Here is a 57671-nt window from a genome sequence, read left to right on the forward strand (position 1 = left end):
TGTGCCATGACCAGTGCTTGCTGGTATAAATCGGCATAACTGATCTGTTGCTCTGCTTCGATCAGGGCAGTCTTTTGAGGGAGGCGTTGCGCAGTTTGGACAAAAATATCGGTTAAAACTTCTTCCTGCAAAAACTCTGGGTGGTGCTTACCACGAATAATATTTTTTGCACTCATCACACATTGATTCATTGTTATACTCTCTTTAATGCTCTGATTTAGCTAAAAGCGAATAGACTATTCGTATGAGCTGTAACTTAAAGAGAACAACTTAAAACAATATTAAAGCACTAGATGGATATAAAGATTAAAACGTTAAGTGAACATCTATGCTCCATTTCCACCATATTTCATCTAGATTATGAACAAATCACCCCATTGATGTTGGTTTGAGTTTTCGAATCCGAGGCCATAATTGACAGTGCAATGGCATCAACAACTCTGCTCAATGATCCACTAGCTGCACTCACAATATTCTGCATTGAATCATTATGATCCTGTATCGGTTGACTAAAGCTCATCCGACACGCCAACTGCTGATTTTGATTTGAATTTTGATCCAAAGTGATATTGGGATCATTACGTTTAATAATCCAAGCCACAGCGACCTCTACATTTTTCTTGGTAGCATCAGCAGTGACAACATCAAAATGGGAAAAATCAGTCGCAACCCGATAAGACACTTTACCGCCTGCCATACCGCTATTATAACGATCGACCGCGCCAAGCTTTTGCTGCAAACCGGCTGACAAATTGTCTCTTAACTCCGCACCCAACGTTGAGGTCCAGCGCTCGTTCTCTAAAATTCGTGATTTACCCGCAGCATCCTGCACTACGATCGGCGCACGATTGATACGATCAGGCAAACCAACAGGCAGAACCTCGATCACACGCACCTTCGAATTTGCCAAAGGTGAGACTTTGCTTGCCAAGGTATAATAATTTGGCGTAGGCGTACTTGAACATGCAGCCAACAATAAAGCCATGGACAAGAGACTGATTTTCGATGAAACCATCAATAGTGGTTTGACTGTGCTGTTGATCATTTCTTGTCTGCCTCTGTTTTTTTACCACGAATCAATGATTCAGGATGCTGTTCAATATAATCCGCCATTAATTGCAAGGATGCGGCTGCTCTGGTCATTTGTTGTAAAGCTTTACGCACATCCTGTTGCATCGGCGCGTCACTAGATAAAATCGACTCACTAGATTGCATGGTTTTACGCACATCATTCAGTGTCGCTTGCAAGCCCGGTGCAACTTTGCCATCCAACTGTTTCACCAACTTGTCGGTTGACTCAATGGTGGTATTCATATTCTTAAGTGTCTTACGAACATCCTGCCCAATCTCTTCGAGTGGGAACTTACTGACTTTATCGGCAATTTGTGAAACTTGCGCCTGTAAACCGCTCAACTCTGTTGCAGTAGTTGGCACTTCGGCACGTCCATCTGCATGCATAATTAAAGATGCAGCTTTAGCTTTTGGAAACTTATCAAAAGCAATATAGTTCTGGCCTGTTAATAAATTACCCGTCCGCATCTGCGCGCGCCAGCCTTTTTCAATGAAGTATTTAAAAATTTCACCATCTGGATCCAGCTCTTTACCGTGGGCCAAACGCGATGGATAAATCACTGCATCCACGCGCATTCTTAAATGCGTATAAGACTGATCAAACTCAACATTGATTGATTTGACATTACCAATCTCAATCCCCATAAAGTCAATCGGTGCGCCAGCCGTTAAGCCGCGTAGCGAATGATCAAAGTACATAATAATTGGACGTGGTTTACCATCTGGTTCTTTCATTGCCTCTTTGCGGGAATCAGACAAAGTAAAATAGCTGTTGTCAGGTGCGATAGCTCCTGCCGAATTTTCTGGATAACCAAATGCAATCCCACCAGCCACAATACTGGCAAGCGATTGGGTATCTAAATTAAATCCAGATGCATTTAAAGTCACATCGACACCGCTGGCCTGCCAGAAACGGGCATCCGTTGTCACAAATTTATCGTAGGGCGATTGAATAAAAGTTTGCAATTCCACACTTTTACCATCTGCCGCTAATTTATAAGCCGTAATCTGCCCGACATTAATTCGACGATAATAAATCGGTGCACCAATATCCAATGAACCTAAATCTTGTGCTTTGAGGAAAAAAACTTTACCAGGGATATCCGAAGACACCACAGGTGGTACTTCCAGCCCTGTAAAATTCTCTTGTTTTTGCTCTGCTTTTCCACCATCGACTTCAATATAGGCCCCAGACAATAAAGTATCGATACCCGAAATCCCACCAGTTCCTACTCTGGGTCTCACCACCCAGAAGCGTGAATCTTTGGCTGCAAAATTACTGGCATCTTTGCGTAGTTCAATTTTGGCAATAACATGTGAACGATCATCTGAAAGATCAATCTGGCGAACCAAACCAATATCGACCTGTTTATAACGCACAGTGGTTTTACCCGCAACTAGGCCCTCTGCGGTACGGAAAGACACTTCAATGGTTGGACCTGTATCGAGGACAGCTTTGGCCGCCAGTGAAATCCCAATTAAAAGCGCAACAAAGGGAACCAGCCAAATCAATGCAGGTCGCCAACGCCCTTTCTTTTTTTCTGGCTCGGCAAATACTGCATCGTTCTGAGTTAACTCGATTGAGTTCTCTTCAGTATTTTGGCTATTGTGTGTATTTTCTGACATAGTGATCATTCTTTTATTGGTCAAAAATAGGACAATTCATCTTAACTTTTCAATGGATGAACAACGCTTGCTTTTAACTGCTTGGGTATCTGGCTGTCCATCTGCTGCGCCTTGAAATAATTGTCCCAAATAATTCTGGGGTCGAAACTGAGAGAAGCAAGCATGGTTAATACTACAACGGCACCAAAGGCGACTGCACCGGGTCCTGCCAAAATAGTGGCCAGTGACTGAATTTGAATCAATGCAGTCAGCAATGCAACCACAAAAACATCGATCATAGACCACCGTCCAATAAACTCAACAATACGGTACATCAGTGCACATTGTTCAGGGGTAAAATGCCATTTGGAGGAGGATTGCATATATACCGAAACCAATAAAAAAATCAGAATCAGTAATTTTAAAATCGGAATAAAGATACTGGCCATAAAAATCACCGCAGCGACCAAATAATCACTATTTTGCCAAAAATAAATCACGCCACTGATAATAGTATCTTGCTGACGGCCCAATAAAGAATCGGTAACGGTCATCGGAAGAACATTGGCAGGGATATATAAAATCGCAGCAGCAACCACCAAGGCAAAGGTACGGTTTAAACTTTCTGGCTTGCGTGAATGCAACACACTTTTACATCGGGTGCAGTGTGCATGCCCATGTTGATTAGCATGAGCATCAACTTGGTTAAGTAATCCACAACAATGGCATTGAACTAGCCCGATATCTTTTGCCCGAATATAGTTTTTAACCTGCAAATCAACATCTGAAAGCTGTTCTACAATTGAAAAGGTTTCGGAGTTCTGATCTTGGTCCTTCTTCATCCCAAACTCCTATCCACTTCATTCCAGAGATCTTTAATCTTAAGTGAGGCAATATAGACCAAAAGTACGCTGAGCAAGGTAAAGGCCCAGAGTGCAATGCCTGGAATAACTGTCACCATTCCTACCAGTTTAACCAATGTTACCAGTACACCGATTAAAAACACTTCCACCATTCCCCATGTCCGAAACAGGAATAATATACGCAGTGCAGGAATTAAATATGCAGGTCTACGTTTCCAGAAACTAATACAAGCAAGAACATAGCTGAGTAATAACAATTCAATCAAAGGCACAATAAAGGTGGTAATTAGAATCAGCACACCGACCAAGGCACGATCAATATGAAACATGGTCCATGCTGCACCCATTAAGGTGGTTTGTGAGGTATTGCCTTGCAACTCAACAATCACAATGGGAAAGCTGTTCGCAATCACAAAAACAATCAATGCAGTTAATACCAAGGCCAGCAAAGACGAAAATGAACGGCTTCTTCGATACAACTCTGCCCCACAACAGGTGCAGTAAGCTCGCTCATTGGGTAAAAGATCAATCTTACGGTAAATTGCATCGCATTCTTCACAAGCTGCTAATTCACTTAAGATGACTTTTTGGCCTATTGCTAAAGGCTGATTATTTTTATTCGCCATGCAGTCATGCCCATTTCAAAGACTCGCTATGATTAAAAAAACCGACTTAAGTTCTGTTATACCGCTTATTTTTGTAATCACAACGCATCATGGTCATTCTTACACAATATATAAACAAATTATCTAAATCAATTCAGTCATCTAATCACACAAGTTTACTGATGAATACGGTATTGTGCATCCCTACGTACAATAAAAAAAACGAATAAAATTGCACAACTACCGCAATCTTACTCGTCTAGTCTTTTTTAAATAATATTATGATTTAACTAATTTTTTCTTTATAAAACATATAGTAGCTTGCATAGCACGCGATAATGAACAAAATACAACAGATAAAGCCAACCTGCATCGATGGGTCTGTGACCATACTAATACAGGTAATCACACAAAATAGGCCACCTAAAATCGGTGTTAATGGAAATAATGGCGCAGCAAACTTAAGATCTTTCACCGTTTTGCCTGATTTAATCCATTGTCTGCGAAAATTAAACTGGCATACACAAATCGAAATCCACACCACTACCATCGTAAAGGCAGCAACCCCCAATAAATTCTTGAAAATTGTTTCAGGTGCAAAATGTTCCGATAACAGACCTGGAATTGCCCCAAACATGGTCACAATAATCGCAACAATTGGTGTTCCGGAGCGGGTTAATTTGGAGAAAACTTTCGGTAACTGATTCTTTGCCGAGAGTGACCACATCATACGTGATGCAGCAAATAAACCCGAGTTCGCTGCGGATAAAAGTGCGGTAATAATAACAAAGCGGATGATATCTTCTGCATATGCGATGCCAATATAATTAAATACCGTAACGAATGGACTATTACTCACGCTATTTGAATTAAGGCCCGCCATTTCAAAAGGAAGGAGTGCGCAGATCACCACAATGGTACCGACAAAGAAAATCAATAAGCGCCAAATTGCAGCATTGATTGCCTTGGGTACCGTTTTTGCTGGCTCTTCTGCCTCACCTGCTGCAACCCCAATCAATTCAGTTCCCGAAAAGGCAAAATTTACAATCAACATTGTTGCAAAAATTGGAAAAATACCATGGGGAAACCAGCCGTGTTCAGTGAGCTTACTAAATAATGGTGCAGACTCATGCCCATGATAAGAAATAAAGCCAAAGATCGCAGCTAAGCCTAAACCAATAAAACAGATAATGGTCAGCACTTTAACCAAGGATAACCAGAATTCAGACTCAGCAAATAATCGAGTAGAACTGACATTCAAACTAAAGACCAACCCAGCAAACAGCAAAGTCCATGTCCACATCGAAACGGAAGGAAACCACTCCTGCATCAGCAATGCCGCAGCGGTAAATTCAGTCCCTAAAGTTGCCGTCCAAGTCAACCATTATAACCAAGTAATCATATAGCCTGTGCCTGGTCCAATATATGTTCTGGCATACTCACCAAATGAACCAGAAACAGGCATATGTACGGCCAACTCACCCAAACATAACATGACCATATAGGCGATTACGCCACCCAGAAAATAGGAAATAATTGCACCAACGGGACCCGCCTGAGAAATGACATCACCAGAACCTAGAAACAATCCGGTTCCGATTGCTCCACCCAATGAAATCATGACCAAATGACGTTTGGTCATGGCACGTTTTAAGGGTTTTCCAGCCTCGATCTCGGCACTAGAAATGCCCGATGCGCTGGTTACCTCTTGCTGCGGTACATATGACCCACTCAGGATTTCTCCTGATGAAAATGTCTTTTCATTATTGTTACTCATACACGGTCACTCCAAGTGTATATATGACAACCTATCCTTGCTATTTCACTTTCATAAAAAAAATGAATATCTAAACGATCTTATTTGACGCGTTTTGTTTTACTGAACATCCATATTCAAACTCCATTTATGTCGATTTCCTGTTGACATCTACGCAGTGACCCTGCCGAGATTTATACCATTTCTGTTAAAATTAAGCCTGCCCGAAGCCCTACCTTTACCTTCGGATTAGGAAATAAGATCCAGACTTGCTGATCGTGTACCACATAATCACCTGCCTGTTGAGTTGCAATTACCTGATCTTTCTGAAAAGACGAGAAGTTTGGTGCATCGGCACCGAGTTGCAACTGAAAATCGTCACTTTGCTTTAAAATTGAATCCACGACTTTAAATTGGTGAATCGCGTCTTTTTGCCGAACAGGTAATGCTTGATCTGACAATACTGCACGCAACATCTGATCAGTACTGGAAAATTCAGATAGATCATTGGCACCAAAGGGTTTCGCTTTACCTAATTCCAAAGTACTACTCGCAGCCTGAAAACGTTCAGCAGTAAAATGAGTAAAAGTTTTACCCGCCGCATTGTGATAGACCAATGCATCCAAATCAGCGGCATTCAGACTTTGAATCAAGAAATCATCATAAGGATATGTTTGGTAAGGAAATAAGGCAAATACTGGCAATAACGATGTACGAATCGCGGTATGCAAATCATAATGATAGCGCTGACTCGCTGGACTGCTCTGCTGAAAAAACTCTGCTGTGACTTGCTCTAAATGTGCTGCTCGTTCAGTTTCCTGATCCTGAATTAAATGCTGATATGCGCCACAGAACATGCGGTTCATATCATTCTCTAAATAACGTACCCCATGACGGATCGCCTCAGGATTACCCAAAACGAAAAGTACCTGTACTGCAAGTGCTAAACGCTCAGCAAATAAGTCATGAATGATCTGATCCAATAGCTCGATGGGTGCAGTTTCATTGCCATGAATGCCTGCCGAAAGTACGATGGTTTTTCCATAGCCAGTCTTGGGTGTACATTGCAATAGCCCTTCACCTAGCCACTGCCATGTAAATCCTGCTGTTTCACCTTGCATCTGCACAGGCATTTTCTGCGCGAGTGTCAACGCCAATAGATCAACCATGTACTTTCATCCTTAAAAGCTGTTATTGAAGGTTTTATCTCTGGAAGTGATAAACCGAACCTAATGCCAAAATTTTTGTGAGCTCATCCAGTGCCGTACGGCTCTCAATCAATAAACTTGGATCAGCCAGATCATCCTGCGTTAATTCATCACGATAATGCTGATCCACCCACTGATTTAAGGTTTTGAACAAAGCATCATTCATAAACAAGTTCGGATTTACGGCATTCAGTTCAGCTTCATTCACAGCAACCCGCAATCTCAAACATGCTGGTCCACCGCCATTACGCATACTTTCACGCAAATCAAACACCTTGATGTCATCAATTGGCGTTCCCATTTGAATCATGTCAGTCAAATAGCTCCATACAGCTTGGTTTTGACGTGATTCTTCTGGTACCACAATGCTCATGCCACCATCAGCACGCGTTAAAATCTGGCTATTAAATAGATACGTTGAAACCGCATCTTCTACCGTCACACGATTGTCTGGTACTTCAATCGAAATAAACTCTTGCTCGATCCCCGCCATTTTTCTACGGATGTCATCCAAGGCCAGCGCTTGATTTAAAAAAGCCTGTTGATGATGGAATAACACCTGCTGATTACTCACGGCGATCACATCATTATGAAATACACCTTGATCAATCACATCTGGATTCTGCTGTATGAACACTGTGCGTTTCGCATCTAAACGATGTAAACGTGCAATTGCTTCACTTGCCTCACGGGTTTGACGCGCAGGAAATTTCTGCGGTGCAACCGTTCCACCCAGTTGCTGTTGTCCATAGACAAAAACCTGTACACCTGCCTGATCGTATGCGCCACCAAGACGGTTATGATTGGCTGCACCTTCATCCCCAAATAAAGCTGCTTCTGGCAAGGCTTCATGGTGCGCGAAATATACATCATTATTGAACATGGCTTGAAGAATACGGGTGGTCGTATGATGCTCAATTGATCGATGAAACTTATTATTTAAGTTTGCCGCAGTAAAATGCATACGCCCATCAGCACTATCTGCCGATGGAGACACCGTACATGAGTTGGCGGTCCACATCGATGATGCTGAACTCAGTGATGACAATAAGGCTGGCGCAGTACGCATGGCTTGGGTAATGACATCAATATCACTGCCGATAAAGCCCAAACGGCGCAGCGTTGGCACATGTGGGCGTTCTTGTGGTGCAAATACCCCTTGCTTGAGACCTAAATCCGCAAGCGCCTTCATTTTTTTCAAGCCTTGTTTTGCGGCTAATTTCGGATTTGATGCATTATTACGGTTTTTAGTCGATGCAACATTACCGAATGATAAGCCTGCATAATGGTGCGTCGGCCCAACCAAACCATCAAAATTGATTTCATAACCTGACATGTTCTTCTCCCTGTGTCCCGATACCCGCTGACTTACAGCACAATGCCCGGTGATAATTTTGAAGGTAAGCTAACGCCCTCACTTTCCAGTGATGCCATTGGCCACGCGCTATAATCTGCGGCATAGAAGGCACTGGCACGGTGGTTACCCGAAGCACCGACCCCACCAAAAGGTGCTGCACTTGAAGCACCTGTCAATGGCTTATTCCAGTTCACAATCCCCGCACGTGCCTCAATCAGTACACGCTCAAACAAATCACGGTCAGATGAAACCAAACCTACGGCCAAACCAAAGCGGGTGTTATTGGCAATGTTTAAAGCTTCATCAAAATTGTGATAACGATAAATTGTAGTAAGTGGTCCAAAGTATTCATCATCTGGAATATCATTAGCTTGGGTTACATCTAAAATGCCAGCAGTGAGTAATGAGCTGTCTGCTTGTGGACGTGTCATTTCTAAAAGTGGTTTGGCTCCCAGAGCAATCAATTTGCTTTGTGCCGCTAGCATTTGTTCAGCCGCACGTGCAGAAATGACCCCACCCATGAACGGTTGTGGTTCAGCATTCCACGCCCCCACCACCAGATTTTTAGCCACATCCACAAAACGTTGAATGAAGACATCTCCATTGGCACCTTGCTTGACAATAATACGGCGCGCACAAGTACAACGTTGCCCCGCAGAAACAAAAGCAGACTGGATTGCTAAGTTCACTACGGCATCAATATCACTGGCTTCATCAATAATCAGGGCATTATTACCGCCCATTTCCAAAGCAAGAATTTTTTCAGGCGCACCAGCCATTTGCTTATGCAAGTGATAACCCGTATTGGCACTACCGGTAAACAGTAAACCATCAATCTGTTCAGCGGCAGCCAATGCCTCTCCAGTACTACGTCCACCTTGTACAATATTCAGCACACCTTTTGGCAGACCTGCCTGTTGCCATAATTTTGCAGTTTCTTCAGCCGTCCAAGGTGTGAGTTCACTTGGCTTAAATACCACCGTATTACCTGCAATCAATGCAGGAACAATATGACCATTGGGCAAATGACCCGGAAAGTTATAAGGACCAAATACCGCAAGTACACCGTGTGGACGATGACGTAAAGAAGCCACCCCATCTGGCATTTCAGTTTCACTAAAACCCGTACGTTGATGATAGGCGCGAATCGAAATCGCCACTTTACCAACCATCGATTGTACTTCAGTCAAAGTTTCCCAAAGCGGTTTACTGGTTTCCTGACTAATCACTTCAGCCAATTGGGTTTTATTCTGTTCAACTAAAGCAGCAAAACGTTCAATAATCGCAATACGATCTTCCAGTGCTAAGCGTGCCCATGCCGGGAAAGCCTGTCTTGCTGCATCACACGCCTGATTCACATCAGCTTGGCTTGCTTCATGTCCCACCCAAATTTGCTGATTGTTAACGGGGTTGGTTTTTTGAAATGCGGCTCCTTGTCCTTGGACCCAAGCACCATCAATCAATAATGTACCTTGTGACATTAGTTGTTCTCCATTTTTTCTAATGCTAAAACGCGCACTTCATCCTGTTCATTGACATTCAGAGCTTGAGCTTGTGCAACTGTTAATTGCAACGTATCGCTCTCGCTGACTTTGTTCATCATCAGCAACACGCAGTAATCTTTATATTGGTCGTTGGCAACCAAGTAATGTGTTTCTGTGGTTTCAACTTGCTCAACAATGCTGACTTTGAGCAAACGGCTTTCATTCACTGCCCGTAAATCGGCAGTATTGGCTTCCAAGGTTGGACCTGCATCAAAAATATCGACATAGCCTTGATATTTAAGACCTTCTGACATCAACACCTTTGCTGCTGGCAGGGTATGTGGATGTACTTCTGCAATCACCCGACGAGCCTCTAAGCTCAGCAAGTCTACGTAGACGGGAAATCTTGGCATCAGTTCCGCAATAAAGACTTTCTGTCCAGTTCCACTTAAATAATCCGCAGCCGCAAAATCCATATTAAAAAATAGGTTGCCTAACGAATCCCAAAATGGTGAATGCCCATTTTGATCAGAAAAGCCCCGCATTTCAGCAATCAGTCTTTCTTCAAAAAAACTACGGAATGCTGCAATAAACAGAAAACGAATTTTAGATAAAAACTTACCGTTCTGATTTTTGCGATATTCAGGGTCAAGGAACAAAGTACACAGTTCACTACAGCCCGTATGGTCATTACTTAAAAACAAGGTGTCAAAAGCCTTATATACATTTAAAGCTTTAGATGCATGCACCTGCTTTGCCACACGAAAGTTGTAAAAGGGCTCATTCAATCCAACAGCGACTTCAATTGCACTGACACCCACAATTTTGTGAATGCTGGTGTCTTCCAATACAAACAGATAACTTGCCTCACACTTTTCGGCTAAGCCATCCAAAGTGCGAGTGGTACGTGTAATACGTTCAGCCAAGATGTCTTTATTTGGGGGTAAGGAAGTCAGACCAATGCCAGACTCCCCCGCTCGTTGCGCTAAACGATAAATATCATCTAAGTCCCGATGCGCTGCATGTCGAACAATCATCATGGGCAGATGCTCACGGCAGACTTAGAGACGTGCTAATGCACGGGTAAAACGGTTTAGACCTTCATCAATATCCTGTTGTGGAATGATCAGTGAAGGAGTAAAACGAACCACATCGGCGCCCGCAACCAAAGCCAGTAATCCTTCTTCACCCGCCAGTGTAACGATATTTTTGGCTTTGCCTGCATGCTCATCTTTCAGCACACAGCCAATCAATAGACCTTGCCCACGAATTTCTTTGAACAATCCATATTCCGCATTGATTTTATTTAGGGCATCAATGAAATATTGATGACGTTGTTTAACGCCGTCTAAGACTTCAGGCGTATTGATCAATTCAAATACCGCACCTGCCACCGCACAAGCCAATGGGTTACCACCATAGGTGGTCCCGTGATCGCCTACTGCATACATGTTGGCATAGTGGTCTGTGGTGATCATTGCACCAATTGGAAAACCACCACCCAATGCTTTTGCCGTGGTTAAAATATCAGGCGTAACACCCGTGTTCATGTAGGCATATAAGGAACCTGTACGACCAACACCAGTTTGTACCTCATCAAAAATCAGTACCGCACCTTTTTCATCACAGAGTGCACGTAAACCTTTTAAGAACTCAATATTTGCAGGAAGAACACCGCCTTCACCTTGAATCGGTTCTACAATCACCGCACAGGTGTTGTCAGTAATTACGGCTTTCGCAGCTTCAAGATCATTAAAAGCAGTATGTTCAATGCCACCTGGTAAAGGTGCAAAATCTTGAGAATATTTTGGCTGACCGCCCGCTGTTACGGTAAATAAGGTACGACCATGAAAGGCATTTTTAAAGGCTACGATCCGGTTCTTATTTGCATTGCCACTGAGTAAACCCACTTTACGCGCCAGTTTTAATGCGGCTTCATTGGCTTCGGCACCAGAGTTACAGAAAAAGACCTTATCGGCAAAAGTGCTGTCGACCAATTGTTTCGCGAGGCGTAATACTGGTTCATTGGTATAACCATTGCCGATATGCCACAATTTTTGCGCTTGCTCAGTCAAGGCTTTTACTGCAACAGGATGTGCATGGCCTAAAGCATTTACCGCGATCCCACCTGCAAAATCAATATATTCTTTATCGTTTTGATCCCACAGACGTGAACCTTCGCCACGCACTAAAATGAAATTTGCCGGGGCAAAAACGGGAACCATCCACTCATTAAAGTTGCTACGTGTAATTGCGACTTCGCTCATTTTATTTACTCACTTCCTGTTTAATCTTCAGGCTTATTGAATGCTCAACAAGCCCTTTACTTTCATTTTTTGAATTGCTTAACCCGGGAAAATACCGCGTTCTTTGCGCGCTTTCAGAATACGCTCACAGGCCAAGATATATGCTGCCGTCCGCAAGCTACATTCTTTCTGTGCTGCAGTATTCCAGACATCAGCAATGGCTTGGATCATCAGTTTGTCTAGACGTTCATTGATCTCGTCTTCGCTCCAGAAGTAACTCGCCATATCTTGAACCCATTCAAAATAACTGACGGTTACACCACCTGCGTTACAGATCACATCAGGTACAACGGTAATGTCACGACTGACAAACACGTCATCGGCTTCTGGATAAGTTGGGCCGTTGGCGCCTTCAAGTACGATTTTGGCTTTTAGTTTTTGTGCGCGTTCAACGGTAATCTGACTTTCTAATGCTGCTGGAATCAGGATGTCCATCTCGACCGTCCAGAATTCCTCATCTGAAATCACGGTTGAATCTGCAAAGCCCTTCACTCCACCAGTTTCCACCACATGTTTTTGTAGTGCTTTTACATCCAGGCCTTCTGCATTAAAAATCGTGCCTGTGTGGTCTTGTACCGCAACAATTTTTGCACCTGCATGGCTAAACAAATAGGCTGCTTCATTGCCCACGTTACCAAAGCCTTGTACAGCGACTTTGCTGCCTTCAACAGGTAATTTAATACGTTCTGCAACTTGCATACCCGTTACAAATACACCGCGGCCTGTGGCACGAACGCGGCCAAGTGAACCACCTAAATGTACAGGTTTGCCTGTTACCACACCCGTGACGGTATGACCTTTAATACTTGAATAGGTATCCATCATCCAGCCCATGATGTTGGCATTGGTACCAACATCTGGCGCAGGAATATCAATTTGTGGACCAATAATTGGGCTGATTTCACTGGTAAAACGGCGGGTTAACCGTTCTAATTCACGTGGTGAAAGCTCTTTGGGATTCACGCGAATCCCCCCTTTAGCCCCACCGAATGGTAAATTAAGTACCGCGGTTTTAATGGTCATCCATGCAGACAATGCCATGACTTCGTTCAATTCAACATCTTGATGATAACGAATACCGCCTTTACCTGGACCACGTGATAAATTGTGTTGTACGCGATAACCTTCAAAATGACGGATTGAGCCATCATCCATTACGATTGGTACATCGACAATTAGGGTACGTTTTGGCGTTTTCAGTGTATTGACAAAGTTGCTGAGGTCGGCATCCAAATAAGGTGCCACTCGATCGACCTGAGTGAGAAAAGTTTGCCAAGCACTGCCATTTTGAGCCGCATATGATAAAGACATCATCTATTCCTTAATTAATCCATTGTCCCTGTTGTTCACAGATTCCCTTTGTTTCAGGGCATCCTACCCCATCCTCCCTGGTGTGCATTTTTGTGCTTTTCTGCAAAAGTAAAAATGCTTGGGGTGCTGTATAGTCATTATTATTAAGAATCAAATTGATTCACAAAATTTGTTATAATGATTAAAATGAATTATTTTTTATCAATTTGCTAATAGTAAATATCAAAATGAACAATATCGATCATATTATATTAGGATTACTCAAAGACAATGCACGGATGTCAATTACCGACTTAGCAGCAAAAACACGTGTGTCACGCGCCACAGTACAAAAGCGAATTGAATACATGGAGTCCACGGGTGTCATCACAGGTTATACAGTACGGTTCCGTCCAAATGCAGAGAAGAATATTATCCGGGCCTGGATGAATATTATGGTGGAAGGTACACGGGCTCAGGCTGTTATTCGGGAGTTGCGCCTAGAGTCCGCTGTGGAACGTCTACATACCACCAATGGCAAGTGGGATCTGCTGGTGGAACTCCAATCCGACAGCTTAGAGAATTTCGATAAAGCATTGGAACGAATCCGAAATATTTCAGGCATTTATAATAGCGAAACCAGCATTTTACTCTCCACCTACAAAACCTAAAAAAAGGGACTCTATTCAGAGTCCCTTTTTTGTATCAGCTCATGGCTTAATAACTGACACGGCGATAACTACGATATTCAGGTGTCCAGAAATTATCTTCAATCGCTTGTTTCAAGACATCATTGCTCAACGGTACTGCCAAGCCATCAGCCATGGCCGCTTTTGCTACTTTAAAAGCAATAAATTTTGACACTTGTTGAATATCATTGATATTCGGCAATAAGTCTGCTGCTGCATTTTTCAAACGTGGTGAACAATCGGCCAAGGCGGTACTTGCAGCCATCAACATCGAATCGCTGATATGAGTTGCGCCACATGCAATCACGCCTAAACCAATCCCTGGGAAAATATAGGAGTTATTGCATTGTGCAATGCTATATATCTTACCTTGGTAATAGACGGGTGCAAATGGACTGCCTGTTGCCACAATTGCAGCACCTTGGGTCCACTCGATAATATCTTTTGGCTGTGCTTCAACCTGTGAGGTCGGGTTCGACAAAGGCAACACAATCGGATGTTTATAGTATTTGGCTAAGGTTTTGATCACTTCTTCACTAAACAGGCCAGCCTGACCAGAAACACCAATCAAGATACTCGGTTTGGCATTTTTCACCACATCCAATAAAGCGACATTGTCACCGCTATATTCCCAAGTCGCAATTGCATCGACAGGTGTTGCCAGTTTTTGCTGGAAGTTGAGTAAATTCGGTTGCTGATCGGTCATCAATCCAAAACGATCCACCATAAAGATACGTGAACGTGCTTCGTGATCACTCAGACCTTCATCCATCATTTGTCTGACGATCTGTTCTGCAATCCCGCAACCTGCTGAACCTGCTCCGACAAAAGTAACGGTTTGGTCTTTCAATTGTTTGCCTTGCGCGCGCGATGCGGCAATCAAGGTCGCAACCGTCACTGCGGCAGTGCCCTGAATGTCATCATTGAAACAACAAATTTTATCGCGGTATTGAGTCAATAAAGGCATAGCATTGGTTTGTGCAAAATCTTCGAACTGAATCAACACATCTGGCCAGCGTTGACGCACTGCCGTAATAATTTGCTCAACAAATTCATAATATTGCTCGCCACGAATACGTGGCTGTTTCCAGCCCATATAGATTGGGTCATCCAGCAATTCTTGGTTATTGGTTCCGACATCAATAGTAATCGGCAAAGTATAGGCAGGACTAATCCCTCCACATGCGGTATAGAGCGACAATTTACCAATTGGAATGCCCATGCCACCAATACCCTGATCGCCTAGACCTAAAATACGCTCACCATCGGTAATCACAATCACCTTAACGTTTTTCTTGTTGACGTTATGGATAATTTGATCGATGTATTGACGTTCTGGATAGGAAATAAAAATACCACGATGGCGACGGTAGATATCCGAAAAGCGCTGACAAGCCTCACCAACGGTAGGCGTATAAATGATCGGCAGCATTTCATCTAAATGCTGACTCAATAAATTATAGAACAGCGTTTCATTGGTATCTTGAATATTTCGCAAATAAATATGCTTATTCAAGTCGCTATCGAATGAAAGGTACTGTTGATACGAACGCTGGGTCTGCTCTTCAATATTCTCAATATTGTATGGAACGAGGCCATGTAAGTTAAAATTCTCGCGTTCTTCTTCAGAAAATGCAGAGCCTTTATTTAGCAGAGGGAGTTCTAAAAGAGCATTTCCAGCATAGTGAATATATAAAGGTTTTTTGGTTTTACTCGGGTTCACAGACATACCTGACTCTTTAGACTCTCTCTCAAATGTACGAAAAATGGATTGGCTGAAGCACTTTAAAAAAGGCTTTGGCATGCGCAATAATTTACACCAATCCGAGCCCGAAGCCGAATAATCTGACAGTATGTAAAGTGATTCAACATTTAGTAAATAAATAGTAGTGCCTATTTTGGATCATTTTTTAACCTTCCATGCAACATTTTGAATTATTTTTGCAACATTGAGACTTAAATTGTAGTGAAATCGTTTGATACACGGTTTAACACAAATGAAAGCCTGACCCTCAGCCAGCATAGGCCATTTATCCAACTTACTGTTTTTGCTCTATCCTGCTTTGTTATTTGCCCGATTGTGTAATGAACAAAATGATAGATCGATCAATAAAACAAGATTCACAGCCATTAAACCCTCTAAAACACTACAAAATAGGACAATCTTTCTCAATTTCTTGCAAATAAGCCTCAATTTTATATGATTTTGAGTGAAAGCATTGCTCTCCCAATAACCTCCTTGTTTAACAGTGAGCAATGCCTTCACCCATAAAAATCAAACAAATGAAAGATGAAATGATGTATCCAAATCACAACGGAAAATATTATCAATATATAAGCATTGATTAGAGGATTCTTCAGTTTTGATCCTTATTGTCATTTGCTTGATAATTATAAAAATTATCACTATTTTGATACATACCCCATCATCATTTGAATTTGAAGTATGTTCAATCAAGTAAACACCTAGTTATTTTCTTGTTCAAATTCCTGAATCGCTTCTTTTGCAATCCGGAAACTGTCTACCGCAGCTGGCACACCACAGTAAATTGCAACCTGTAACAGTACTTCACGGATCTTTTCTTTCGGCACGCCATTTCGTAGCGCACCTTTGACATGAAGTTTAAGTTCATGCGGACGGTTGAGCGCAGAGATCATGGCAAGATTGATCATGCTACGTTCTGGTTTGCTGAGCTCCTCACGTCCCCAAACAGCACCCCAACAATACTCGGTTACCAATTCCTGTAAAGGTAGATTAAAGTCATCTGCATTGTTGATTGAATTATTGACGTAACTTTCTCCAAGCACCTGTTTACGGATCGCTAAACCTTTTTCAAACTTTTCATTGCTCATGGATTCAATCCTCCAAATAAGGTGTATTTGATTTCAAGATAATCTTCGATGCCGTATTTTGAGCCTTCTCGGCCTAAACCTGAATGTTTAATCCCCCCAAAAGGAGCAACTTCATTGGAAATCAGGCCTTTATTAATTCCTACCATACCATATTCAAGTTGCTCGCTCATGCGCCATGCTCGTCCTAAATCCTTGGTATAACAATAAGCAGCTAGACCAAACTCCGTCGCATTCGCCATATCTAACGCCTGCTGTTCCGTTTCAAATTTAAAAACTGCGGCTAAAGGCCCAAAGGTTTCCTGAGTTGCAACATCCATTTTAGTTGTTGCATCGGCAATAATCGTCGGTTCATAAAAAAGCTCTCCCGCCTGATGACGCTTGCCTCCCGTAATTAAACGTCCTGCTTTGGCTAAAGCATCTGCAACATGTGCTTCAACTTTCTTCACGGCATTGGTATTAATTAAAGGGCCAATTTCATTTCCAGCTTCGAGTCCATTACCAATTGCAAAAGCATTCACTTTGGCACTTAATGCGGTAATGAAGCGTTCATAAATGCCATCCTGAACCAGAAAACGATTTACACAAACACAGGTTTGCCCAGCATTGCGATATTTAGCAATCAATGCCCCTTCAATCGCGGCATCCAGATCGGCATCATCAAACACAATAAACGGCGCATTGCCACCCAACTCGAGAGAGACTTTCTTCAAGGTCTGAGCTGAACGCTGGTAAAGTAATTTCCCCACAGGCGTGGAGCCAGTGAACGTGAACTTGCGTACATCATCACTTTCAAAAATCGCATCACCAATGGTCACGGCATCACCCGTGATGACACTAAAAATTTCTGCTGGAATACCGGCCTGAATAGCAAGATCAACCAAAGCCAAAGCCGTAAAAGGTGTTTCTGGAGCAGGTTTTACAATACAAGGACATCCTGCTGCCAAAGCAGGTGCAACTTTACGGGTAATCATAGCTGCTGGAAAATTCCACGGGGTAATCGCGGCAATGACACCTATCGGCTGCTTGCTCACAATAATACGTGCATCAGGATATGGGCTTGGAATAGTATCCCCATAGACTCGCTTTGCTTCCTCTGCAAACCATTCTACAAAGCTGGCCGCGTATAGGATTTCTCCTCTTGCCTCTGCTAAAGGTTTGCCCTGTTCACTGGTTAAAATAAATGCCAGCTCATCAGCATGTGCGACCATGAGATCAAACCATTTCTTTAAAATAATGGAACGATCTTTGGCTGTCTTATTTTTCCATGTTGCCCAATGCTTCACAGCAGCCTGAATTGCACGATCCGCTTCAGCTTTCCCCATATTCGGCACAGTACCAATCATTTCTTGTGTCGCAGGATTATAAATCTCTGAAGTTTGCTGGTTGTCAGCATCACACCACTGTCCAGCAATAAGCGCTTGTTGGTGGAATAATTGCATTTGTTGAAGTTGCATACACGTTATCCTGTATCGGCGTTGGAATAGGTCAACAGATGATGAAAAATCTGGAAACTATTCCATTTTGTATTATGGCATACCAAATAAATCTTGAAAAAAATTTTCGGTCGCCCGAATTTGATGACTCATCCTAAAAATAATAGAACAATGTCAGGTTTAATAATTTGTTCCACTTCCCATCATCCCCCCGCGCCAGTGAGCCTTGAGTACCACCAATAAAGGGATCATTTTTACTCATGATATATTCAGCAACCAAAGAAAGCTGTTTATGGTCGATTGCGACACCCAGAATATTACGGGTTGAATCTTGTGCACCAGCCTGATCTTTGTTGTAACGGCTATGCATGAAATAAGGCGTAATATTGCCAATCTGTTTGACATCTTTAAAGGCATAGCCAATATCAGCCGTATAATACGTTGCTTTGTTGGCAACATAATATTCGCTGTCGTATGAACCCATTAATGAAGCTGCAGAGTCAAATGAGTCTTTATTCGTGACATCATTTTTCCCACCCGTTAATGTGAGTCCCAGATTGCCATAATTAAATTTGCTAAATAATGCCCAGGCGTTACGTCTTCCTGTTTTAGAAATGGTTTTATTTTCAATTTCCGAAGTCCAGTAAGAGCCGCCAACTTGGGTGCTTAAGCCAGTTAACCCTAAAGAGATATCTTGCGTTATACGCCCCACCCACATATTTTTTTCCTGTAGATCGCTTTTACTACTGTCATTTGAGCTCACATAATTGGCCGTATAGCGTCCAGAGTCTCGCGTACTTCCTTCGTAATGACCTGCATCTGTAGCAAAATAACCTACATCAAATTGAGTCGCGCTCGGTAATTCAAAGTGATAATTTAAACCAAGGTTATGCACATCTTCTAAACCTGCTGTGGTATTGATACTGCCATATAAGCTATTTCCCCAGAACCGTGCAGGCCCAAAAGGAATGGATTGCATACCCACCACCACTTGATCAGTCTGATTCAGATGATAGCCAACATAAGCATCAATCAAACTCGAAAAATCACATAAGGTATCGTACTGATAGCAACGATATTCAGCATGTCCAAATAACTGCCCACGTTCATAGTCCAGTTTTAACTGTGCTGCATCAAAACGTATTTTATGTTCAGATGCTGCTTCACCAAAATCCTTATCTTGATAATTGGCACGGACATAGCCCGATATTGTCAACTTGCCCGCATCGGCTGTCGCATCTCCAAAACTAATCCCAGCATAACTTGATGAGATCATGCCCAGCAAAACCGTGGTTAGGGCGAACTGCAAATCAATTTTTTTCATCTTCCAGATTCCTTTCTTATCCAGTTCCGCTTATGCATTTGCATTAAATGCAGGACGATTACACTTAATCTTTCCGAGATTAAAGGCGTAATACACCACGAAGCTCACCACCAAACCAATCACCCATGAAATATCGACATCAGGAACAATATTGGCAAATGGCCCGGTAAAGAAAGCATTGGTGAGGAAAGGAATCTGAATCACAATACCTAAGAAATAGGCGATTAAGGCTTTGGCATTGAACTTACCGTAGATGCCACCGTCCTGAGCGAAAATAGAAGGAATATCATAAGATTTCTTATTGACGACATAGAAATCCAGCAAGTTAATCGATACCCAAGGAACCAAAATAAATAACAAGGCAAAAATGACATTGAGGAAGAAACTAATAAAGTTGCTCGAAGCCCAAAGTGCGGTAAAGGTCGCCAGAATTAAAACAATAATGGACAAACTGATACGAACGTTTTTACTCGGCATCCACTGCCCCGCAAAAGTCTGAATCGAAGTAATACAAGACAGCACTGCACCATATAAATTCATGGCATTGTGTCCGATAATATTACACAGGAATAAAATCATCAGCACATAGCCAAACAGTCCTGTTCCAGATTTAACGGCTTCCATGGCATCAGTGGTTGAGCCAATACTGACTGCCACTGTTCCAAAGCTCATCGCAAAGATGGTGCCAAGCGCTGCACCTAAGTAGGTATAGATAAAGGGTTTATAAATCCCGATACTTTTAGGCAAATATCTTGAATAATCTGAGGTATAAGGTGAGAAACTGATTTGCCAGACCGCACATAAGCCAAACATGGCGAACCAGCCTTTCAGATTAAACGATCCTTTTGCCAAGACCTCTGCATTAATATGCGGAATCATGATCATGAGGCCGATTAACAATGAACCACCCATAAACCAAGTACCAATCTTGTTGAACTTATGAATCAGGTGATAGCCAACAATACCGATTGTGGTTGCAGCAATCGCACCAATTACCGTCGCAGTTGAAACATGGATCGCTGGCACAACGGTATGCAGTGTCTTGCCAGAAAGAATAATATTGGAAATAAAAAAACCGAGATAAATTAATGTGGTAAATAATACAACCAGTAACGCACCGTAGCGTCCAAACTGTGCACGGCTCTGGATCATTTGTGGAATACCCACCTGTGGTCCCTGCGCTGAAGTCAGTGCCAGAATAGCTGCACCAAAAAAATGACCACAACAAATGGCGACCAACGCACTGATCAGACTTAACTTAAAGGTTAACATGGACATTGCACCTGTAATCACAGCCAAAGGTGCTATATTGGTACAAAACCACAAGGTGAATAGATCCCGAACTTTTCCATGACGTTCCGAAGGATCCACATAATCAATTGAATGACTTTCTATCGCGAAAGCATTTTTCTCATTTTGGCTCATATCCTTAATCTCTCTTTGAGGAACTCATTTCCTCAATATCAATTCGTGAGAGTAAACGTAGGTTTCACAACCTGCCTTGCCAGTGCCATATCCAGACGGCCTGACATTTATTTCTATTGTTTGTAGCCCTTGGTTAGGCGATATGCATGAAAGCTAGGAAAAAAAGATAAAACAGGTACAGTCGATGCATAATAGATGCTCAACAAAATCTAACTTTTCTCACCCAGCCTGAGATTTATGGAATTTCAGCGTTCTGCATTTTCATGTTTTTCATCCTTGAAATAGAAATCCTGAACTCGACCTTTTGCAGCGTTAACGCATTACAAAAGGATCATCAATCGGTTGATCCGAGGTACGTAACCAAACCGTTTTTGTGGTGGTGTAATCCAGCACAGCATCTGAACCACCTTCACGACCATGACCCGATAAACCATGACCACCAAACGGCGCCAATGGAGAAACAGCACGATAAGTATTCAACCAGACAATGCCTGAACGAATAGCTTTGGTCATACGATGCGCGCGGTTTAAGTTGTTGGTAAACACTCCTGCTGCCAGTCCATAAGGGGTATTGTTGGCGTTTTGAATCGCTTCTGACTCAGTACTAAAACTCACTACAGATAAAACAGGACCAAATAACTCAGTCATGACGCAATCTGCTTGTGGGACATCACTACAATCCAGAATCGTTGGAGGATAGTAATATCCCTCTCTTGCCAATGATTTTCCGCCGGTTAATAATTTCGCACCTTGCTGAATTGAGCTGGCCACCACCTGCTCAATCTTTTCACGTTGACGTAATGTGCATAACGGCCCGTATTCGGTTGCCATGTCTTCAGGTAAACCAATTTTAATGGTCTGCACTCGCTCAACTAAACGCTGTAAAAACTCATCTTTTATACTGTCTTCAACTAATAATCGTGATCCAGCAACACAACTCTGTCCTGTTGCCGCAAAAATTGCCGCAACTTGAGCATTGACCGCACTTTGCAGATCCGCATCAGCGAATACAATAAACGGGGATTTGCCACCAAGCTCGAGTGATACTTTCGCCAGATTCTCAGCTGAATTACGCACAATATGCCGTGCTGTTTCAGGGCCTCCCGTAAATGCCACATGTGCAATATCTGGATGACTGCTTAACACCGCCCCACATTCAGGACCAAAACCTGTAATGACGTTGACCACACCCGCGGGAAAACCTGCTTCATGTACTAAGCGTGCAAAAGCCAATAACGGTGCTGGACCCTCTTCTGATGCTTTTAGTACAACAGTACATCCAGCGGCCAAAGCGGGCCCCAACTTGACTGCCGAGAGAAATAACTGACTATTCCACGGTACAATCGCTGCAATCACACCGACAGGTTCGCGGATTGTCCAAGCCTGCATATCCTGCTTATCAATTGGTAAATAACTGCCTTCAAGCTTGTCGGCAATTCCTGCGTAATAGCGATAATACTCAGCGACATAGGCAATCTGACTTGAAGTTTCGCGAATGATTTTTCCTGTATCGCTGGTTTCATATTGAGCCAGTTGTGGTGCCGCTTGTTCAATCAGCTCTGCCAGTTTATAAAGCAGTTTACCTCGTTGAGAAGCTGTTAAACCTGCCCAGGCACTATCCTGTAAAGCATGGGTGGCGGCTGCCACAGCACGGTTCACTTCATCACGGCGTGCTTCCGGCATTTTCGCCCAGACTTGTCCTGTTGCTGGATTAATACTATCAAACTGGGCAGCACCGTCTTCAAATTGACCATTAATATATAACTGGAATTGAGAAGTCATGCTCTTCTCTCCTATGCAAATGCAGGCATCACGTCATTGATCATACGCAGTAACGAAGCTTTTTTACGTTCAAAGCTCATTCCAGTATCAATCCAGAATGAATACTCGTTATATCCCATCGCCTCATAGGCTTTTAAACGGTCAATCACTTCTTGCGCTTCACCAATCACGTTATTTTGACGCATTGCTTCTGGGGTGTAGAAAGGATGTTGGGCCATTTCTTCTTTACTGATGGGTGCGATGAGACCTTGATTAATTTCACGCTCATTTTTAAACCATGCACCAAAATAATTATAGAAGGCATTAATTTCTTCTGCTGCAACTTGTGCATCTGCCTCACTCTCTGCCACATAAGTATGGCGGAGTAACATAATTTCAGGACGTGGTACATCTGCAAACTTTTCACAAGCTGCATTAAAATGTCCCATCAATTTTTCGACTTCATCATCGCCAAAGTGCAATGGAGTCACTTGCACATTACACCCATTTTCAACTGCAAACTCATGGCTATTCGGATCACGCGCCGCCACCCAAATTGGTGGATGGGGTTGTTGCAATGGTTGAGGTGCAGAGGTAGTTTTTGGGAACTGCCAAAACTCACCATTATGCTCATAATCGCCTTTCCATAGGTTCTTCACTGCAGGAATCATTTCACGCATACGCTGACCTGCACCCCATGCATCCATACCTGGCATCATTCGTTCATATTCAAATGAATAAGCCCCACGTGCGATACCGATATCTAAACGACCATTACTAATAATGTCCGTCATAGCTGCTTCACCTGCAAGTTTAATCGGATGCCAGAATGGGGCTACGACCGTTCCTGTACCCAAACGAACATTCTTGGTTTTATTCGCAATATCAGCCAGATTAATAAAGGGATTCGGTGCAATGGTAAAATTCATCGCATGATGTTCACCTGTCCAGATCGCATGCATGCCTCCCTGATCCGCAATCTGGCAAAGTTCAATCATTTCATCATAAAGCTGCTTCTGCGTTTGTTGATCAGAAACACGTTCCATGTGTACAAATAATGAAAAACGCATAGTTAAACTTCCTCTTTAACAATTTGACGAACCGTACCGCTGGTTTGATTGCCGTAATAAACTCCATAGGTTTTGAGATAATTTTCTTTACGGTAGCGCATCAACATACTTTGCAAAGCACTATCTACAAAACTAAGCTGATCTAAATCATTCAAATCAACAAATTGACCCTTGGTTGCATTGGCGATGGGGGTATTACATAAAAATGAGATGTATTGTTGCTGATTCTCTATATTTTCATAAACTGAATAGATAAAGCTGGCAGAAGCATCTGGTTGATAAGTAGCAAAAATTTTTTCAAGTGCTTTATCTGCACCATCCTTATCAACCAAGAGATGAGGAATCGTCCATTTTTGATCGGCCATTTGTTCCAATAAAATTTTATTTTCATGTCCAATAATGGAACTAATTACAACTTTTGGCCCTGAAATAACTTCTGCCGAAAGTTTCGCTGGTGTGAAATAACCACCACGGTAATAACCCAAACCCGCAAAACCTGCTGAAGCAAAGTTTTCCACTTTACCAATCAAAATGGCATGATCACCAGCATCAACAATTTGAGATGTGGTGCAATCAAACCAAGCACTGACATGATCAATCAAAGGATTTTGAAAAGCACTTTTGCTCCATGCCAAATTGGCAAAACGGTCATCACTCGGACGTGCAAATGTATTTGAAATATCCTTTTGTTCTTCTGCCAAAATATTGATCGCGAAGTGCGAAGCATTTGCAAAGTTATGATAATTGCTTGATGTCTTGGCAATGCTAACGAGCAGCAAAGCTGGGTCCAAAGACACCGAAGCAAAAGAATTTGCTGTAAAGCCCAATGGGGTTCCATCTGCTTTACAAGTGGTCACCACTGTTACGCCTGTCATAAATGACCCAAAAGCATCACGTAGTTCACGTATTTTATTTATCGTATCCATTTCACTCATTGCCTTATTCCTTTATCAAGCAACTCAGATGCTGGTTTCCAACCATGCTTGCATTGCATTATTTACTTTATCTGGGGCGGTCAAATTCACCATATGTCGTTCATTTTCAATTACGATGGCCTTGCCATTTAGTGCTTGGCTTGCCATTTGTACTGCCATTTCAGCAGTCGAATTTGGGTCATCTGTTCCAGTTAAAACCAGCGCTGGACATTTAATTTTGGCCCAAGCATCTGCATAGGTTTCATCGCCATGTGCAAATGCAGAATAAGCCGTGGTATAACCTGATAAATCCACATTTTCCAACCATGATTTAACTCTCGCAGCAGCGATTTGCTCTGCTTCACTTTGGCCAAACCAACGCTGTAACGGGGTTTCAATATCAATATGACCCGTTTTTAACTCTTCTGCACGATGGACAACAGCATCTCGGGCAGTCGTTGTACGTCGATATACACCATTTAATACAGCCATTCGCTTAATCAAATCAGGGCGTGTTGCACTCACTCCTGCTGTAATCAATGAACCCATCGAATGTCCTGCTAAATTCACTGCACCGAGCTTCAATGCTGTAATAAATTCAATTGCCCAATCGACAAATGCTTTTAAAGGTGCACCATCTGCAAGTTTTGTACTTTGTCCATGTCCAGGCATATCCACCGAGATCACTCGATAATGTTTCGAAAAAAAATCAATTTGTGGATACCATGCTGCTGCTTGCATTCCAACTCCATGAATCAGAACCAGAGGTTCTCCTTCACCTTGTTCAAAATAATGAGCAATACGATTATTTGATAGCGGCAGGGTTTTTGAGATCATGACCTAACTCTTCCAAATCTTGATAACGGTCACCAATACGGTGATGAGGACGACCACCTGTTGCTGCACCAATCACCACCACCAACTCATCGGCAGCAGGCGCATCTGGGATTGCAAACTGTAAAGTCAAATAATGAGAACGGCGCCCCTCATCATTTTTGTCCATCATTGGAATTAGAATCGGTGCATTTGCGGGGCCACGAGTATTGTTAAATGCTAAATAAGATTTTGCGCCGACTGCACCGCGGTAAGTATTACCAAAATGTAAGGTATGGATCAGCGCAGAAGCATGTTCAAGCTCACCCTCCAAGCCAACGACAGCACTTTTACCAAACGCTTGTACAGCTTCGCCAGAACCAACTTCATCAAGAATCAGTTTGGTTAAATGTTCACTTAGAATCGGAGCAATACGACGAATTTCAGGGTTTAGGTTTTCTACATAGCCCTGTCCTGCCCATGGATTTTTAATCACTGCAGCGGCTGCAACCATTTTTAAAGGTGTCGATGCCTCTTTACCACCATCTATATAAGTCGTTTCCACATGAAGCACAGTTTTACGGATTAAATTCATTGTTCTTCCTTGCTTGAGAATACATCTTGCTATTCGTATTATGGTATACCATAATACATAATGAAAAAAAAGCAAGAGTTTGTTATGCTCATTTTTAGCAAGGAACATGTAACAAAATTCTGCATTACTGAAATATGGAAAGATTAATTCCTATGAATCTTAAAATTGAAAACCCGCCTGTGACTTTACGCGAGCTTTGTCTAGATAAACTACGTAATGCCATTATTACAGGCTATTTCCCTTCAGGAAAAAGGCTAGTTGAACGGACATTGTGTGAAGAACTGGGCGTAAGCCGTTCTGTGGTCCGCGAGGTGATTCGCTATCTGGAAGCAGAGGGTCTGGTTGAAATCTTGCCCAATAAAGGACCGATTGTTTCATTGCTGGATTGGGAAATTGCGTCACAGATCTATGAAATTCGTCTTTTACTCGAACAAAGTGCTGTTGCGGATTGCACCCAAAACCTGACCGATCAAACCACTCAGCAATTGAAACAGCTATTGGCAGAACTTGAACAAGCTTTCGTTGCGGATGATATTAATTTGATTATTGCAACCTCAGCAAAGCTCTATGAAACAATTTTTACCACAGCGAAACATTACATCGCGTGGGAAGTGGTGCAACGTTTAAATGGTCGTATTAGTCGTCTGCGAGCCATGACCATGAAATCAACCAAACGTGAAGTCTCAGGTTATCAACGTATAAAAAATATGTGTGAAGCCATTTACTTGCATCAAGATGCTGAGAAGGCCAAACAGGCTGTTGCTGAACATATTGCCGAAGCTGCCTCAGTAGCAAAAAACATTTTGGAAAGTTCATGATTCAAATGGAACTATAAATGCCGTTAAAGCCTTAAAGAGAACAAAAGGATATAAGAATGTCAGCTTACTGGATTGCACACGTTACGATTCATGATCTGGAGCAATATAAACAATATATGGCTTTAGCACCGCAGGCTTTTGAAAAATATGGCGCAACGTTTCTTGCCAGAGGCGGCAACTCGACTTGCTTAGAAGGCACAGAATATCAACGTCATGTTATTATTGAGTTTTATGATTTAAAAACAGCTGAAGCTTGTTATCATTCAGAAGAATATTCAAAAGCACGTCTTGCCCGTCAAGGTTGCGCTGATGTAATGATCAGTATTGTAGAAAGTCTAGATTAATCGAAATATGCATAAAAGAAAGTTGAGCTCAACCTTCTTTTATGCACCTTAAAGCCATGAAGTTGCCTTGTTAAAATTGAATACAACCTCAATGATTGAGAGAGCAGTTCAAGCATTTTAAGCTTTCTTTTTTTTACTTTTCTTGCTAAAAAAACTCAAGGCATATGAATAATGGGTCGGGCTAATACGCTGAATCAAATCCAGAGCTTTGGCATCATTACCAATCAAGATCCGCGCTTTATCCGCTTTCACCGCATCTAGAATGATTTTAGCTGCCTGCTCTGGTGGGGTTTTTAAGACTTTATTAAATGCCTGACTGGCCTTGGCTGGATTCATACCCAAGCTGCGAATACTGTCACTCATGCGGGCACTGTTGGCAATATTGGTGCGGATACCGCCTGGATGCACACAGGTTGCACTGAGGCCCTCATTTTGAAGTTTCAGCTCTTGTCTTAAAGATTCGGTAAAACCACGAACAGCAAATTTGGTCGCATTGTAAGCACTTTGCGTTGGCTGTGCGGTTAAACCAAAAAGACTGGAAATGTTAATAATATGCCCTTCACCACTTTGCTTGAGATAAGGCAAGAACTCTTTAGTGCCATAAACGACACCCCAAAAATTAATCTTGAAAATCCATTCCAGTTCTTCATAGCTCATGCCTTCCACCGTGCTGGCTAAGGCTACACCTGCGTTATTGAAAATCAGGTTGATTTTGCCATGCGTCTTGAAGCTGTCTTCAGCCCAATGACGAACGGCCTGCTGATCTGATACATCCAACTGAGTCAAGCTAACTTTGACTGGATATTGCTGTACTAAAGCCTGTGTTTCTGCCAAGCCTTTTTCATTGACATCACTCAGCGCTAAATCAGCACCCTGCTGTGCCAATAAAATTGCCAGCTGTTGCCCAATTCCTGACCCTGCACCCGTAATCGCAGCGACTTTTTGATTAAAACTTTTCATGTGATGACTCTATTTTAAGTTGATAAAAATTGGCAGCGTTTTGTCTAAACATGGCATGTAAAGCCTGCTCACCATAAGGACTTAACATTTGGATATAAGCTTGAATTAAGTCAACCAAAGCAACGTTGGGTTTATCCATCGGAAAATTAGAAGCAAACATAATGCGATTGATTCCAAAAACCTGAATCGCATGTTGCAGCATTGGATTTAGTAAATTGACAATTTCAGAGATTGTTGCTGTTCGCTGTTGCTGATAAAAGCGATGTCCAAGTACAGGCATCATCAAGCCTGATATTTTGGCATAGACATTTTTCTGCTCGGCGAGGCGTGCCAAATCCTGTTGCCATTGCTGAAAAATCGCCATCCGTTGTGCTGGGGTTTTTCCTGTACGTTTACCCACCGTGCCAAATAGTCCCGCAGGTGTGGCCAAATGGTCGACTACAATCCTTGTTTGAGGGAATTGCCGAGCCAAGGCGGTTATCTCGGATAATTGTGTTGAGTAGCCCCATGCATCAAAGAACAAATCCAGTCGTGCCAGTTGCTCAAAGCCTTTGAGAAATTTTTTGTGCTGATATAAATGTGGCCGATCACACCATCGATAAATACCAGTGTCCTCATGCCACGCTGCCATTTTTCGAATACCACGAAATAGCGGACTTGCCTCTTGATGTGCGTTAAGAATGTCTTTGAATTTCCGGTCTCGGGGATCAGCTGTTGCAACAATGGCACCGAGTTTTAAGCCTTGCGCTTTAAAGTCTAATTGCTGAATCCACTGGGTTTCTTCCACCACGCCAAAGCCTTTGTGATGATGCCAATTGGCTTCAACATGCACCACACTTTCCACTGAGAATGACACGCTGTCGGCTTGATAATTTTCAGGCAAATAAGGACTTAAAGCATATTGCGTGATTCCTAAACTTTCCAACAAGGGTTTAGGTTTGACCCAGCGAATGACTCGATCCATCGCGGCAGGATATTTCCCTAAAACTTTGATCAGGAACGCTGCTGAATGAGGGGTGTGATAAGGATCCCACTGATGAATATGAGGATCAATTATTGCAAAATCTAATCTTTTCATTTTTAGACTCTATGTCATTCTAAATATTGTGTTTTGAGTGTTATACATCCATGCCTCATGTTACTTATGTTCTAACTCATCCTGATCATTTAAGCCTACTGAACAAGTTATTATGCATAAAATGATTTATTTAAATATTGAACTATGAATGACATTCATTGCCATGTTCTGACAAAGCATAAATAATGAAATAATTATGATAAATTTTATAAGCTTACAAATATGTTCTTTTCAATAACGCCCCTCTTTTTTTCTTGAGTAAAAATAAAATCATTTTTTAAAAATAATGAACGTATTATCAATTGTTTAATTTTTTTCACTGCATTACTGCGGCTTAAGTTCTTGTAAATGATTCTTATTTAAATATACTTAAGCACTTTCTATGGCCTTGCATATGTCGCCGTCTGCTTAAATGGCCATGCCTCTCCTGCCTCAACTTCATGTTCTGTATCGCTCAGGTATGCTTATGTCTGCATTCTCCCCACGTAAAAATCTCATTACTGTTGAAATTTTAAAACATAGCAGTCCTTTGCTGTTATCTCTCCTTCCAGTTGCGTCATGGGCAGAAACGGCGGTGGTTCAACCCACGCAACTACAGACCATTAGCGTGCAGGCTGAATCCAGCACTGGTTATATTGGATCACAATCGGCATCGACCTTGAGAGGCAATCAAAAAAATCTGGAAAGTCCACAAACAGTCAATGTAGTGTCTAAGCAGTATGTGAAGGATTATATGCCTGCAAACTTAGACAATGCACTGACTCAAGTGAGTGGTATTACCCAAGGCAATACATTAGGGGGCACTCAAGATACCGTGATGAAACGCGGCTTTGGTGAAAATCGTGACGGTTCAATTACCGTCAATGGTATGCCGATTGTACAAGGTCGCACCATGAATGCCGCCGTTGAACAAGTTGAAGTGTTAAAAGGCCCAGCTTCTTTACTTTATGGCATCATGGACCCAGGGGGGGTGGTCAATGTTATTACTAAAAAACCTGAACGCACACAAAAAACCGAGCTTTCAGTTTATGGGTCAAGTTTTGCTGCTGGTAAAAATGGTTTAGGTGCCAGTCTGGATAGCACGGGTGCAATTAATGACAGTAACTTTGCCTACCGTTTTATTGCAGATCATTCCGATGCGGACTACTGGCGTAATTTTGGCAATCTAAAGCAGACCTTGATCGCCCCATCCTTTGCTTGGGATAATGGCCAAACCAAAGTCAATCTCAGCTATCAGTATCGTGACTTTGATGTGCCTTTTGATCGTTCCACTATTTTTGATCCTAACACCAAGAAAGCCTTGCCGATTTCAAAATATCAACGCCTAGATGAGGCCTTTAACCAAATGAAAGGCGAAGCTCATTTGGCACAATTGCTGATTGACCATCAAATTAATGATACTTGGTCAGCACATTTAGGCTATAGCTATAACTATGAAACCTATGATGCCAACCAGTTACGTGTAACCAAGTTAAATACAGCCAATCATACAGTGACACGTCGTACCGATGCGACCTTAAATGCAGAAAGTGTCGACAGTAATGCCCAAGCCTATCTCAATGGCTCAGTCAATTTACTTGGCTTAAAGCATGATCTTCAAATTGGTTCAGATATCGAATACCGTAAATATTTCCGTCCAGATATGGTCCGTGGTGATACTTCAACTTTAGATTATTTAAATCCAGAGTTTGGTGCTGTTGAAGCCTCTCGGAATATCGTGGCATCCGATAGCGACCAAACCGATAAACTGCATACCTACGGCGTTTATGTTCAAGATGCAATTCACTTAAATGATCAATGGATTGCAGTACTGGGTGGCCGTTACCTCAATTATCAACAAACTGCTGGACGTGGCAGACCGTTTAAGGAAAACACCAACAGTAAAGATGATGCTTGGCTGCCCCATGCAGGTTTAGTTTACCAATGGAATGATCAGCTTTCCTTCTATGGCAGTTATACCGAATCACTTAAGCCATCGTCTTCTATCGCGCCTTTAGGTGGCAATGCAGTCATTGATGCAAACGTGAGTCCTGAACAAGCAAAATCCTATGAAATCGGTGCAAAATACCAACTCAATAATCGTATCAAAGCCAATTTTGCACTCTATGATATAAAAAAACGTAATGTGCTCGCCAAAATAACCAACGCCGCAAAAGAAGTCGAACTGCATACCACAGGCGCCGTACGTTCTAAAGGTGCTGAACTAGATCTTACCGGCCGTCTGACCGATCAGCTTGATGCAACCCTGACCTATGCCTATACCGATGCCAAAGTCACTGAAGATGAAATTGGTCTACAAGGCAATCGTTTGAGTAATGTCGCACGAGATACCGCGTCGCTTGCGCTGGCCTATAATTATGGTGAACTTTATCATGGCAACTTACGTTTAGGTCTCAGTGGCAATTATGTGGGTAAACGCGCAGGTGATTCAGAAAATACCTTTGATTTGCCTGAGTATACACTGGCCAATGCCTTTATCAGCTATGACACCACTATTGCCAAACAAGCAGTCAACTTCCAATTTAATTTAAATAATCTCTTTAACAAAACCTATTACACCGCCAGTGTCAATAATCTGGCTGTATCTCAAGGTGATTCTCGCCAAGCCGTATTGCGTGCAACCTTTAAATTCTAAAACATGATATCGGCGCAGCAAGTTCATGACTGCGCTTTTGGGATTAATATGAAAAAGCTTATTTCTATCATGGCGGTGATCATTGCATTCTGCGTATGGACATCTTCTGTTTATGCCCAAGCCCGAATTGCACTGGTCTCTCAGATCCATGGTGCATCCTCAGCCATAGATGTTGCGATTCAAAAACACTTACAGCATCAAGGCTATCAAGTTGAAATATTCGATCAATCGATTTCCCCTGACCATTTAAAAAACACCGATCTCGTGATTATTTCTTCAACGGTGGCTTCCAAAAATCTGCAATCAGGTTGGCGACAACTGCCGATTCCACTAATGACATGGGAAAATGATTATCTGGATGATCTAGCCATGACTGGCAAACGAATCCATACCGATTTTGGCGAGGTTGAAAAAGAGCGTTACTTATGGCTGGTCAATGCGCCACACCCCTTGTCTGCACAACTCTCGGCAGGGACGCATAATGTATATAAGGCACAAGCGCCAATGAGTTGGGGGAAACCGGGATTAGGTGCCACCATTATCGCGACTATTTATGGGCAACCTGAAAAAGTGGCAAGCTGGGGCTATGAAAAAGGTGCAACCATGGACTATGAATCACTTGCCCCAGCAAAACGGCTGATGTTTTTTCTCAACAATGATACCTTTACCAATCTATCAGCAGAGGGTTTAAAACTGTTTGATGCCGCGATCCAATGGTCACTGAGGAAGTAAAAGCCCTGCTTAGATTTCAGTTTGCCAGAACTGGTGCATTTAAACAGGCATCAGTTCAATCCGCTCCAAGCCATAGATTTCACCAAAGATACCAATCCATCGGTCACTATCAAAAAAAGATATCGGTTAATACCCATTTATTATGTTTCGTCCTCCACCCAACAACATTTACCCGTTGCTGTACTAGATTTAGCAGCTGATAGCGATGCTTATCTCTGGTAAAAATAGATAAGTTTCACGAAAGTTGCTGTCAGGATTTAACCCAAGATGCAGGCGTCGCAATAAGGGGGACTCAAAAGCCTCTTTAGCCACTAGCTTTGGCGATAACCTGAGCAACCCTGAAAATCAAGCCGTCATGTCTGATCGATTGAATGCAAAAAAGTCATTTCGCTCAATGCCAGTCACGCTCCATTAACTTCACAACCGAAAGAGATCTCCGCCTTGATTACAGAAGCTGTGGCATTTCTAAGCAAATCAATGATCTGTGACAGAGGAAAATAGCAATTCCCGCTGTCATCTCTTCATTCAATTCAGTTTCAATAAGGCAGCACAGTCACGGTTTACAGTAAATATTCCCAGATCATGTAGCCTAATCCGAATCCAATGAATGCATACAGTGTGATAATGAAGAACACAAAACTGGCATTATTCTTTTTTTTCAAAAAACTCATATCGGCACCTTTGGCTTTGCTCAACTCATATTGTTATAGTGCAATAAGATACAGAACAAGGAAAGACACAGAATTTTCTAAAAAAAATATAACAGATCAGCATAAAAATTTAGAATTGTTATGAAAAACAGCCCAGAATATGATTAAAGTATGAGTGATCTCACCTCTAATATATTAAGGACTGTTCTCAGTTGATCTCAACAGCCTAACAAATCAGCTATTAAGGTGCGGATTTTCAAGTGGTAAATCATGTTCTAAATGTGCATCAAAAATATCGGTCAGCATACTGTCATAACGTTTGGCATTGTATTGTAAAAGCCATTCTGCCTCTGCCTCGCTAATAAATCCGATTTCAACCGCATTGGCGATTCTTTCCTCAAAAGTCAGTCCACTAAACTGATCTTTTGACTCGGCTTTCTTGAATTTATTCCACAACGGTTGTCGCTGTAATAACATCTGAAAGGTCGATTCCATACGTCCCATCACATCATTGGCATCGGTACTATAGTAAACGTGTTGTTTCAATTGCTCACGGAATGCATGTTCTTGCATAATCAACTGAGCAACCTCCTGCTTTAACTGATCCGATGGCGCTGCAATCGGGCGACCAAATGGAAAACAGATCAATCTCACCATGCAGGCAGCAAGTTTCATCGGGAAATTAGCATAGAAACCAAAGAAGGCTTCTTGCACTTGATATAACGCTTTATTTAACGCCAATTCGGCATGCTTCTGTTCAGCCTCAGTTCGTTGTCCATGCTCATAGTATTTCAAGATTGCCGTTGCGATAAATAAATGTGCATGGATATCCGCCAAACGCCCAGACAGCATTTCTTTACGTTTTAAATCACCCGCTAGTATGCCCAGCGCCATGTCTGCCGTTAAGGCAAAATTAGCGCTGAAACGGTTGATCTTGCTGTAATAAGGTTTAGAAAAATCATCGGCCTGTTGAGAGCCTGCATTGGAACCACCGCTGATACCATACGCCAATGCTTTGGCAGCGCGATTAAAGGTATAAGCCAGGTGTTTAAACAATAGCGGCGAAAATTGCTTGAACGCAGCGGCTTTCTCTTCGGATTGCAATAACTGTAATTCTTCAAACAAATAAGGATGGCAACGCATCGAGCCTTGACCAAAAATCATCAAAGAACGGGTCAGAATATTTGCCCCTTCCACTGTAATTGCAACCGGAATAGATTGATAAGTCAGTGCGAGGAAATTACGGGGGCCTAACTGAATTGCGCGGCCACCAACCACATCCATACCATGATTGACCACTTTTCGCATGGTTTCAGTCGCATAGTATTTGGCCATTGCCGTCATCACGGCTGGCGTTCCGCCTTGATTTAAACCACAAGTAACAAGATAGCGGAAGGACTCCAACATATAGGCATCACTGGCGATATCACTGGTTGCCTCTTGCACCCCTTCAAAATGCCCGACTGAGATTTTGAATTGTTGACGCACACTGGCAAATGCACCGATCAGTAAATAACTCATTTCCGCTCCTGCCGTTGCCAGAGCAGGCAATGAAATCCCCCGACCCACACCGAGGCATTCCATTAGCATCCGCCAGCCTTTACCCGCATTTTGCTGTCCACCAATAATCCAGTCCAGTGGAATAAAAATGTCACTGCCCTCAACCGTACCATTCATAAACGGCGCACCCGGATTATGGCGAGGCCCAATCTTGATTCCATCATGATCCGCCGGAATCAGGGCGCAGGTAATACCATATTCCACTTTCGCCTTATCACCTAACAAACCTTCTGGATCATACAGTTTAAACGCCAAGCCAATGACCGTAGCAATCGGTGCAAGGGTAATCCAGCGCTTGGAGAAGTTCATTTTTAAACCCAGCACCTCTTGGCCTTGGTACTGTCCATAACAGACCACGCCAGTATCAGGAATTGCACCTGCATCCGAACCCGCTTCAGGGCTGGTCAAGCCAAAACAAGGCACTTCTGTCCCATTTGCCAGCCCTGGTAAATAGCGTTGTTTTTGTTCCTCGGTGCCATAGTGCAGCAGTAATTCACCCGGACCAAGTGAATTCGGTACCATACAGCTGACTGCTGCAGTGAGCGAGCGAGAAGCAATTTTGCTCATAATCCGACTTTGAGCAAAAGGCGTAAACTGTTTACCGCCGAATGATTTTGGAATAATCAGGCCTAAGAAACCTTTGTCTTTGATAAATTGCCAGACCTCAGGCGGCAGGTCTTTTTCTTGATGATGAATCTGCCATTCATCCAACATTGAACAGAGTTGTTGGACTTCATTGTCCAAAAAGGCTTGTTCTTCTGTCGATAAAGTCGGATACGGATATTGATCAAACTTTTCCCAATCCGGCGCCCCCATAAACAGTTCTTTTTCCCACCAACTGGTCCCCGCTTCTAAAGCTTCTCTTTCCGTAGTACTCATACTCGGCATGGCTTTTGAAAGAATATTAAAGGCAGGCCGACTCACCAAAGCATCACGTAACGGTGCAATCAGTACAATCACACTAGCAAGAATAATCGGCAGCCCCAATAACAGACTCCACGGTGTGATCAACACACTACAGAAAATGGCGGTGACAATGGAAATAAGACAGCCAACCATTCGATTGGCTTCAAAATAAAAAACAGCCCATACCACAACGAGCTGAATCAATAGGCCAAGCAATATCAATAATACAATCATATTTGCTCCGTTATCTCAGATTGGGATGAAGATGAAATGAGAAAGATCTAAATTAATTTATAAGGAAAGTCATTCTTCAATAAACAAAATGGCTATTTTTTATTCTACATATCAAAGCGCTATTTGCTTGATTAACTACTAAAATTTACACAAAGTCATTCAGATGACACCGAAACTGAGTTTCTTGCTTACGCAAGCTTACTGAACCAACAAATTGTGATTATTCACACGATAAATCTAAAAATAAAATAACAAATACTTTTTTCTATCTTTAAAAATTTTGATTAAAAAAAACCATCTTATTCGCAGAATTAAATAAGATGGACTAATCGCTTTTGTATTGAATCGACAATTAAAACTGATGTGTATACGTCGTCATGATTCGATTTTCGACAAAATCTGTGCCGGGGTTATTGCCTGCGCCGTATTGAATATCAGCTCGGATATGTCGCCATTCAAAGCCCAAACCTTTCAGTTTACCTTCTGGTACGGTGTAATTGACGATCACATTCGTCTCAGTTTCTTTATTATCCTTAAAGCCTTCCCGATAGATTTCACTGCCATTTAAATAGCGTAAAGTCAGTTTTAATCCGGGTATGCCCTGCTCTTTAAAGTCATAACTATATAAAACATGCCAGGTCAATTCTTTGGCTTTGTAAAAGGCCAGCGCAGACCAGCTCTGTAAATAACTTTGCGGGACATAACCATTTAACAGTGGAATATTGTCCTCTCCCATATGTTTTTGCAGACCGGTCAAAATAGTATGTGGCCCATTCTGAACACTGGCTTGCAGCCCAATCGATTGCGTATCGATATCGCCGAAATAGGCGTCACCATCTTCTTTATAGTTAAAATAGCGAGCATCCACTTTTAACTTGCTGTTTTTAATCTGCTCTGTATAGGCCGCATTGATATAGTGTTGTTGATAAATATCTTCCAGTTGTCCAAACCAGTAAGCCCCGGATAAATTCGGCGTGAAATTATAGTCCAGACCTAGAAAATTGAGTCCATCACTTCTTTTTGCCGGATCAGTCGAGTTGCCTAATGTGAATTTTCGATACTCGTCATCATCACGGGCATTCACATGGGTAAAACGGCCCGCAGATACTTTTAAATTCGTAATCTCTTTGCTTTCCAGCATTGCACCAGCATAAGTCGTAACCAGTTGCCGTGAGTCATCAATAAACAGTACCGGTGTTTTAGGAAAAAGTTCCCCCACTTTCAGTTCGGTATTGTGATATTTCAATTTTAAGGTCGCACCTAATTTTAAGTAATCACGTTCCTGACGGCGTTCATGCTGATCATATTTAAACACGGTATCCAGCCGTTCATCATTATGGTCATTCAAACGCAATGCATATTGAAACCCTAAATCCAGACCGAGCTGAACCGGTGTATCGGTATAGCCAGATTCAAAGCGTCCTGTCATCGCCTGAGACCAACTGCCCAGATCTTTATTGGTTCCTTCAAAATCGCGTTCTAAGTAGAAATTACGTAGATAAATGCTTTTTTCACTGTCTTCAAAAAAATCGGCATAAGCCGCATTGATGTTTAGACAACCAAAGAGTGTATATAAGGCTACGCGCTGTGCTTTATACAGCGTATCTGGTTTTAACATGGGAAATCCTTTCCTGAGTATTTGAAATTCTTATTCATTCACGCCATGGGTACATCTGCACTCAACACGTCGACCACGCTTCCCGATACCTTTTAAAAACCTGCATAAATTCAGAAAGATATATTTGAGCAAATATTGGTCATGCTTTTATTATTTGAATTATTAATGTAATTTTCCATAGATAATGAAGTATATAGTTATACCTTTTAAGTCTGGTTTTAAGCCTTTCACAAACATTAAAAAGCGATCATGATGACCGCTGATAAGTAAACTGAGTACTTCGAGTGGCTTAGTCACCCTCTAGTTGGATCGGAATGCCTTCTTCTTCAAATACTTGCTTAACGCATTCTAAAATCTGCGGTAGATACGGACTCTGATCCATATTACGCACCGCCAATGAAATTGGGGTATAGGCCTCCAAATCCAGAATGGGGATATACACCAGATTCTTCATACCAATGTCACTGGCACTTTCTGGAATCAAGCAAATCCCCTCACCTGATGACACCAAACCAAGCGCCATATGAATTTCCCGTACCTCGACCATGTCTTTAGGCACCAGCCCCAAATCGGTGAAAATCGATTGAATCAAAGTTGAAAAATTTGGTTTTTGGGTCGCGGGATAAGAAAAAATAGGCTCATCAATAATCTGCGACAGGTAAATCCCCTGTTCGATAAACCGGGTTAAATGATGATTTTTATGGATGGCTAATTTGAGCTTTTCTTTACGCAATAAAATCCGTTTTATCGCAGGATCACTAATTCTAAGCCGTCCAAAACCCAAATCAATTTTACCCAGTTTTAACGCTTCAATCTGGTCTTTGGTGCCATGTTCAATCAGTTCGACCTGAATCTCGGGATGATTTTGGCGAAATAAATAAATTACCTGCGGTAATAGCGCATACAGTAAGGAGCTGACATAGCCAATACGGACGATCTTATTGACTGTGCTAATGCGTTTTGCCATGGAAGCAGCTTGGGCGGTATGGGTTAAAATCTGCACCGCATGCTGATAAAAAAACTGCCCCGCTTCTGTGGTTTTCACAGGCCGAGAACCACGTTCAAATAACAGGATACCGAGTTCCTCTTCCAGCTTTTGGATCTGACGGCTTAATGGTGGTTGTGCAATACATAACTTTTCTGCCGCTTTGGTAATGCTCTGTTCCTCGACTACCGTCACGAAATAACGAAGATGTCTTAATTCCATTTAATATACCTTTTAAGTATCTAAAAATACCAAATTCAGCCTAGTTCTAAATATTACATTAATTTAGGGTATGTAAATAGCTCAGGATCAAAGAAATACCCAAGATGTATAAATCCATAGAAACCCTACTTGTCGAGATTCCAACCATCCGCCCACATAAGATGGCGGTTGCAACTATGCAAACCCAAACCTTAGTCCTCATCAAAGTGACAACAGAGGATGGTTTGATTGGTTGGGGCGAAGCAACGACCATTGGAGGGTTAGGTTATGGGGAAGAAAGTCCTGAAAGTGTCAAAACCAATATTGAGCAATACTTTTCGCCATTGTTAAAAACACTGGACGGTTTTAATGTGGCTCAAACCCTAAAAACCATCCAGCAAAATATTAATGGGAACCGTTTTGCCAAATGCGCCATCCAGACCGCCTTGCTGGATATTCAGGCACAACGTCTGGGCTTGCCGCTCAGTGAAGTTTTGGGTGGACGCTTACGTGATAGCGTGCCTGTGCTGTGGGTACTGGCTTCGGGCAATACCGAAAAAGATATTGCCGAAGCAGAAAAAATGGTGGCACTCAAACGCCATAATATTTTCAAGTTAAAAATCGGTTCACGTCCAGTGGAGCAAGATGTTGAACATGTGCTGGCCATTAAAAAAGCCTTAGGCAAGGACGTTTCAATCCGTGTCGATGTCAATCGTGCCTGGTCTGAACTTAATGCGATTAAAGGGATTCAAATGCTTCAGGATGGCGGTGTTGATCTCATTGAGCAACCGTGTGCGATTCACAATATTGATGCCATGCAGCGTCTCACCCGTAAGTTTGATATTGCCATTATGGCGGATGAATCGTTAACCGGTCCGCAAAGTGCTTATCAACTGGCAAAAACCAATGCAGCCTCAGTGTTTGCAGTCAAAATTGCCCAATCTGGCGGTCTGATTGAAGCTTGTGATGTTGCCAAAGTCGCCAATCTGGCAGGGATCGACCTGTATGGTGGCACCATGCTGGAAGGGCCTGTAGGGACGATTGCTTCTGCACATGCATTTTCTACTTTTAGTAATCTTGCAGCAGGAACTGAACTGTTTGGCCCACTGTTACTCACCGAAGAAATTTTAAAAGCACCGCTTCAATATGGCAATTTTGAGCTCAAGCTTCCAACAGGGCCTGGCCTCGGCATTGAGTTGGATCAAGACAAAATCGACAACCTGCGTCGTCAATAATTCAAGGAGTTGACATGCTTTTTCATGTACGAATGGATGTAAACATCCCGCTGGATATGCCAGTTGAACAAGCCAATCAAATTAAAGCCGTAGAAAAGGCTTATTCTCAAGATTTACAACGTCAGGGCAAATGGCGTCATATCTGGCGCATCACGGGACAATACTCAAACATCAGTATTTTTGATGTGGATAGCAATGAAGAATTACACAATATTTTGCAGGGACTGCCTTTATATCCCTACATGAATATCGAAGTGATGGCTTTGAACCGTCATCCCTCTGCCATTCGTGAAGATGACAGCTAAACGCGTATAGCAGGCAAAAGTGAAAAACCGAATTTGAACAAGGAATGTGGCAAGCCAAGCAAGCAGCAAAAATAGCAAGTCCGCGAGCCACCAAAAATTATCATACTTCAGGAGAATATGTATGAACCGTCAAGAAATCGATGCACTGGTTAAAAAAATGAATGTGGATACCGCGACAGGTGACGTCAATCCACGTGTACAACAAATCGTGGTTCGTCTGCTCGGTGATCTTTTTCAGGCGATTGAAGATCTAGATATTTCACAAAGCGAACTATGGAAAGGTCTGGAATACTTTACTGATGCAGGTCAGGCCAATGAGCTGGGTTTATTGGCAGCAGGTCTAGGGCTTGAACATTATCTGGATTTACGTGCCGATGAAGCCGATGCCAAGGCAGGTATTACCGGTGGTACACCACGCACCATTGAAGGTCCGCTCTATGTTGCAGGTGCGCCTGAATCTGTCGGTTTTGCCCGTATGGATGATGGTTCTGAATCGGATAAAGTCGATACCTTATTCATCGAAGGAACCGTGACTGATCCTGAAGGTAATATTATCGAAGGTGCTAAAGTTGAAGTGTGGCATGCCAACAGCTTAGGCAATTATTCGTTCTTTGATAAATCACAATCAGACTTTAACTTACGCCGTACCATTTTGTCTGATGCCAATGGTCGCTACGTGGCACAAACCACCATGCCTGTCGGTTATGGCTGCCCACCAGAAGGGACCACGCAAGCTGTGCTGAACTTACTCGGCCGTCATGGTAACCGCCCTTCTCATGTGCACTATTTTGTGTCTGCACCGGGTTATCGCAAATTAACCACACAGTTCAATATCGAAGGTGATCAATACCTGTGGGATGACTTCGCATTTGCAACACGTGAAGGCCTCATTGCAACTGCTGTTGATGTAACCGATGAAGCTGAGATCGCTCGTCGTGGCCTCAATAAACCATTTAAACACATTACCTTTAATGTGGAGCTGGTGAAGGAAAAAACAGGCGCGCCAAGTACCGAAGTTGACCGCCGTCGCGTTGGTGCTTAACTTCCCTCAAATTACTGTGAGTTATGAATTAGCTCACAGTTTTTAAATTTCTATACATATCCGTTTATACCGAAACCAGTATGTATAGAAATTTGAAAACATGGATAAAAGGTTGGCCTTATGATTGATAAAAGTACGCTCACATTGACTGAGGCACTGTCACAGATCAAGGATGGCGCAACCATCATGATCGGTGGCTTTGGCACCGCAGGACAACCCGCTGAACTGATTGATGGACTGATCGAACTCGGCATCAAGGATCTGGTCATCGTCAATAACAATGCAGGCAATGGCGATTACGGTTTGGCCAAACTGCTTAAAACAGGCGCAGTTCGTAAAATCATCTGTTCCTTCCCACGTCAGTCCGATTCCTGGGTCTTCGATGAGCTGTATCGTGCCGGCAAGATTGAACTGGAACTGGTACCACAAGGCAACCTGGCCTGTCGCATTCAAGCTGCGGGGATGGGCTTAGGTGCTGTGTTTACCCCAACAGGTTTTGGTACGCTTTTGGCTGAAGGCAAGGAAACCCGTCATATTGATGGTAAAGACTATGTACTTGAATATCCCATCAAAGCCGACTTTGCCTTGATCAAAGCCCATCAGGGCGACCGCTGGGGCAATCTGGTCTATAACAAATCCGCACGTAACTTTGGCCCAATCATGGCCATGGCGGCGGATGTCACTATTGCTCAAGTGTCTGAATTGGTCGAACTGGGGCAGCTTGATCCTGAACACATTATTACCCCGGGGATTTTTGTACAGCATGTGGTCGCTGTCGATGCAGCCAATGGCACAGGAGCAGAACAATGAGCTATCAAAAACTAAGCCGTGACCAGATTGCTGAACGTGTCGCACAAGATATTCCCGATGGTGCTTATGTCAATCTCGGTATTGGTCTGCCCACCAAGATTTCCAATTATCTTCCTGCCGATAAAGATGTATTTCTGCATTCTGAAAATGGCTTGCTGGCATTTGGGCCACCGCCTGTCAAAGGTAAAGAAGACCCTGAGTTAATCAATGCGGGTAAGGAATATGTCACCATGCTAACCGGTGGCAGTTTTTTCCATCATGGTGATTCCTTTGCCATGATGCGCGGTGGTCATTTGGATATTGCAGTACTCGGTGCTTTCCAAGTGGCAGCCAATGGTGATCTCGCCAACTGGCATACTGGTACAGCAGATGCGATTCCTGCGGTGGGTGGTGCGATGGATCTCGCGGTCGGTGCCAAGAAAGTATTTATCACCACCGATCACAATACCAAGCAAGGTGAACCCAAGATTGTTGAAACTCTTTCATATCCTGCAACAGGCTTGAAATGTGTCGATCGTATTTATACCGACCTATGTGTGATTGATGTGACTACAGACGGTTTAAAAGTGATTGAGAAAGTGGATGGTTTGAGCTTTGAAGCATTGCAAGCTTTGACGGGTGCTCAGTTGATTGATGCGACTGATCCATAAACCTGCACTGCTGCAAAACGTTTCCCGTAATTGACTATCGTGACAGGCGACATGGATGTCGCCCGTTGAACAGGGAGGCAAGGAAGCCTCCTCTGTTCAACAAAGATTTTTGGTTACTTTTTTAAAAAAGTGACGAAAACGAGCTGTTGGTATGGAATTAAATGCATTAAGACTCCGTCATAGCTAGTTCTTATTAATTAATGGCGAGTGCTACTACCGCCATTGCCCGTATATGAAAGTGGTTTTCGAAACCCGTTTGTATAGGCAATACCTTACTTTTGAAAGGTCAAAAGTAACAAAAACCTTTGTTACTCAGACACAACCTCCCTGTTGTGCTGAGTAACGAGGCGACATCCATGTCGCCACCGCGAAATACCTAAGGAGAATGGCTGAAAGGCCCGAAGTAAAGGACAAGATTCAAAATGAAAAACGCTTATATCATCGATGCCATCCGTACCCCATTCGGTCGTTATGCGGGCGGATTAGCTCCAGTACGTGCTGATGACCTCGGAGCCATTCCAATTCAGGCTTTGATGCAACGTAATCCAAGCGTCGATTGGCAGCAAGTCGATGATGTGATCTATGGCTGTGCCAATCAGGCAGGTGAAGACAACCGTAATGTCGGACGTATGTCAGCGTTATTAGCAGGCTTGCCTTATCAAGTACCCGCCACCACAGTGAACCGTTTATGCGGTTCATCACTGGATGCGATTGCGATGGCTGCCCGTGCCATTAAAGCCAATGAAGCAGACCTGATTATTGCGGGTGGTGTGGAAAGTATGAGCCGTGCGCCCTATGTGATGGGTAAATCCGACAGCGCCTTTGGCCGTAGTCAAAAGATTGAAGATACCACCATGGGCTGGCGTTTTATCAATCCAAAACTCAAAGAAATGTATGGTGTCGACAGCATGCCGCAAACCGCGGAAAATGTGGCGGAACAGTTCAATATCGATCGTGCCGATCAAGACCAATTTGCCCTCAACAGCCAACAACGTACTGCAACCGCACAAGCCAAAGGTTTCTTCAGCAATGAAATCGTGCCTGTCAGTATTCCACAGCGTAAAGGTGATGCAGTTGTGGTGGATCGCGATGAGCATCCACGTGTATCAACCACGTTAGAAGCCTTAACCAAACTCAAGGGTGTGGTTAAAGCTGAAGGTACCGTCACGGCGGGTAATGCCTCTGGGATTAATGATGGTGCAGTCGCTGTATTGATTGCTTCGGACGAAGCGGTGGAAAAATACCAGCTCAAAGCACGTGCCAAAATCATTGCTGCGACTACAGTTGGTGTTGAACCACGGATTATGGGTTTTGCGCCTGCACCTGCCATCAAGAAATTACTGAAACAGGCCAATTTGACTTTAGATCAGATGGACGTGATTGAGTTGAATGAAGCTTTTGCGGCACAGGCTTTAGCAGTGACCCGTGATTTAGGCTTGAGTGATGATGATGCACGAATTAATCCGAATGGTGGTGCGATTGCTTTGGGTCATCCTTTAGGTGCCTCTGGTGCACGTCTAGTGACCACTGCCTTAAACCAACTTGAACAGATCAAAGGTCAGTACGCCCTGTGTTCGATGTGCATCGGTGTTGGTCAGGGCATTGCGCTGATTATTGAACGTATCGAACAGAATTAAGGAATAGTGAATGTCAGTTTTTCAATCCGCCGATGCACAGATCAACTATCAAAGCTTTGGCGATCCCAGCTCCCCTGCACTAGTGTTTTCCAACTCTTTAGGCACCAACTATGGCATGTGGCAAAAGCAGTTCAATTATTTTAAAGAGCACTTTTATGTGATTTGTTATGACACACGCGGTCATGGATCTTCATCGACACCGCAAGGTTCTTATACCTTGCAACAATTAGGTGAAGATGTCATTCGCCTGCTCGATCATTTAAAGATTGCAAAAGCCAATTTCTGTGGTATTTCTATGGGGGGAATAACGGGTCAATGGCTAGCGATCCATTATCCAGAACGTTTTCTGCGTGTGGTTGTGAGTAATACCGCTGCAAAAATTGGACAGGAACAAGCATGGCTGGATCGTGCCCAACTGGTTCGAAAGCAGGGTTTGGTTCCAATCGCCACCACAGCGGCTTCACGCTGGTTTACAGATCCCTTTATCCAAAGCCACCCTGCAATTGTCAATAACCTGTGTAACGACTTAAGTGCTGGCAGCGCAGAGGGTTATGCCAGTTGTTGTGAGGCTTTGGCTAAAGCGGATGTCCGTGAGCAACTCAAAGACATCCACATTCCTGTTTTGGTGATTGCAGGAAAGCAAGACCCTGTCACTACAGTGGCGGATGGTCAATTTATGCAACAACAGATACCACAATCGCAACTGGTCGAAATAGATGCTTCGCATATTTCAAATATTGAGCAGGCTGAAACCTTCAATCATATTTTAAAAGACTTTCTGACTGATTAGCAGATAAATTGAAGCATTAAAAAATGGCCATTTCAGGCCATTTTTTAGATCTGAGATAAAGTTAGTATCGAATCATCACTGATTTAAGCTCAGTATAATCTTCAATAAATGCATCAGAAAATTCACGCCCCAGACCCGATGCTTTCACTCCACCAAAAGGCACCGATGGATCAAGAAAGGTATGCATATTGACCCAGACCGAACCCGCTTCAATTTGCGGGATTAGACGCAAGGCTTTAGCCAAATCATTGCTCCAAATACTGGCTGTTAAACCAAAACGGGAGTGATTCATCATCCGAATGAGTTCTTCATCATTTTCAAATGGAATAACGTCCACCACAGGGCCAAAGGTTTCTTCAATAAATAAGGGATCATCCACACCGAGTACCTTTAATAAAGTCGGCTCCACAAAATAACCCGTTCCTTGCAAAGCCTTACCGCCACAAATCACTTGCTTATTTTGATTGGCAAGGTCGAGATAATGTTTGACCTTGTCAAAATGTGGCTTATTGGAAAGTGGGCCAAACATGCTCGATTCATCCAGCGGTGAACCAATTTTTATCTGTTGAATTGCTCCTGTCAGCTTTTCTACAAATTCATCATATTTAGACTGATGTATAAAGAAACGCTCTGGCGCTGCACAGACTTGTCCTTGATGAACAAAAGTCGCTTGCAGTAAAGTCGGTAGGATTTCATCCAGATTGGCATCCGCTAAAATGGCTGCGGCATTTTTTCCACCGAGCTCCAGACTGACCCGAGTAAGATCATTCTTCATCGCTTGTTGCCCAATCGCAATACCTGTAGGAACTGAACCCGTAAACGAGACTTTTTTTACTAAAGGCGAATTTATTAAGTGTTGTCCAGTCTCCCCCTTACCTGTGACTATATTAATCACTCCTGCTGGAATTCCTGCTTCAATTGCAAGTTCAGCCAAACGCAATAATGACAAGGTGGTAAATTCACTTGGTTTTAATACAATCGTACAACCCGTGGTTAATGCTGAACCAATTTTCCAGCATCCAATCATCAGAGAAAAATTCCATGGCACAATTCCAGCCACCACACCAACAGGTTGGCGCATACTATAAGCGGTATATTTTTCACCCTGCATGGAGGGAATTGACGGTTGCATAGTCTGACCATTGATCTTGGTCGCCCAGCCTGCAAAATACCTTAAAAATACAACCGTTTGTGCCACTTCCAAATGTCGAGCCAGATGAATCAACTTGCCCGTAGTTAAGGTTTCCAGTTGCGCTAATTGTTCAGCATGTAATTCCACTAAATCGGCTAATCTATTCAGCCGCAGACCACGTTCATAGGGTGATGTATTGGCCCACGCATTGCGAAAAGCATCATCGGCACTCTGAACAGCCTTGGCAACTTCATTTTGAGTCGCCATTGCAATGCTTGATACAATTTGTTCAGTGGCTGGATTGACCAGCTCAATCCGTTCAGCTGTTTCTGCGACAGTCATTTTACCGCCAATAAAATGGCCATGTTGACGTGCCATAAATTGCTGTACGCTGGCTAGAATTTGTACTTCGCTCATTTTATCTTCCACTTTTAATACCTATAGACAGCAATTAAGCAACTTGATTTAAAATAAAATCGGCACCACGTTCGCCAATCATGATGGCAATGGCGTTGGTATTTCCACTTGGTACCTGCGGACAGATTGAACAGTCGATGACGCGTAAATTTTGGAAGCCATGTACTTTAAGGGTCTGGTCTGTGACTGAATCTTTTGGTGTATTGCCCATTTTGCAACTGCCTGCCGGGTGGTAAACGGTTTTAATGTTCTGGCGCATCCAAGCATCAATCGCTTCAATATTGTCAGGATCGGTATTTGCAGGTTCAATCACCGCTTGAACAATGGTTTTTAATGCAGGTTGCTGTAATAGACGTAATCCTGCCTGCACCGCACGAATATTGGCATCAACATCCTCTGAATGACCTAAATAGTTAGGATCAATAATTGGTAAGGCATTCGGATCTTTGCTACTCAAGCGGACGCTACCACGTGCTTTGGGTTGTACATGTCCCACCTTAATCGTTAGGCCATGCGCTTGTGCCGCTGCCTTCTCCCCAGGGGTATTATCAAAATTATCCAGTACAGGCAGAAAATGGAACTGTACATCTGGTCGACCATTGTCATGGGTATCGATAAAACCACCACCCTCTAGAATATTTGAAGTCAACACACCTGAGCGAGTGAATTGCCATTGCAAAAAGTTCCGCACCGCTTTTAAGCCCTGATCTTCTCCAAGCAAACTATTCTGGGTAGTGACTGTTGCATTCACGGACATATGCAAATGATCATGGAAATTTTCCCCTACAGGGAGGTCTTGAATACATGCAATCCCGAGTTCATCTAAATGTTGTTTTGGACCGATGCCAGAAAGTAATAAAACCTTAGGACTGCCAATCGCCCCCGCACTGACAATCACTTCTTTACGTGCTTTTACAGTCACTGGGGCTTTGCCTGCAATGCTAAAAGTCACACCCGTGACTTGATCCGCTTGAGTTTCGATTTTATGCACCAGTGCATTGGTCATAACCCTAAGATCTGGATGATGCTCAACGGATTTTAAATAGGTTTTTGAGGTACTGGCTCTTTCGCCATTCTGTGTGGTGGTCTGATAAAATCCAACACCTGCTTGGTTCCAACCATTGAAATCGTTGACATAGTGCAGGCCCATTTGCTGCCCTGCCTGAATACAGGCAAGGGTTAAAGGATGGCGGTAACGGTTTTCACTGACCGCTAAGATGCCATTTTGTCCATGATATTCATCCGCCAGACTTTCATTTTTTTCAGCTTTTCTAAAAAATGGCAGTACATCTTGATAAGACCATTGCTCACAGCCCCATTCAGAGGCCCATAAATCATAGTCCTGACGCTGTCCACGGCAATACACCATGCCATTGACTGAACTGCCACCCCCCATAACTTTGCCTTGTGCAAGAATCATTTCTCGCTGGTTGCAGTGTTGTTGTGGCACAGTCATATACGGCCAGGATTTTTGTTGAAAGACTTTGATCACTGTTGCAGGAATAGTATGGAACAGGCTGCTATCCTTGCTCCCTGCTTCAAGCACCAATACTCGGCCTGCATTGGCTTGTAATAAACGTGCTGCAACCACACAGCCCGCTGAACCCGCCCCAATAATGATATAGTCATATTCTGTGTTCATCATGCTTCCCTATGCTTCAAACTCCATGCCTAGGATTTGATCATCACTTACTGGTCTTGTTCTTGTTTAAACGTGACAGATATGATGCACAATTGTGACATGTGCAGCGTATTTAAAATAAATACCGTATTTAAATTTTCAGACGATATTGTTTAGGCGTCAGTCCAATCATCTTACGGAACAGTTTGGAAAAATGTGCACTGTCACCAAAACCCCATTTCAAAGCAATTTCGGTAATCGACAGACTTTTATTTTTGTTATCTTTTAATTCATACTGAATTTTTTTGATGCGATGTGTTTGAATAAATTGATGTACAGACTGCTGCTGATGCTCAAATAAGCGATGTAACTGCCGCAGCGAAATGCCTAAATGATCCGCAATCATGGCGGCATTTAAGCTTTGTTTGCTTAGGTGTTCAAAGATAAATCGTTCTGCTTTTATCTTGAGATGATCGGCAATTTCAACATTTTTATAATTAATGGTCGGCTTAATCAAGGCAATCAAAGCATCTTCAAAAGCATTCTCATCCTCTTTTGCATACCAGAGTTCAATCTTTTCAGGGGACAGATTCTGCAGCATGCACTTCAATAAATGTCCACTCATATTCGAAGTAATCAATTTGCCAAAATGATCGACCGTAATGCCTTGTCTGAACAATTTCTCCCGTGACAAATGAACCGATACATGGCTAAACAAGCCTTGTGGATACATATCAATCGTTTCGTCCGGATCAAGTAATGCAACATCCCCTTCATTTAACTGAATGCTTTGGTCTTTATATGCAATGCGCATCTTGCCTGTGTATTGGATCAGTAAGAAACATAAACGGCCTTGGACTCGATCAGGCATTCCGCTTTTTCTAGAAATATGGCTGGCATTACTTTTGATAAATGCCACCTCAGTCTCGCCCAGTAAAAAAGACTTTACCTCGCCAATAAATAAATTACCGTGTTTATCAAAAGTCGTCTCAAAATCACCACAAACCTTTTGAATGCATTCGGTCCACTGCAACATTTCATTTTTTTGATCTTGATTCATATCCATTTCCCTCGGATAGATCGATTTAATCTTTTGCGTAATTACACTGATCTCACTTTTGGTTCAGTTAAAATATGAGGGAAAAATCCCCAACAGTGACCGACAAATTCATGTACAAATTTGCCGGTAACTGGAAACTTAGATAATCCCTGCAATATCCTTCAAAATTTTAATGAAAATCTCTTTTTCTTGTTCAGTATATTTTTCAAACACCTCATTTTGATGGCTATCGGCGATATCAAACAGATAATGTGCGGTTTTCTTACCCTTTTCAGTGAGTTTGAAAAAGCCATCAGTTTCAATCAGCAAACCATCTTTTTTCAGGATCGATGCTGCCTGCTCCACTTCGCGCATCGGCATGGCAATATCACGCGGCAAATCTGCTTTATTGGATGCCGTACCACTCCCCAGTACCAGTAATAAACGCGCTTCACTGGTACGGAATCCTGTCACTAGCTGTTTTGGAATATAATCAGTTTGATAGAATTTGAATGCACGGCTCATCAAATAACAGACATTGCTATATAAATGCCCTTGATGCATTTCACCAACATCTTCAGCTTCAACGGTGTCTTTTAACTGCAATAACGGATGTGGAATCACCCCCGAATAGCCCCCTTGGTGATACACCAACGGACTGCGTCCTTCATCACGAAAACGTACCACTTTACCAATAATAATCCAGTGATCACCGCCTTCAATCACCTCATGGCGTTCACATTCAAACACCGCAGAACAGTGATCTAAAATCGGGGCCTGACCTGAACCGATTTGATAACCAGTGCCTTCATATTTATCAATATTACGGCGTGAAAATTTATTGGACAGCTCAATTTGTGAGCCTGATAAGATGTTGACTGCAAAATGCGTGGCTTGCTCAAACACAGGGAAACTGGACGAGTTTTTGTCAATACTCCATAAGATCAACGGTGGATCTAGCGACACTGAATTAAAACTATTGGCGGTCACCCCGACCTTTTCACCCTGTGCATTTTGTGCAGTGACAATGGTGACGCCTGTGGCAAAATTGCCCAAAGCACGTCTGAACTGCATTGGATCTATTGTGATTTCATCCATTGATTTTAGTGAATTCATTCTTCTCTCCTGAATCTTTTGTCCTACTTGGGCCGTTCGCTGTACCTAAATCCCTTAAATATCCAGTACCAATCGTGCCGATTTGGAACGTGAACAGCACACCAGAATTTGCTCATTACTGGCCTTTTCTTCATCGGTAAAATACACATCGCGATGGTCTGGCTCACCTTCGATTACATCGCACATACAGGTACCACACACACCTTGCTCACAGGACATTTCAATCTCAATACCTTCACGTGCCAAGGCCTGTAAAATGGTTTCTTCAGCATCAACCAGAATGATCTTGCCACTTTGCTGAGCAACCACCTCAAAGGCATCACCGCCAGTTTCCACCTCAACCTGAAAATATTCCTTATGAATCTGCTGTTCAGGGAAATGTTGAGTGAGGGCTAGATTAATCACCCAATCCATAAAACCATTGGGACCACAGGTATAAATATGGCTGTCTGGATCAATATCCAGAATGGCAGATTGGAAAAACTCGCGGTGACTCGCCCCTTCTGATTTAAAATGGAAAGTGGTGAAAGGTGCCAAGATGCCATGTTTAATTTCATCGACAAAAGCACAACGTTCTGGGCTCGCACCGCAGTAATGCAGTTCAAAAGAAGCCCCTTCCTGTGCCAATTGATAGGCCATGCTAATCAGAGGCGTAATCCCGATCCCCCCACCCACTAATACCGCATGTTTGGATTTGACCAGTGGAAACAGATTTTTCGGTTCGCTAACCTGAATCTGCATGCCATCTTTTAAATCATCAAATGCCGACACTGAACCACCACGTGATTCAGGATCGCGTAAAATCCCAAGTCGGAACGTCCCGACATCATTTGGGTTCTGACATAATGAGTACTGACGCACCATGCCATTGGGCAGGTGCACGTCGATATGCGCACCTGCTTCAATTTTGGGTAATACGGTCGAATTTGCAGATTCAAACTCCATGACTGCAACATTTCCACCTTCGACATGACGGTTTTTTACCACCACGTTATACAGTATTGTCATGATTTCTCTCCCTGATATGCATCTCGCCGAAGGCTTAACGCATAAATAATCCACCGTTAATATCCCATGTTGCCCCAGTCACAAAAGCTGCACTTGGACTGGCCAATAAAGCACAGGTTTCCGCAATAAACTCCATGCTACCTAAAGCTTTGACGGGGATATTTTGAATAAACTGCGCCATTTTCTCGTCTGAGACCACGCTATGCACAATCGGTGATTCCATCGGTCCAGGGGCAATTGCATTCACGGTCACCCCTTTGGCAGCAAACTCTTTGGCAAAGATTTTGGTCAGGGTAATGATTGCGCCTTTAGTAGAGGCATAATGTGCACCCGTGGCAGTCCCACCATTTTGTCCAGCCAAAGACGCCATATTGACGATACGACCATAACCTTGCGCTGCCATATATTTGCCAATGATCTGGCAAGACTGGAACGTGCCACGCTGATTCACTTGCGTGATCATGTCAAAATCCGCCGCGCTAATGTCTAAAACAGGCGTTGCCTTGGTCATGGTGGCATTGTTAATCAATACATCCAGTTTCGAAAATTTCTGCTGAATCCACTGCACGGCAGCATGAAAATCGGCTTCAACCGAGATATCCAGTTTCAGCGGGTACAGATTCTCTGCATGCGGACTACGCGCTTTGGCTTGCTCTGCTTTCTCTAAAGTACTGGCAGACAGGATTACCTGATGCCCCTGCGCTGCAAAATACTCAGCAATGACATTCCCTAAACCCGAAGCGGCACCTGTGACTAATACAACCTGTTTCATTTTTTGCTCCTAGAGAATGTAGCTGATACCCGCCAAGGTATCGGTTGAGTTGACTAAATTGATAATTTTACGATTGATCTTAAACCCTTGTTCCGCATCACGAACCAAATGGAAAGTTACATCAGCGGTATAGTGTTTTAGATTTTCTTTACGGAATTCACGCAAGTTCTGTGCACAACGTAGAATGATTTCACCATCTTGATCTTTGACAATACGGATACGGGAAACACTGCGCACCGTATTGGCTTTGGGAGCAGTTGAAATCGCTTCGCCATTTTCCAAACGCTGTACCCGCAACTTACGCATATGATGATCGTCATAGGCATAGTTCAAATTATTTTCATAATCGGTCAGTTTGGGATCAATCGGAATGATATACACGCCTTTTTCATTCCACAGATCCAGCCAAGTATCATGCTCAGAATGATCCAGCATATCGGCTTCAGCCCAGATAAAAGCGGTCACTTCATTCAGTAAGTTTAAATCGATTTTCATGGCGCTCTCCTTAAGCCGTCATCATCTTTTTCCACTGCTGATAGGCAGCGCGCATCCCTGTTTCAGCACTGACATCACTCTTTAAGCCATCTTCAGTTTTGACTTCACCGGGCAAGCCACGATTGAGCATAATCCACAGGTCATTGCCCGCATTGGCACCGTGTTGCACACGCTCCCACGCTTCCGAATCATCTGGGGTACCAAAACCAAATGGGCCTTGGAAATGTTCATGCAGACGCAAGCGATATTGGTTGGCAATTTGTGGACCGCCATCCATGGTAATCACGGAGTGGTGAATCTCAGTTTCATTGACAGAAATCGGTTGCATCACACGGAAAAACGCCATTGAACAGGCAATGTTCGGGAACAGATTCAGGTTGAAACCAGAACCACCCACAGCACGGACGATACGACGTACTTCCAGTTCTTCATGCCCTTCATCACGTAAGGCTTGAGCAAGGTCTTCAAAACGTTCCTGAATCGGACGTTCCATCAATTCTTCATCCAGATCAACCAGTTCAGGAATCATCACCATCACACTGTGACCATTGCCGAGGTCTTCAACATAGCCGGGCTGATTTTCAAAGTTAAACAGTTCTTCGGTTTTTTCATCGACTGAACTGAGGAATGACTTGTGCACCAATGGGAAGTGGTAAGCATCGGTGGTATTTTCCAGCTGGATTTTCCAGTTCCCCGGGAAACGGAAACGATGCTCACCCAACACCTTAATTGGATAACCTGCGCCTTGTTTCATGAATAAGTCGATCCATTTTTTCGCAGCGCCGAGGAAATCTTCTAAAGGTTCAATATCCTGTTTAAAGGTGGCGAAAATCATACCGTTGTATTCTTCAACCCGTAGGCTGATCAATGGAAACTCTGATTTATCCAGACATTCACCATAGCTTTCAGGTGACGGTACGCCACGTAATGAACCATCCAGTGCATAGCTCCAGCCATGATAGGGACAGACAAAACTATTGGTTTTACCTTTTTTATGTTCGCATACAGTGGCAGCACGATGGCGACAGCGGTTTAGCAAGACATGCACTTTCTTCTTGCGATCACGTACCACCACCACAGGTTGCTTACCAATATTGATGGTTTTATAGCTGCCTGCATCTGGGATTTCACTGGCATGCGCCACCCAGACCCATGTGCTGTAATAAATTTTTTCCATCTCATCTTCAAAGATACGTTCATCTTTATATAAAGAGGTATGCGCACGATCACTTTGCACTAAGCTACTGTAATCCATCTCAATATTCTGCATTGGAATAATACTGCTGTTCATATCCATGATCCTTTTCGATTATCAGTTATTGCTGAGACGGCACTGGCAATATGGCTGTGCTGTCCCAGTGAGATACAGGGCGACTAAAAATATTTTCAGTCTGAAAATGTTTGATCTTCCAACGTCCATCCTGTTGCTGTTTAAACTGCACCGTGAGTTTGGCGGCATTTAAATGGCTACGACCATCACGGAAAGTTGAGGTCTGCAACATCATCCAACTGGCATTGGCTTGATCGGCTTCGATATACATTTGTTCTGAACTGACAAAATGCGCATTCATGACAAAATGTGATTGCTGTTGGGTATAACTTTTGAACATGCCATAAATGGCTTGCCAAGACGCATAACGGCCAAAAGACTGGGCATATTTCTCACCAATGCCTTCCCAAATGCTGTCTTGATCAAATAAATCCATCAATTCATTCAGGTCGGTATCAGCATTCAAGGCATCACAAATTTCCATATAACGATTGATACAGTTACGGATCGCATTTTGAGCTTCAAGCTGTTGCAAGCGTTGTAACAGTTCCGTTATATCCATTGGCGCATTCATGTCATTCATCCTTGTTGCCGCACGAGTTGATAAAATCTGGCTTATAAATAACCGGGTGCCGGCTTCATACCGAAGCTGACCAGCCCAGCATTTTGCAAAGTGGCATCGCCCATAAAGGCATGTTGGGTCACTACATTGGTATCATTCACAAAACGGCTAAACGGGTTATGGGTATAAATCGCGGTCATCCCTGCCAACATCTGGATTTTGCGGGTCACACGTGCACAAACCCGTGCCACATGGGTACAAGACAAACGCATATCACTGATCTGTTCCGCGCTTGGGTTACGTCCTGCCAGTACTTCATTCCAAACAATCTGCATGGTGTCGTAGAACCAGACGCGTGCCGCCTTAAACTCTGCTTCGACTTGGGCAAATTCATATTGCGTCACTGGACGACTGGCAATTTCAGCGCCACCCGTAATTGAAGACTTGCCCGGTGCCAATTTTTGAAATTCTTCGATCGCTGCGGCTGCGACACCAATTCCCACCACGGTTAGGACTTGAGTGGCTAAAGATAAAGATGGATATTTAAAAAATGGCTCAGGCAGTTTTGAAGGTTCACCGCGGACAAAGGTCCATTCCTTCGCTACCAGCACCTCTTTCACCACCAGATCATGACTGCCTGTACCCTTCAGACCAACCGTATCCCACGTCATATCAATCTGTGCTTTATTGGCTGGCATCACCGCCATACGTGGTAAACCTTGGGCTTCATTGTCCTTTTGTGGTGAAATCCCGACACCGACAATATCTGCACCCATACAGCCACTGGAAAACTTCCAACGTCCGCTCACCACCACGCCATCATCGGTAATTTCGGCAGGTTGTGGCGGGAAAATGCCACCAGCAAATACGATGTCTGGACTGTCTTTATACAATTGCGCAAGCGTTGTTTCAGGCAAACTGCCCAAATAGGCTGGACTCATACCAAAACTTGCGACCCAACCCACGGAACCATCAGCTTTGGACAGTTGCTCGATCAATTCACAAAACTGTTTCGGTGACCATTCATTGCCACCAAAACGCTTCGGTACCAAAGCTCGATAGACGCCAACCTGTTTCAGCTTTTCAATTATGTCCTGACTGACATAGGCCTGATTATCGAACTCTCCTGTACAGGCACGTTCACGAATTTCCTGACATAAGCTCTCTAAGTCGATTGTGTTGCTGTCCATGACACATTCCTTTATCGCTAAATGATTCATTCCCTAATTCCTTGTCATTTATTTATTGCGCTGCACTCACGATATATGTCGCAACAGCACACAGATATTCATCGGCATTGTGTTTTGCCACGATTTGTAACCCCACAGGTAAACCTTCATTGGTTTGCAGTGGGATTGAAATCGCAGGGTGTCCAGAAAGATTAAAAGGTCGAACCAGACCGGTGAGATTTAAAAAAGCCACCGTATTTTCAGCCTCTGCGACCTTAGGCGGTAACTGCGGTAAAGTCGGTAAAATCAAAGCGTCGTATTGATCGAGCAAGGCATCAATCTCAGCAGTGAAACTTGCTTTTACCTGCTCAGCCTGCTCGACTTGCGCCAAAGTGGTAGCAGCGGCCTTGAGTAAACGGGCATTAACATCTGTGCCAAGTAAGCCTGTTTGGGTTAACTCGCCATAGGCCTGCCAGTTTTCGTAATTGATGATTTGCATGCCTGCATCAAACGCAGCGTCAAAACTTTTCACCGTCACATGGATGGGGTGTAAATCAGCCTGAGCAAGATAGTGTTGGATGCACTCAGCCACAGTAGAATCCGCTTGTACATCCAGCCAAGCCAGTTTCGGTGCCTGAGTTAATTCGGTAGATTGATGGAAAGTTGGATCAATAATCTGCATTGCGGTTTCAATCATGTCGATTGAATTTGCAAAGGGGCCAACGCAATCCAATGAACTGGTTGCTGGATGTACACCTGCACGGCTGACACGCCCAAAAGTCGGCTTTAAACCGTAAACACCACAACAGGCTGCTGGCATACGAATAGAACCACCCGTATCGGTGCCTAAGGTGAAATCCGCCAGACCTGCTGCAACTGCCGCTGCCGAACCACTCGAAGAACCACCCGGAATCAGTTCAGGATATTTTGGATTCACTGCCGTACCAAACACATGGTTAATGCCTGTAATGCCAAAAGCCAGTTCGTGCAGATTGGTCTTGGCGGTAATTTGGCAATCCGCAGCGAGAATACGATCTACCACTGCTGCATTGCGAGTTGCAGCTTGGCTTTGCATTAAGGCTTTGCTGCCTGCCATGGTCTGCATGCCTTGAATATCGATGGAATCCTTGACCATGACTTTCAAAGCACCTGCGCCTTTTTGTACCTCTTGTATAATAATATTCATTCACTTTTCCATGTATTTTTATACTTAATACAAATATCGGAAAAAGTAATGTAATTGTCAAGTATTTTTAGATACGAAGAATCAAGAAAATGTTTCCAATTTTTGTATAATGCTGAATGTCCATTTTTATAAAAGTAATGACTTGGCTATGCTTACTCATTTAGAACAATTTCTACCCAACAATGAACCGAGCAGCTTACAAAGCTATCCTTTTTTCTGGATCTCGCAAGTGAATGGGAAATACACGCAGCTTATTGAAAAATCAATTAAAA

At 43.0% G+C, this 57671-nt stretch carries 51 protein-coding genes and 2 pseudogenes (1 of these 53 running past the window's edge); 14 read left to right on the forward strand and 39 right to left on the reverse strand.

Translation table 11 applies throughout. The annotated features are described in order from the left end of the window. The 12 genes and pseudogenes from F895_RS16260 to F895_RS16210 form a co-directional block, all read right to left on the reverse strand. Positions 1 to 191: hypothetical protein (locus tag F895_RS16260; protein WP_005238883.1), on the reverse strand; the 191-nt coding region annotated here is incomplete at its 3' end. A gap of 167 nt (positions 192 to 358) precedes the next feature. Beyond that, a complete protein-coding gene (locus F895_RS16255; RefSeq protein WP_005238884.1) occupies positions 359 to 1045 on the reverse strand; it encodes a PqiC family protein in 687 nt (228 codons plus the stop codon). Continuing rightward, positions 1042 to 2697, reverse strand: coding sequence for a PqiB family protein (locus F895_RS16250; protein ID WP_005238885.1), 1656 nt, complete (start codon positions 2695 to 2697; stop codon positions 1042 to 1044). Before F895_RS16250 ends, F895_RS16255 begins: the two co-directional genes overlap by 4 nt. Positions 2698 to 2738: 41 nt before the next feature. Continuing rightward, a complete protein-coding gene (locus tag F895_RS16245) occupies positions 2739 to 3518 on the reverse strand; it encodes a paraquat-inducible protein A (RefSeq protein ID WP_005238886.1) in 780 nt (259 codons plus the stop codon). After that, on the reverse strand, positions 3515 to 4165 hold the full coding sequence (locus F895_RS16240) for a paraquat-inducible protein A (RefSeq protein ID WP_005238887.1): 651 nt from the start codon (positions 4163 to 4165) through the stop codon (positions 3515 to 3517). Before F895_RS16240 ends, F895_RS16245 begins: the two co-directional genes overlap by 4 nt. Before the next feature lie 265 nt (positions 4166 to 4430). Continuing rightward, positions 4431 to 5921 (reverse strand): annotated as a pseudogene (locus F895_RS0118785) (amino acid permease). Between the two features lie 173 nt (positions 5922 to 6094). Further along, positions 6095 to 7069: a succinylglutamate desuccinylase gene (astE, locus tag F895_RS16235; RefSeq protein WP_005238893.1), complete on the reverse strand. Its 975-nt coding sequence runs from the start codon at positions 7067 to 7069 to the stop codon at positions 6095 to 6097. 34 nt (positions 7070 to 7103) lie between these two features. Then, positions 7104 to 8444 carry an N-succinylarginine dihydrolase gene (astB, locus tag F895_RS16230; protein WP_005238895.1) on the reverse strand — a complete coding sequence of 447 codons (1341 nt, stop codon included), beginning with the start codon at positions 8442 to 8444 and terminating at the stop codon, positions 7104 to 7106. A gap of 32 nt (positions 8445 to 8476) precedes the next feature. Beyond that, positions 8477 to 9946, reverse strand: coding sequence for a succinylglutamate-semialdehyde dehydrogenase (gene astD, locus F895_RS16225; RefSeq protein ID WP_005238897.1), 1470 nt, complete (start codon positions 9944 to 9946; stop codon positions 8477 to 8479). After that, positions 9946 to 10989 (reverse strand): arginine N-succinyltransferase, encoded by a 1044-nt coding sequence (gene astA / locus F895_RS16220; RefSeq protein WP_005238899.1) that lies wholly within the window; start codon positions 10987 to 10989, stop codon positions 9946 to 9948. The genes astD and astA overlap by 1 nt, the downstream gene beginning before the upstream one ends. A 21-nt stretch (positions 10990 to 11010) precedes the next feature. Further along, positions 11011 to 12216, reverse strand: a complete 1206-nt coding sequence (locus tag F895_RS16215; protein ID WP_005238901.1) for an aspartate aminotransferase family protein — start codon at positions 12214 to 12216, stop codon at positions 11011 to 11013. A gap of 78 nt (positions 12217 to 12294) precedes the next feature. After that, a complete protein-coding gene (locus F895_RS16210; protein ID WP_026040178.1) occupies positions 12295 to 13569 on the reverse strand; it encodes a Glu/Leu/Phe/Val family dehydrogenase in 1275 nt (424 codons plus the stop codon). A gap of 224 nt (positions 13570 to 13793) precedes the next feature. On the opposite strand from F895_RS16210, the gene F895_RS16205 reads away from it, so the two are divergent. Beyond that, complete coding sequence (locus tag F895_RS16205) at positions 13794 to 14216, forward strand: Lrp/AsnC family transcriptional regulator (protein WP_005238904.1); 423 nt, start codon at positions 13794 to 13796, stop codon at positions 14214 to 14216. Positions 14217 to 14262: 46 nt separating this feature from the next. On the opposite strand, the gene F895_RS16200 is transcribed toward F895_RS16205, so the two are convergent. The 10 genes from F895_RS16200 to F895_RS16155 form a co-directional block, all read right to left on the reverse strand. Further along, complete coding sequence (locus F895_RS16200) at positions 14263 to 15963, reverse strand: NAD-dependent malic enzyme (protein WP_005238906.1); 1701 nt, start codon at positions 15961 to 15963, stop codon at positions 14263 to 14265. Positions 15964 to 16700: 737 nt separating this feature from the next. Next, positions 16701 to 17087 (reverse strand): carboxymuconolactone decarboxylase family protein, encoded by a 387-nt coding sequence (locus tag F895_RS16195; RefSeq protein ID WP_004771163.1) that lies wholly within the window; start codon positions 17085 to 17087, stop codon positions 16701 to 16703. After that, positions 17084 to 18541, reverse strand: coding sequence for an NAD-dependent succinate-semialdehyde dehydrogenase (locus tag F895_RS16190; RefSeq protein ID WP_005238907.1), 1458 nt, complete (start codon positions 18539 to 18541; stop codon positions 17084 to 17086). The genes F895_RS16195 and F895_RS16190 overlap by 4 nt, the downstream gene beginning before the upstream one ends. Before the next feature lie 133 nt (positions 18542 to 18674). Further along, positions 18675 to 19844 (reverse strand): hypothetical protein, encoded by a 1170-nt coding sequence (locus tag F895_RS16185; RefSeq protein WP_005238908.1) that lies wholly within the window; start codon positions 19842 to 19844, stop codon positions 18675 to 18677. 30 nt (positions 19845 to 19874) lie between these two features. Continuing rightward, on the reverse strand, positions 19875 to 21269 hold the full coding sequence (locus F895_RS16180; protein ID WP_005238909.1) for a purine-cytosine permease family protein: 1395 nt from the start codon (positions 21267 to 21269) through the stop codon (positions 19875 to 19877). 312 nt (positions 21270 to 21581) lie between these two features. Further along, positions 21582 to 23051, reverse strand: a complete 1470-nt coding sequence (tgnC, locus tag F895_RS16175) for a (Z)-2-((N-methylformamido)methylene)-5-hydroxybutyrolactone dehydrogenase (protein WP_005238910.1) — start codon at positions 23049 to 23051, stop codon at positions 21582 to 21584. Between the two features lie 11 nt (positions 23052 to 23062). After that, entirely contained in the window at positions 23063 to 24100 is a 1038-nt protein-coding gene (tgnB, locus tag F895_RS16170; protein ID WP_005238911.1) for a flavin-dependent trigonelline monooxygenase oxygenase component, read from the reverse strand. A 2-nt stretch (positions 24101 to 24102) separates the two neighbouring features. After that, positions 24103 to 25035: a flavin-dependent trigonelline monooxygenase reductase component gene (gene tgnA, locus F895_RS16165; RefSeq protein ID WP_005238912.1), complete on the reverse strand. Its 933-nt coding sequence runs from the start codon at positions 25033 to 25035 to the stop codon at positions 24103 to 24105. A gap of 24 nt (positions 25036 to 25059) precedes the next feature. Further along, entirely contained in the window at positions 25060 to 25851 is a 792-nt protein-coding gene (locus tag F895_RS16160; RefSeq protein ID WP_005238913.1) for an alpha/beta fold hydrolase, read from the reverse strand. After that, entirely contained in the window at positions 25820 to 26422 is a 603-nt protein-coding gene (locus F895_RS16155) for an amino acid synthesis family protein (RefSeq protein WP_005238915.1), read from the reverse strand. The genes F895_RS16160 and F895_RS16155 overlap by 32 nt, the downstream gene beginning before the upstream one ends. 152 nt (positions 26423 to 26574) lie before the next feature. On the opposite strand from F895_RS16155, the gene F895_RS16150 reads away from it, so the two are divergent. Together F895_RS16150 and F895_RS16145 are read left to right on the forward strand one after the other, a co-directional pair. Beyond that, entirely contained in the window at positions 26575 to 27240 is a 666-nt protein-coding gene (locus tag F895_RS16150) for a GntR family transcriptional regulator (protein ID WP_010589964.1), read from the forward strand. A 56-nt stretch (positions 27241 to 27296) separates the two neighbouring features. After that, complete coding sequence (locus F895_RS16145) at positions 27297 to 27584, forward strand: DUF1330 domain-containing protein (protein ID WP_005238919.1); 288 nt, start codon at positions 27297 to 27299, stop codon at positions 27582 to 27584. A 117-nt stretch (positions 27585 to 27701) separates the two neighbouring features. Here the strand turns inward: F895_RS16145 and F895_RS16140 are convergent, their stop codons facing one another. Further along, entirely contained in the window at positions 27702 to 28544 is an 843-nt protein-coding gene (locus F895_RS16140; RefSeq protein WP_005238922.1) for an SDR family NAD(P)-dependent oxidoreductase, read from the reverse strand. After that, positions 28531 to 29622 (reverse strand): amidohydrolase family protein, encoded by a 1092-nt coding sequence (locus tag F895_RS16135; protein ID WP_005238923.1) that lies wholly within the window; start codon positions 29620 to 29622, stop codon positions 28531 to 28533. The genes F895_RS16140 and F895_RS16135 overlap by 14 nt, the downstream gene beginning before the upstream one ends. A 466-nt stretch (positions 29623 to 30088) precedes the next feature. Between F895_RS16135 and F895_RS16130 the strand changes: the two genes are divergently transcribed. From F895_RS16130 to F895_RS20210, 3 genes and pseudogenes are all read left to right on the forward strand, one after another. Then, entirely contained in the window at positions 30089 to 32257 is a 2169-nt protein-coding gene (locus tag F895_RS16130; protein WP_005238924.1) for a TonB-dependent siderophore receptor, read from the forward strand. 48 nt (positions 32258 to 32305) lie between these two features. After that, complete coding sequence (locus tag F895_RS16125) at positions 32306 to 32989, forward strand: hypothetical protein (RefSeq protein WP_005238925.1); 684 nt, start codon at positions 32306 to 32308, stop codon at positions 32987 to 32989. Positions 32990 to 33145: 156 nt separating this feature from the next. Continuing rightward, a pseudogene (locus tag F895_RS20210) lies at positions 33146 to 33490 on the forward strand (alpha/beta hydrolase); the annotation flags it as partial. Positions 33491 to 33549: 59 nt separating this feature from the next. Here the strand turns inward: F895_RS20210 and F895_RS20020 are convergent. The 4 genes from F895_RS20020 to catM form a co-directional block, all read right to left on the reverse strand. Continuing rightward, positions 33550 to 33660, reverse strand: a complete 111-nt coding sequence (locus tag F895_RS20020) for a hypothetical protein (RefSeq protein ID WP_096911414.1) — start codon at positions 33658 to 33660, stop codon at positions 33550 to 33552. A 213-nt stretch (positions 33661 to 33873) separates the two neighbouring features. Continuing rightward, on the reverse strand, positions 33874 to 36339 hold the full coding sequence (locus tag F895_RS16120) for an acyl-CoA dehydrogenase (protein WP_005238926.1): 2466 nt from the start codon (positions 36337 to 36339) through the stop codon (positions 33874 to 33876). A gap of 352 nt (positions 36340 to 36691) precedes the next feature. After that, positions 36692 to 37957, reverse strand: coding sequence for an OprD family outer membrane porin (locus F895_RS16115; RefSeq protein ID WP_005238927.1), 1266 nt, complete (start codon positions 37955 to 37957; stop codon positions 36692 to 36694). 289 nt (positions 37958 to 38246) lie between these two features. Beyond that, complete coding sequence (gene catM, locus F895_RS16110; RefSeq protein ID WP_005238928.1) at positions 38247 to 39164, reverse strand: cis,cis-muconate-binding transcription regulator CatM; 918 nt, start codon at positions 39162 to 39164, stop codon at positions 38247 to 38249. Between the two features lie 104 nt (positions 39165 to 39268). On the opposite strand from catM, the gene F895_RS16105 reads away from it, so the two are divergent. The 7 genes from F895_RS16105 (at position 39269) to pcaD (ending at position 45612) form a co-directional block, all read left to right on the forward strand. After that, positions 39269 to 40378 (forward strand): muconate/chloromuconate family cycloisomerase, encoded by a 1110-nt coding sequence (locus F895_RS16105; RefSeq protein WP_005238930.1) that lies wholly within the window; start codon positions 39269 to 39271, stop codon positions 40376 to 40378. Positions 40379 to 40392: 14 nt separating this feature from the next. Then, a complete protein-coding gene (catC, locus tag F895_RS16100; RefSeq protein ID WP_005238932.1) occupies positions 40393 to 40683 on the forward strand; it encodes a muconolactone Delta-isomerase in 291 nt (96 codons plus the stop codon). A gap of 121 nt (positions 40684 to 40804) precedes the next feature. Continuing rightward, positions 40805 to 41725, forward strand: a complete 921-nt coding sequence (catA, locus tag F895_RS16095; RefSeq protein WP_005238934.1) for a catechol 1,2-dioxygenase — start codon at positions 40805 to 40807, stop codon at positions 41723 to 41725. Between the two features lie 120 nt (positions 41726 to 41845). After that, positions 41846 to 42535, forward strand: coding sequence for a 3-oxoacid CoA-transferase subunit A (locus F895_RS16090; protein ID WP_004805428.1), 690 nt, complete (start codon positions 41846 to 41848; stop codon positions 42533 to 42535). Continuing rightward, complete coding sequence (locus tag F895_RS16085; protein ID WP_005238936.1) at positions 42532 to 43185, forward strand: 3-oxoacid CoA-transferase subunit B; 654 nt, start codon at positions 42532 to 42534, stop codon at positions 43183 to 43185. The genes F895_RS16090 and F895_RS16085 overlap by 4 nt, the downstream gene beginning before the upstream one ends. 422 nt (positions 43186 to 43607) lie before the next feature. Further along, positions 43608 to 44822, forward strand: coding sequence for a 3-oxoadipyl-CoA thiolase (pcaF, locus tag F895_RS16080; protein WP_005238938.1), 1215 nt, complete (start codon positions 43608 to 43610; stop codon positions 44820 to 44822). Positions 44823 to 44832: 10 nt separating this feature from the next. Further along, positions 44833 to 45612 carry a 3-oxoadipate enol-lactonase gene (gene pcaD, locus F895_RS16075; RefSeq protein WP_005238951.1) on the forward strand — a complete coding sequence of 260 codons (780 nt, stop codon included), beginning with the start codon at positions 44833 to 44835 and terminating at the stop codon, positions 45610 to 45612. A gap of 61 nt (positions 45613 to 45673) precedes the next feature. Here pcaD and F895_RS16070 read toward each other — a convergent pair whose 3' ends face one another. The 11 genes from F895_RS16070 to F895_RS16020 all read right to left on the reverse strand — a co-directional run bounded on the left by F895_RS16070 (position 45674) and on the right by F895_RS16020 (position 57399). Then, positions 45674 to 47161 (reverse strand): aldehyde dehydrogenase family protein, encoded by a 1488-nt coding sequence (locus tag F895_RS16070; RefSeq protein WP_005238952.1) that lies wholly within the window; start codon positions 47159 to 47161, stop codon positions 45674 to 45676. A gap of 34 nt (positions 47162 to 47195) precedes the next feature. Beyond that, positions 47196 to 48803: a GMC family oxidoreductase gene (locus tag F895_RS16065; protein WP_010589965.1), complete on the reverse strand. Its 1608-nt coding sequence runs from the start codon at positions 48801 to 48803 to the stop codon at positions 47196 to 47198. 130 nt (positions 48804 to 48933) lie between these two features. Then, positions 48934 to 49842 (reverse strand): transcriptional regulator FeaR, encoded by a 909-nt coding sequence (gene feaR / locus F895_RS16060; protein WP_005238956.1) that lies wholly within the window; start codon positions 49840 to 49842, stop codon positions 48934 to 48936. A gap of 138 nt (positions 49843 to 49980) precedes the next feature. Further along, on the reverse strand, positions 49981 to 50937 hold the full coding sequence (locus F895_RS16055; protein ID WP_005238957.1) for a p-hydroxyphenylacetate 3-hydroxylase reductase component: 957 nt from the start codon (positions 50935 to 50937) through the stop codon (positions 49981 to 49983). A gap of 54 nt (positions 50938 to 50991) precedes the next feature. Then, on the reverse strand, positions 50992 to 51945 hold the full coding sequence (locus F895_RS16050; protein WP_005238959.1) for a PDR/VanB family oxidoreductase: 954 nt from the start codon (positions 51943 to 51945) through the stop codon (positions 50992 to 50994). A gap of 34 nt (positions 51946 to 51979) precedes the next feature. Then, a complete protein-coding gene (locus F895_RS16045) occupies positions 51980 to 52717 on the reverse strand; it encodes an SDR family NAD(P)-dependent oxidoreductase (protein ID WP_005238961.1) in 738 nt (245 codons plus the stop codon). A 9-nt stretch (positions 52718 to 52726) separates the two neighbouring features. Further along, positions 52727 to 53212, reverse strand: coding sequence for an aromatic-ring-hydroxylating dioxygenase subunit beta (locus tag F895_RS16040; protein ID WP_005238964.1), 486 nt, complete (start codon positions 53210 to 53212; stop codon positions 52727 to 52729). Positions 53213 to 53222: 10 nt separating this feature from the next. Continuing rightward, positions 53223 to 54503 carry an aromatic ring-hydroxylating oxygenase subunit alpha gene (locus tag F895_RS16035; protein ID WP_005238966.1) on the reverse strand — a complete coding sequence of 427 codons (1281 nt, stop codon included), beginning with the start codon at positions 54501 to 54503 and terminating at the stop codon, positions 53223 to 53225. A 25-nt stretch (positions 54504 to 54528) separates the two neighbouring features. Then, positions 54529 to 55056, reverse strand: a complete 528-nt coding sequence (locus F895_RS16030; protein ID WP_005238968.1) for a nuclear transport factor 2 family protein — start codon at positions 55054 to 55056, stop codon at positions 54529 to 54531. Positions 55057 to 55097: 41 nt separating this feature from the next. Next, positions 55098 to 56234, reverse strand: a complete 1137-nt coding sequence (locus F895_RS16025) for an acyl-CoA dehydrogenase family protein (protein WP_010589966.1) — start codon at positions 56232 to 56234, stop codon at positions 55098 to 55100. 52 nt (positions 56235 to 56286) lie between these two features. Beyond that, a complete protein-coding gene (locus F895_RS16020) occupies positions 56287 to 57399 on the reverse strand; it encodes an amidase (RefSeq protein WP_005238972.1) in 1113 nt (370 codons plus the stop codon). 148 nt (positions 57400 to 57547) lie between these two features. On the opposite strand from F895_RS16020, the gene F895_RS16015 reads away from it, so the two are divergent. After that, on the forward strand, positions 57548 to 57671 hold the 5' end (the start) of the coding sequence (locus F895_RS16015; RefSeq protein WP_010589967.1) for a MarR family winged helix-turn-helix transcriptional regulator. Its footprint extends 344 nt past the window's final position; 124 of the gene's 468 nt are visible here — the first part of the coding sequence; the start codon lies at positions 57548 to 57550; the stop codon falls past the right edge of the window.

Source organism: Acinetobacter sp. CIP 64.2 (assembly GCF_000369645.1).
Lineage (GTDB): Bacteria > Pseudomonadota > Gammaproteobacteria > Pseudomonadales > Moraxellaceae > Acinetobacter.

Bases quoted from the DNA above. Each gene is read 5' to 3' on its own strand.
- astA (WP_005238899.1), bottom strand. From the start codon at position 10,989: ATGATGATTGTTCGACATGCAGCGCATCGGGACTTAGATGATATTTAT.
- F895_RS16045 (WP_005238961.1), bottom strand. From the start codon at position 52,717: ATGAAACAGGTTGTATTAGTCACAGGTGCCGCTTCGGGTTTAGGGAAT.
- F895_RS16065 (WP_010589965.1), bottom strand. From the start codon at position 48,803: ATGAACACAGAATATGACTATATCATTATTGGGGCGGGTTCAGCGGGC.
- F895_RS16115 (WP_005238927.1), bottom strand. From the start codon at position 37,957: ATGTTAAAACCAGATACGCTGTATAAAGCACAGCGCGTAGCCTTATAT.
- pcaD (WP_005238951.1), top strand. From the start codon at position 44,833: ATGTCAGTTTTTCAATCCGCCGATGCACAGATCAACTATCAAAGCTTT.
- F895_RS16140 (WP_005238922.1), bottom strand. From the start codon at position 28,544: ATGAAAAGTTTTAATCAAAAAGTCGCTGCGATTACGGGTGCAGGGTCA.
- F895_RS16135 (WP_005238923.1), bottom strand. From the start codon at position 29,622: ATGAAAAGATTAGATTTTGCAATAATTGATCCTCATATTCATCAGTGG.
- F895_RS16190 (WP_005238907.1), bottom strand. From the start codon at position 18,541: ATGCAACTTCAACAAATGCAATTATTCCACCAACAAGCGCTTATTGCT.
- F895_RS16210 (WP_026040178.1), bottom strand. From the start codon at position 13,569: ATGATGTCTTTATCATATGCGGCTCAAAATGGCAGTGCTTGGCAAACT.
- F895_RS16020 (WP_005238972.1), bottom strand. From the start codon at position 57,399: ATGAATATTATTATACAAGAGGTACAAAAAGGCGCAGGTGCTTTGAAA.
- catA (WP_005238934.1), top strand. From the start codon at position 40,805: ATGAACCGTCAAGAAATCGATGCACTGGTTAAAAAAATGAATGTGGAT.
- pcaF (WP_005238938.1), top strand. From the start codon at position 43,608: ATGAAAAACGCTTATATCATCGATGCCATCCGTACCCCATTCGGTCGT.
- F895_RS16040 (WP_005238964.1), bottom strand. From the start codon at position 53,212: ATGAAAATCGATTTAAACTTACTGAATGAAGTGACCGCTTTTATCTGG.
- F895_RS16240 (WP_005238887.1), bottom strand. From the start codon at position 4,165: ATGGCGAATAAAAATAATCAGCCTTTAGCAATAGGCCAAAAAGTCATC.
- astD (WP_005238897.1), bottom strand. From the start codon at position 9,946: ATGTCACAAGGTACATTATTGATTGATGGTGCTTGGGTCCAAGGACAA.
- tgnC (WP_005238910.1), bottom strand. From the start codon at position 23,051: ATGACTTCTCAATTCCAGTTATATATTAATGGTCAATTTGAAGACGGT.
- catM (WP_005238928.1), bottom strand. From the start codon at position 39,164: ATGGAATTAAGACATCTTCGTTATTTCGTGACGGTAGTCGAGGAACAG.
- astB (WP_005238895.1), bottom strand. From the start codon at position 8,444: ATGTCAGGTTATGAAATCAATTTTGATGGTTTGGTTGGGCCGACGCAC.
- F895_RS16085 (WP_005238936.1), top strand. From the start codon at position 42,532: ATGAGCTATCAAAAACTAAGCCGTGACCAGATTGCTGAACGTGTCGCA.
- F895_RS16185 (WP_005238908.1), bottom strand. From the start codon at position 19,844: ATGAAAAAAATTGATTTGCAGTTCGCCCTAACCACGGTTTTGCTGGGC.
- F895_RS16130 (WP_005238924.1), top strand. From the start codon at position 30,089: ATGTCTGCATTCTCCCCACGTAAAAATCTCATTACTGTTGAAATTTTA.
- F895_RS16200 (WP_005238906.1), bottom strand. From the start codon at position 15,963: ATGTCTGTGAACCCGAGTAAAACCAAAAAACCTTTATATATTCACTAT.
- F895_RS16050 (WP_005238959.1), bottom strand. From the start codon at position 51,945: ATGACAATACTGTATAACGTGGTGGTAAAAAACCGTCATGTCGAAGGT.
- F895_RS16120 (WP_005238926.1), bottom strand. From the start codon at position 36,339: ATGATTGTATTATTGATATTGCTTGGCCTATTGATTCAGCTCGTTGTG.
- F895_RS16155 (WP_005238915.1), bottom strand. From the start codon at position 26,422: ATGAATTTAATCCGTAAAACTGTGCTTCATGTGGAAACGACTTATATA.
- F895_RS16215 (WP_005238901.1), bottom strand. From the start codon at position 12,216: ATGAGCGAAGTCGCAATTACACGTAGCAACTTTAATGAGTGGATGGTT.
- F895_RS16055 (WP_005238957.1), bottom strand. From the start codon at position 50,937: ATGAATTCACTAAAATCAATGGATGAAATCACAATAGATCCAATGCAG.
- F895_RS16205 (WP_005238904.1), top strand. From the start codon at position 13,794: ATGAACAATATCGATCATATTATATTAGGATTACTCAAAGACAATGCA.
- F895_RS16150 (WP_010589964.1), top strand. From the start codon at position 26,575: ATGAATCTTAAAATTGAAAACCCGCCTGTGACTTTACGCGAGCTTTGT.
- F895_RS16025 (WP_010589966.1), bottom strand. From the start codon at position 56,234: ATGGACAGCAACACAATCGACTTAGAGAGCTTATGTCAGGAAATTCGT.
- F895_RS16245 (WP_005238886.1), bottom strand. From the start codon at position 3,518: ATGAAGAAGGACCAAGATCAGAACTCCGAAACCTTTTCAATTGTAGAA.
- catC (WP_005238932.1), top strand. From the start codon at position 40,393: ATGCTTTTTCATGTACGAATGGATGTAAACATCCCGCTGGATATGCCA.
- tgnA (WP_005238912.1), bottom strand. From the start codon at position 25,035: ATGAGTGAAATGGATACGATAAATAAAATACGTGAACTACGTGATGCT.
- F895_RS16180 (WP_005238909.1), bottom strand. From the start codon at position 21,269: ATGAGCCAAAATGAGAAAAATGCTTTCGCGATAGAAAGTCATTCAATT.
- F895_RS16195 (WP_004771163.1), bottom strand. From the start codon at position 17,087: ATGAGCAATGAAAAGTTTGAAAAAGGTTTAGCGATCCGTAAACAGGTG.
- F895_RS16070 (WP_005238952.1), bottom strand. From the start codon at position 47,161: ATGAGCGAAGTACAAATTCTAGCCAGCGTACAGCAATTTATGGCACGT.
- tgnB (WP_005238911.1), bottom strand. From the start codon at position 24,100: ATGCGTTTTTCATTATTTGTACACATGGAACGTGTTTCTGATCAACAA.
- F895_RS16255 (WP_005238884.1), bottom strand. From the start codon at position 1,045: ATGATCAACAGCACAGTCAAACCACTATTGATGGTTTCATCGAAAATC.
- F895_RS16030 (WP_005238968.1), bottom strand. From the start codon at position 55,056: ATGAATGCGCCAATGGATATAACGGAACTGTTACAACGCTTGCAACAG.
- astE (WP_005238893.1), bottom strand. From the start codon at position 7,069: ATGGTTGATCTATTGGCGTTGACACTCGCGCAGAAAATGCCTGTGCAG.
- F895_RS16090 (WP_004805428.1), top strand. From the start codon at position 41,846: ATGATTGATAAAAGTACGCTCACATTGACTGAGGCACTGTCACAGATC.
- F895_RS20020 (WP_096911414.1), bottom strand. From the start codon at position 33,660: ATGAGTTTTTTGAAAAAAAAGAATAATGCCAGTTTTGTGTTCTTCATT.
- F895_RS16160 (WP_005238913.1), bottom strand. From the start codon at position 25,851: ATGATCTCAAAAACCCTGCCGCTATCAAATAATCGTATTGCTCATTAT.
- F895_RS16035 (WP_005238966.1), bottom strand. From the start codon at position 54,503: ATGAACAGCAGTATTATTCCAATGCAGAATATTGAGATGGATTACAGT.
- F895_RS16145 (WP_005238919.1), top strand. From the start codon at position 27,297: ATGTCAGCTTACTGGATTGCACACGTTACGATTCATGATCTGGAGCAA.
- F895_RS16125 (WP_005238925.1), top strand. From the start codon at position 32,306: ATGAAAAAGCTTATTTCTATCATGGCGGTGATCATTGCATTCTGCGTA.
- feaR (WP_005238956.1), bottom strand. From the start codon at position 49,842: ATGAATCAAGATCAAAAAAATGAAATGTTGCAGTGGACCGAATGCATT.
- F895_RS16105 (WP_005238930.1), top strand. From the start codon at position 39,269: ATGTATAAATCCATAGAAACCCTACTTGTCGAGATTCCAACCATCCGC.
- F895_RS16250 (WP_005238885.1), bottom strand. From the start codon at position 2,697: ATGTCAGAAAATACACACAATAGCCAAAATACTGAAGAGAACTCAATC.